Genomic DNA, 50,738 nt, shown 5'->3' on the forward strand with positions numbered 1-50,738 from the left:
CTCCTATCTTAATTTCTTTGTCGTTATTAATGATAGGTTAACATAATGTTCTGGGGTTTTTCTATTTGTAAATTTTAACTAGCACAACGGGTTAAAGTATATTTGCAATAGCACTACATGATATAACTGTTAAAAGTTTGGTATTATCTTTCAATTCATTCATTAAAGGTCTCAATTTATAAGAAATCTCATCAACGGGGGTTTGATAATACATTGCAATTTTAACTAGATTGGTTATTAAAATAGCATTTATCGTATCAATTGAGTAGTCAAGTTGTAAAGCTGTTTCTTTAAATTTATTTATGAATTTCATATTTACGATAGGTGAAGTTGTTTTAATAAAATCTTTTTTATTTAACCTAATTCTCTTTAATGCTTTAATTTCTAGGTTAATACGACCATATAATACCAAGTTAATGATATACCAAATCAATTTGCCTTCTAATTTATTTGCTGAAAGCTGAGACTCTAAACTCATTAAATCAGTGTATTTATTAATAAAAATATTTGCATCATATATTTTCTTTTCCACTGCCTTTACTCCACTATGAATTACAATATGTCTTATTTCTTCTGTAGAAAAATGTTTATACTTAAGACCATAAATAGGCTGCACAACATCTTTTTCTGAAGATTTTTTTACTATTTTGTGTATTGTCATATACTGTCTATTCCTTTCAATTTATTATAAAACTCATTTACATTTATATTCAAATTATTCATTTCTTCTATCAAAATATACAAATCAGAAATGTCTTTCTGAATAGCTATATTCTTTAGAGCTAAGTCCTTTGTTTTAAAAAGAGATACTTTATAACATAAAAATGAAAATAGGTCTAATGCAACTTTAAATATTTTATCTTTTTCATTTTTTGTAATTAGAAAATTCATGCAATTTATGCATTTACTCTCATTGCCACAAGGATTCAAACAATATCCTAATGCGATTTTCTTTACTACACTACTTTCTAATACATCAGATAAATTTTTAGACCGTTCTAAAATTTTCTTCAAAGCCATATAGCTTTTGCTTTTATCATTGCCAGAAATAATTTCTACAATTGTATCTAAGCCCTTACCAGCATAATTAAATATACCTGAATTTTCATTTCTTATTTTGGAAATAATATTAACCATATCTTCCTCAAGGTATTGATAGCTCATATCATACTTTCTATGACCTAGTAGATATCTTACAACACCGATATTATATCCACTATGCTTAAATACTGTCATTGCGTAAAAATGACGGAAAGCATGAATTCCACCTTTTACAACATTTCCTTCTTCATCAAATAATCCTATCTCTTTTTTTATTCTTTTTATAAAACTGTCTAACGCTGTATGATTTATAGGATTCTTCCCTCTATATTCAAAAAGATGAATATACCTTTTTTTAACTTTATTATTATATTTACGTAGTAAATTACCTTTTTTCGATCTTAAGTCTTCTAGTCTTTTTATAGCTTCGTATCCATCTTTAGTTGTGTAACAAGGTCTGTTCACTTGTCCAACTTTATCTTCATAATCTAATATTATTTTATATACACCTTCATCTTTACTATACTTGCAACCTTCATAGGGTATATTTTCTATTTCACTCCTTCTCATCCCTGAGTTTCCTGCTATAATTATCGCTGCTGCTTTAAATTCATCTTCAATCCTCTTAGGCTTAAAATTATTCAATAAATATTTAAGTATCAGTTCTCCATGTTCTCTCTTTTCAAAGGCCCAATTATTATTCTTTTTATGTTTTCTAATAAATTTATAATCATCTCTATTAACTAGTAATTGTTCCCCCATAAATCTAGGTTGTTTAACATACATCCATTCATTTAGTTGTACAAATGCAAGTAGCTTTGCATACTTAGTTTTGTTACTAATATTTTCTATACTATATATATAAGCTATATACTCAAGCCAGTCTTCTCTTTTTAAATCAATCAAATCATGAATACAGTCTATTGACTTATATTGTGTATACCATTGAGCAAACATATTTAAATTATCTATTTTTTCCGTTTCACCTTTTCTAGTTGATATCATATTATTTTTCAAATTATCTAAAAACTGTTCTATAACCAGCGTCATTCCCTTAGACCATGATGAAGATATTACTGTCATATTTGCTTTTATCCCTTCATGAAGAACACTTCCTGGTGGAGTATCTCTATATCCCATATAATAAAGTATGTTAAGAATAGTAAATGGATCCGTGTTGGGATTAGGCAACACCAATTCATCTTTAATTCTCTTAACGTCTTCCAAAGAAATCTTTTTAAGATTATTAATACCTAAAAAGATACAAGTCCTTAGAATAATAGCATGTAACCTTTTTATCTGTACTCCTTTGTATTCCTTATCAAGTTTCAAAACAGCTTTTCTGAATACCTCATAGTCACTCAAGGTATTCTTTAATATTTTTATGTTATTAAATACAGTAGTTTGTTTAACGAAATCGATAGGTAGTCTTTGTTGTTTGACTAAACTCCAAACTATCCAATATGAATCAGATACTCTTGTCTCGAATCTGACTCTTTTCTCTGAACTTGTGTACCAATCAACAGGATGTGGCCATTCTTTTTTTACTCTATTATAAATTCTTATATAGCATTCTCTAGTTCTTTGTTTCATTTCAGCACATTCCATCACATCAAAATATGTTTCTCTTGATATATGATCTATTCTATTGTTTATATCCATATTTCCGCTCTCCTGTTTTAATATAAGTTGAATACCTATCTACTATTTCTTGTTCACTTAATCCACACAAATGTATATATGTTTCAAATGTAACCCTTGGACTACTATGTCCAACCATTTTAGCTATAAATTCAATAGGTATCCCTTTTGTCATTTCTTTTGTACAAAAGGTATGACGAAATGAATGCAGAGTTAAATTATTTGATAGTATTGGATCACACTTTCTAATTTTTTCTTTAAAGCGTTTATACGCTGTATTTTGACTTAGTTTGTTTCCCCTGTTAGATATGAACAGCCACTTAAGCTTTTTTCCCTTTAAAATTGACTTTCTCCATTTTAAATATCTATCTAATAACATTTCAAACAAATAATTTTCTTCATGCTTTAATTCTATGATTCTATTACTATGACTTTTAGCTAAGGAATCCGTGGGGTTTCCTGGCCTAAATATAATTTTTATTTCCCACCTTCCTTTTCTATGAACTATATCACCTTTTATATTTTTAATATTATTAACATCAAAATTTACTATTTGAATCCCTAATGCCTCTCCAGGACGCATACCTGTTTTTTCAAGTAAAAAAGTAAAAAGTCTAAGATAGCCTTTACATCCTGACATCTCAAATGATAATCTATCTAGTTCTTCATCACTGAAAATCATGTCTATATCTACAGTTTCTATTTTAAACTTTTCAACATATATTCCATTTATTTGTAATTTTTTTCTTACCTGCCTATCAGTAGGTAACTTATTATTATCAAAATATGGTACTTGTCCATTTTTCTTAGTTAAAAACTTGAGAAAAGATATTATGTTAGTCATAATTCTATATATTGAATTATGGGCTAAATTTGTTATATTATCTGAATAAGTCCTTATTTTGGAATTTTTATAGTGCGATACTAGTTCTAAATGTTTAAATAAAGTTCTTTCAATAGCGTACTTATTCTTTTTAAAATTATCATATTCTGACTCTTTCTTAACTTTTACAATCTTAAGAAATTGAATAATTTCATCTATTGCTGAATCATTAAGATTATATATCTTAATATTTGCAACAACTAGAAAATCATATAAAAATAAAATGTCTCTCGTTCTTCTGTTAATACTATTAAAATTACTAGTTTCGTTTTTGGTCAAATACATTATGTAATCAAAAGCTTCTGGTACTATTTGGCACTTACTATCAAAAATAAGTGATCCAATTTTAGTTTCTTCATCATCATTAAAAACAGTATCAACAAAGCATAGTCCATTAATCTTCTTTTTATAATTAATATTCATTGTTCACCTTCTTAATAAATTTTAAGTTATATAATATATAAAAAGGATTTTTACGCTCACTAAAAACATGTAATCTAAAACATAAAAATTACAATTGTTTTATTATGAGTATAAAAATCCTTTTTTTAAAAATCCTCATTATTTTTTAAAATCCAATTGTTGTCATTTATAATACAACAATTCTATAATCTAAAAACAAGTTTTTTGTATATATCATTCTTAAGTTGAGTATTCAAATATTCTCTTAAATCTTCAGTTATTATATTATAGTTTGACCCTCCTACTATGATATTTGATGCCTTACTCGTTAACTGTATATAGTAACTATTGTTCTTATATAGCCAGTACAAAAAAATTTTTACTTCATTATTTAAATTCTTAATAAAAGTACTTATTTTTTCATTTTGTATCATGATTGAAAAAAGAAATTAATTCAGAATCCTCTGCAATATTAAAACTAATAGTCGGAAAAACTTTTTCTTTATAAAAAATACCGTTATTTATGTAGTTTTTAATAGAGGCATCCTTGCTAATATTATTAACATCAATTTCTTCACTTTTTCTTATTTGGTCATTTATAAATTTTTTTATAATCTCGTCGTTTTGAAAAAGGCTATATAATGCTCTTCCTATTAACGTAGATATCTTTTTCTTTTTATTTTCAATATTAATTACCGTTGCACGTGATACCCCAATTAACTTTGATACTTCTTCTTGCGTCATACCTTCATTATTTCTTAATTCTTTTAGATTATCTTGTAAAAAAAGTAATAACTCTTTAAATATTACAGAATTATGCATCATGTAAAACCTCTTTTTTTTATAATTATAATATGTGAATTTTATATTTTCAAGTGGTATTTGTAATTGTTTTTTACATTTTTTTATCTGTATTATAATTTTTAAATTATTTTTGTAGTTATATTTTACACAACATATATATTTGGTAATCACTATATTAAATATTATGGGCCTAACTTCAACAAAAAATAATCTATGAAGTACATGTGTTCATATTTAAGCTTTCGTAATTTTCAAAGAAGTATTTAACTTTTACCTATCAATTAATATAGTTTTTTATCGTATCGCCTAATTTCACATATACATCAGTTATTCCATTAAGCAATAAATTTCCTTGGTCATAAAATCTTATGTATTTATCAATTGAAAACCGGTTCTTTCCACAGTTAGTTGAAATCATAACTTATCTTGAATAATATGTATAAAAAAAAAGGAATACTTTTTAGAAGTATAGTGAAGAATACTATGAACTCAATAATAAAACTATTAGACCCAAATTTAATATTAGAAAAGTATGAAGTTTCTGAATATCGTTCATGACTTGAACCACACAAGAACAAAAAAACAAAGGCGGACTACACTAAATTTATATGTGTAATCAACCTTTACTTTAGCTATAAACCTGTCCTAATATTCTTATTAACCTTCATTACCTCATACACAAAACCTGAATAATTAAATTTTTCCTCAATATTATGTCCTAGCAACTTCTTTTCAATATCTTTCATAAACTCACGGTTGTATTTGTTTGCCTCTAGTGTAATTTCATAAGTCTCTTTAGTGACAATATCTCTTAGAACCACGCTATCTCCATACCATATAGTATTTCTATCTATTAATGATTCAGCACCAACAATTTTTTCTTTTGGTTTTTTGTGTGCAATAGCTTTATCATTAGTAATTACTCTCATCTGATTAGATTGGACTACTTTCAATTCCACATGTTTATTCGCACCTTTATCTGACTCTTTTCTTTCGTATAAATTGATAATGCTTTCTATCTTATTTATTTCTGTTGATTGATTACGCCACCAATCTCTACTCCAAATCCTTACAATCTTCCATCCTCTTGATTCAAGATATCTCTGTCTATGTATATCCCGCTCCCTTGCAGATTTTGAGCTATGATATGTAGCACCGTCACATTCAATACCAAGTATATATTTTGATGATACTTTATCATATACTGCAAGATCTATCTTATACCCTGATACTCCTACCTGAGTATGTATGATATAACCTTTTTCTACTAAAGCATCTCGAACTTCCATTTCAAAATCACTATCATAATTCACTGATTTATTCATTTCAACATCAGAATCAATTAAACTATAAAGTATCTCATTTGCATTTTGAATATTTCCATTTGATACTTCTTTGGCATACTGAAGATATTTTTTAAACAATTTAGGACCCAAATTTTTTGTACCATCAACACTTAATTCCTCTGGTTCTATAGAAGTAACAATAAATACCTTACGTTTAGCTCTACTTATTGCAACATTAAGTCTGTTTTCTCCTCCATCTTGAGATAGCGCACCAAAATTAACAGAAATACGACCATGTTCATTAGGCGCATAACCTATGGAGAATATAACAATATCTCTTTCATCACCTTGCACGTTCTCAATGTTCTTAACAAACAAGCTTACATCTTCATTACCAGTTTTTCTATCAATTTCAACTGTATACCTTACTTTAAATTCAGGATCTATTCTACATTTTCTTTCCAAAAGATCTTCAATTAAATCTTTTTGACTGATATTAAAAGTAATAATTCCTATTGTTTCGTTATTTTTTCTTTTCATTAAAATCTCAGAAACAAGTTCTACTACTTTTTCAGCTTCCTTAATATTCTTTCTATCTATCCATGTTCCATCTATCTTAATCCGTTGAATTGGCGGTTGAATAGCATTAGTATGTGCTATATTTGGAGAAACCTGTAACTTGCCGCCATAAAAAGCATAATTCGAAAAATTTATAAGCTCATCATATTGTGATCTATAATGATAGTTTAAATAAACAGAATCATAGTTTACCTTAGCTAAATCCAGTAAGCTTTCTTCTTCTAAAGCAGCAGCAGTTTCAAGGGACATTTCTTCCTCATCAATATCATCAAATTTCACTTTAAATGTTGAACTAGGCTTTAATTGCTTATCATCTCCTGCAACAATAACTTGTTTGCCCCTAAATATTGTAGGTATTGCGTTTTCAATAAATAGCTGCGAAGCTTCATCAAATATAATCATATCAAACATACCCTCATTTAGAGGTAATATGTCAGACACAGTCTCAGGACTCAAAAGCCAACATGGGAATGTATTAAATACTAGGGTTTCGAACTCAGTAATATACTTACGAATAGGCCATAGCATTCTTTTTTTACCAGCCTGTCGTTTATACTCTCTAAATGCTCCAGAATTCATTAAGTTTATAAGTCTCAAATTCCAATCATTCATTATAAGCTTTGGTGTAAGCTTGTTTTTTTCTATCATCAACTTATAAATGCTAGCAGTTAATTCATCAAATCGAGAATAATCTAGCAAAGAAGTATCATCAATTGTTTTTTCAACTTCTAAGATTTTTGAAAGAATAACACAGTCTAATATCTTGTTAAGTTCAATTTTCAAGTTCTCACTATTATTAGTACCTTTATTTGCATATTCTAATAATTCTTTCTCTAGATGGCTCAATAAATTAACTTTATAAGATGTTGTTCTGTATTCTTCATAATCCTCTATTGCATCTACTAATTTGAATAACTTTTCACTTAATTGTTCTCCTTTTAGCAACTGACCTATTATCTTAAAATATGAGTCTTCCTTAAGAATCGATTTTATAATCTCAGTATTATCTATTGCTTCCTTGATAATATTATTCCATTTCTTGATCTCCTCATATATCTTTTGTTCTCTAATATTATATTCTTTTTTGTTTTCTTCTTCCTGTTTCTTATTCTTCCCATAATTCAGCCAATACACAAAGCTCCACCATCTTCCATTATTCAGCGGAACCAACAAATATCCATTTTCACTCTTATTTATGTCCCCAGCCAACACAATTAAATCATTATCAGCCACATTATACTTTTTTTCTTTATATTTACTTACAAGTAAAGAAAATTGTTTATTATCCATCGATAGTATCTTTATATATTCTGTGCATTTTGCTATTTGTTCAATGCTATTTTCTATTTCTTGAGCTTCTAAATAATCAAAATTAGGATTTAGTTCATCTAGCATATAATTATCTAAAAGCATTTTTTTATTTTTAAAATAATTATCTAATACAATATTACACGATATATTGTCTATTGCACTTCTCAATTGCTGATATGTATAGTTCGTAAATTTATTATTATGACGAAATACTCTAAAGTCATTAAATCTAGTATCTTCTTTAGAATTAATATTTTTTGTTTTCGAATACATTTGTTGAAGTGTTAATCCAAAATCTCTGGGTTGGTGTAATATAGTAGCAATTTTTTCTAAAGATTTAATTCCTTGATCAATGGTACGTGCCTTAACTTTTATACTTTCAAAAATCCTTTCATTATTACTATCCACTTGAATATCATCTATAATTCGGTTAACTTTATCATAGAACGCCTTTTTATCTTTATTAGCATCATGAATTAAAGTAATTTTTGAATTTAAGTCAGAAAGTCTATTGTAAATTACATCAAGTGCTGCTTTTTTCTGGGATACCATTAATATTTTTTTCCCTTTTGCTAATGCATCTGTAATTATATTGGCAATTGTTTGAGACTTACCCGTTCCTGGTGGTCCGTAGATTACTAACTGATCCGTCTTATTAACATTATTAACCGCATTTTCTTGACTATAATCTAATGGAGTTAGAAAAAATATGTCCTCTTCTGATAAAGATAATCTATCACCATCGTTGTCATTATCCATATCAGTTTGCTCATACTCACTACCATTAACCAATAACTTACGTAGCAGTTCATTATCTGTATCTTGTTTTTCTAACAGCTGATAGTCATTATAAATAGAATTTGAAATAGGAAATTGACCTAATATTAAATAGTTTTTTAGTACTAATTCACCATTCTTGTAAGTTGGTATGTTTTTTTCTGTATAATCAATAAATCTCTCTATCTGTCTACTTCCAATATCCTGGATTGTTATCTTATTATCATATAAGTACTTTAAAATGCTTTCAATTTTCTCTTCATTGAAATCATCTAATGATGAAAATTCTGTTTCAAAATCTTTAATTTTAATTTCATTATATTTAGCATAAGCAAAAACGAACACTTTGTTTATTAAAATGTCTTGTTCTTGTATATTTTGCATATGCCATCTATTGTTATCTTTTAGAATTCTAATTGGAAATAACAACAAGGGTGCTTTTACAAAGGTTCTATCCTGAAACCTACCTTCCACAAAAGGATATCCAACAAACAACTCATATCTCCCTGTTTCTTTTTCTAATGCATTAATTTCTCGATGTAGATAAGATAAACTTGTTGAATAATCAATCAGCTTTTCGATTTCCTTTTCAATTTTTTCTGTTTCCGTATTCAGCTTTTCTTCGTATTTCTTATTTATTAAATCTTTCTGTTTTTTAAGTTCTTCAGTATCAGATATTTTATCTATTAGTTCATTTAGCTCATTTTTCTTATCTGTGCGAATAGTATCTTCTAATTGATTTATTCTTTCTATTCTCTCTTTATATGGATCATCCAAAAGTAATAGTTTTTTTTCCGTTCTGCTAATGATAAACTCTAATAGTTCATCAGATATTTCTCTATCCTTACTATTCAATCTGCTTAGGTCAAAAGCTCTCTTTTTATAGATTTTCTTCATAACAAGGCTTCTATTTCTACTACTTAGGTTTATTAATCGCTCTCTATACTTGCTTAAAATCTCTTTCATAACAGTCGCCTCTATTCATTAAAATGTACAATATAAATTATGCTAGTTTTACTTATTATTATGTTGTTTGCCATTAACAACATTTCTTATACTTACAAGTTATATTTATTCCATAATAAATAAGCCTTTTTTCTTCTAAGTCAAAAAAAGTATCTGTTTTGGATAGCTATACCTTTTTTTAATTTCCAATAACTCTCAATTAAATTTTCTCTAATTTTAAGTAAGTTTTTTTAAAATAATTTCCTTAGGTTTAGCTCCTCCTCGTACTATAGTCTTATCCCCAAATTCCAAATAATGTGTTGAGCCTGGTTCTCTAACAGTTTCCAACCTTCTTTTATTCTCTTCTGTTGGATAAATCCCATAAGCATCTTCAAACGCTTTAACTGCTTCTTCGTAAGAATAATTACTGTAATAATATCCTTTATATTGATAGTACAAATATATGTTATTTTTATGTACTCTAGATAAATCTAAGCTACAAATTATATTTTCAAACCTATCAATATATTTTTTCACGCTTTCATCATCTTCTAATAGCAAGTAACCAAAAAGAATTCTATTATAATTTACAACTTGGAGATTAGGCTGTAATATAAATCCTGTTAATTTAATTGAAGTATCTACCATATCAGCAAGTTTACCTAGACTATATTGAATAATGGCTAAATTAGCATATGCTTCCCAAGTATAGCTGTCTAGTTTAATATACTCTTTAAAACATAATTCTGATCCAGCTAGCAATTGTATAAAAACATCACTATTTATATTTAGTAACGCTAATTTATACTTAACTTCCCCCAATTTAAATAGAGCATTTGCAAATTTAACATCAATTTTATATGATTCTGAATATTGTTCATGAGCTTTAATACAATCACCTTTTGCAAAATAGCAATCACCACAATAAAAGTGAATGAGTTTTTTCTGACTATCATTATAATATTCCATTTCACTTTCTAAAATATTTTCATATATACTTAAAGCTTCATCTTTATTATTGGTATTAGCTAAGGTGTTTGTATATACATATTTAAAAATATGATTCTCCCAATACAAATCTTTATAAGTCTGTATAATTTCATAAACTTTGTTATACTCTTTAATTGTATAATAATGAAAAGCTTTGTCCAATTTTTCCTTTGTTTCATTAGTAACAGATGATTTTAATACACCCAATAAAAAATCCTTGAGAGTGATGTTGTCCTCAATCATAATTCTTTTGGTTTTTCTTGATGTAGTAAGGCCCATATCTTTGTATAGGTAATATTTTCGTCTATCTTTTATATTTTGTTTCTTAGTAAATTCAACTTTATATTGATGTAATTTCCCCATATCTTCCATCGCTTGTCTAACGTCAAATTCCTTTTCCTCACCTTGAAAGTGCCCAGATAAAAGATCTTGAGCTAGTTTATATACTCCTTCTTCAAGTGGGTATATATAACAAGATTTGACAACATATTCTTTCATTTCTTTGAATCTTCCAATTGTTTGATACATGCGAGAAATAGAATAAGTAACATCAAAATATTCTCTTTTTTCTAGAATTTCCTTACATATATTAATAGCTTCAAACACTTGATGTGTGAAAATCGCACTTGCATGAATACATTGGGCTTTAATATATTTAACTTTTAGTAAATTTCCTCCCATATCCTTCGTATGTTCAATCTCATAGTCACATTCTTCTATAGCTTTATCATATTGTTTTTGATTTATATACATATATATAATATATCGATGTACATTGTTTTCTGCTGGTTCTATTTTTAACAGTTCTTTACAATGTATGTTTAATTCTTCATACATACCTAGTTCTATTAAACACTGACAATAGCCATTTAGTATTTGTATTTTACTTTCTTTAGTTTCATTAGTATATTTCTTGCTTTTCATAAAATATTTAAACAAATTATAACTCTTTATATAGTATTCTTTTCTATCTTGCAATTTTTCTTTTTCTTCAGTATAAATAAGATCCTGAGCTTTATTAAAGTAAATTAACGCTAAGACCAAATCTATTCTTGGATAATAATTTGATTCTTCCTTATATTCCTGGCCCAATTTAATAGCTTGATCTATTTTGCCAGATTTTTGTAGGCAGTCAACTATCATATATTTAATATATTCATTTTTGTCTTCAATCTTCATAAAGTAGTTTAAGGCTTTTGTAGCCATTCCTTTATTTGTAATTCGAATTATTCCTAAATTATGTGAGATATCGCTTTCATATTTTCTTACCACTGCTCTTCCTAAATAAAGATTTCCAATATTACTGTATATTTCATCAATATTTTGAGAAATTTCTATTGCTTTATCTAAATATTCCTTCCCTTTATTTTTAATAAATTTATCTTCTGAGCACTCATAGAGTACCCCCATCATACTATAGATATATTCCCATCTTGTATTTTTATCTCCTTGATATTTTTCAATAACTTTTTCAAGAATTTTTTGGCACTCTTTATAATAACTATTCTTGTATAAACTCAAAGAAAATTGGAATCCATCCCAAATTTGAAACTTATTAGTTACTTGTTGATTTCTAAATGATGTTATAATCTTATTTTTATCTAAATGTTTTTCTTTTAATTTTATTAAACAATTAAGATGTCTCAAAACCGTTAATAATTCATCATATATGGAAACAAATATTTCTTGAACTCCCATTTCAATGTATCTCGAATCACTTTCTTTAAATCCTTCCTCTATTAAGAATACTTCCCTAGACTCTTTAAGGTTTATTATATAACTTTTTTCTTTATCTTCTCCATATGTATCATTATTGTCTATGAGTAATTGTTTTATATTTTCATCTCGGATACTATAACCAATAAAAATAGTAATATTGGTACTAAAATCATTTTTTAAGGCTTGTCTTACTAATTTGTATTTAGAATGAGAAACCATTTCTTCATAATCCTGTTGCGATATAATCATTGAGTCTTTTTTATTAATGTCACCGTGTAATTTTAGTATAGAGTACTCATTTTTGTTCTGTAAAAAGAACTTCTTATTTAGTTTATTAGTATCAGAGTAAAATACCTTGGATTTTATATTAAACTTTTCTAAAATAACATCTTCAATTAAGGTGTCAAAATTAGTTGTTATAATTTTAGAAGTTTTTCCTAACTCAATCAATTCTTTGTACTTCATAAAATCTATTGTATCTTCTCTAAATTTCTTGTCTTTATTAATTCTTTCTATTTCTCTAAAGTGTTCAATTACAAAATCCCGCAGGTAATCTATATCTAAGTTTAATTCAGTCAATATATCATGAAAAGCTTTTGGTATAGGATAACCTTTATCAACTTTATCTTTGCAATTACTCAAAAAATCTTTTTGTAAAATATCTTCAGCTGCTAACTTATTACAAAAATCATATAACAACCCATTCCAAGATGGATATCCAAACCATACCGAAAATCCTGCTCCAATAAAGAAGGTAATCTTTTTATTATTTATTAATATTTCTTCAGTTAATTCATCAAGAAACTGTTGGATATCCACGTTATAACACCTCAATTCTTCAAATTCCTCATAGTACCAATTATGGAAATTACTAATCTTCTTAAACAGTTAATTTTTTTAGTTCTGTTAAATAGCTTTTTGCTAACCTTTTATTATTTATATTCCTAATTCCAGGATATAACTGAATCACTCCTCCAATAACAAAACCTACACCTATTAATTCCTTAAGTAATTCAATAGGCATCATACTATTATCTACTGCTATATATGTACCTAAAGTAACAGATGCTACAGATGTACCCAGTGTAATTATGTCAGACTTAATATCTTTTACTCTATATTCAACTTCAGTTTTCAGTTCATGTACATTAAATTTATCCAACTGATTAACAGTATTAAATTTGTCAACGATTTTATGAAAAGCATTGAGTTTTTTCTTATAACTTGACTTATTTCTTAACTCAATGATAGATTGTATAGGTATGTCAATAATATCTGTTGGGATTGCAAGATCAACAAATGACCTAAGTGCTGTTAATTCCTCAAGCTTTTTATTTTTCTGCCAAGTTTGGTTAGATATTGATCTGAGTCTACTTATCCGTTTGGAATCAGAAATTATATCATATCCTTTATTATTTTTAATACTGTAAGCCAGTAAAGACATATATATTAGTCCCAAATCTTCCGGTACTTTTATTCCTTTGTTTGATTTTGTAGCAAATCCGTTTTCCATACAGAAATATACGAAATAATCAGAATACTTCTCATGATAAATTTCAAATTTATGTTGTTTTTTATCTCTCCAAAAATCTAAATATTTAACTTTACCAAATCTTCTCCAATACCTAATAGGGTTATCTACAATCTTTTCTATTGTTTCAATTGCATCATCTGTAGCTTTTTCACTTTCATCAAAATCTGGACTATAGCTTCCTAGTAAGTCCGTTTTATCTAAAATATATTTATGATAACTACTTAAATCATTCTCTGCTGATTTAGGTACTATAGTATTAATCTTCTCTAAGTATAATAAAGCAAATTTCAGCCATGCCTCGTCTTGTATTTCAAAACCAGGATAGTAAAGCAAATTATTCATAAATTCTCTCCCTTATTTATTATATATAGTGGATACCAATAAGCCTTAAAATAAGTCTTCAAATGACCTTATTGTATTAAATGTATCTTCTTTAGGTTTATGTATATATACTCTAGGATCACCACTAGGTATAATCATCGAATCAGACCAATCAAACAAGGCTACGTTTTCACCATAACTCCTTGTAGAGTTATACATTATGCCTTTATATTCTGCTAAACGAGCACAATCAGCTACATAGCGAGTTATGAAGTATTCAGGTTTCCATCTATTTTTTCTATCTGTTACTTTCTTCTCCATTAATCTACTAGTCAGAATTGCTAGCACCACTATGCTTTCTGAACTTACTAATGAGTTCCAATCACTTCTTAAATCCAATATATTATCTACTTTACTAATTTCATAATTTTGTAACCATATTAATGATGGCTTAGTGTCATCTTCTAAGACTTCAGAAACCACTGTATCTTTAGAATTTCCAATGTATAATACACTTTGTCCTGCATGATTATATCTACCATCTGAAGCCTTATTGAAAGGCGGAGGATTTAAATCTGTACAATCGTAAACTTTTGACTCTGATACTATGCGACCTCTATACCATAAACCATTCAACTTAGCTGTCCTTATATTCCCACTAGTTATTTCTCTATATATTTTTTTGCCCAAAGAATGTGCATGTCCTAAAGTTGGATATAATTCCAAATGTTTCTCAAATGAATTAATCAATTTACCATATGTTTTTTCTGCTTGTTCTATCTTTTTTTTAGTTTCTCTATCAAATCTATCTTCTTTGCCTACAATATCATATCTCTCAAAGTTCCTTGCTCCACAGTTGTTGCAGAAAATGTAAGGAGCAATTCTATCTCTAAATATCTCAGGAACCTCAAATTCTTCAAATATATCTTCTAACGTAGTTTCTTCGCCTAAAATCCATATATAATCACCACCATCATAAGGTTGACATGTTACACAATATTTGACTTGTTCTTGGACCTCTTCTAAATATTTTTCTTCTATAACACTTAGTTTAGGTAAAAAATCATCATATTCCATAGAACGGCCTCCCACTATAATTAATTACACTTTGCTCATCCTAACAAATTGGTTAATAAAACTATCTTTTGCTGTAAACCTATTTAAACATTTCAGAAAAGCTACTTCCAATAATAATGTATTAACAAGAATCATCCATCAAAATACTTTCTTATTTTTTCGTTTTCTGTTCCTGCAAGTACATCTAAGTTATTATCAGTTATTGAAAGTATTCTCTTCCTTGCCTTATCTAACCGTTCAAGCATTGGCATAACTTGTCCAAGAGTTATATTTGTATATGAGTATAATTCCTTCTCAGAAACAGGAATTTTATAACCATTAGAGCTACTTGATATTATTACATCATTGTCCCGCAAATTAGCTATAATGTTTGTTCTAAATGTATGATTTTCATACTCGCTATTCCTAACACGTCTTAAATAATCTCTCAATTCTTTTGAGTAAATATATTTACTAGGATTGTAAACATATATTTGATTCAATAGATAATTAAGGACATACACTCTATCCAATTCTGTATTATCAACTGAGCTCTCATGCTCCTTTATATATTTTGCTGCTGCTCTAATACAATATTCTGCAATTTTTCTATCATATTTTGATGAATCTATAACATCTAAATTCTTGATATAATTCTCGTATATAATAGGCCATTGTCTGATAACATTTATTTTATTTTCAATTAACCTATAAAAACCTCTATATTCTTTACATATTTTATCGTTTTCAAAGCCATATGAAATAGTTCCACCAATAAAATCTGCCAATTGAACAAGTGGTTCTTCCTTGCTATTAACATATTTGAAAAAGAAAGTATCAAAAAGCATTAAATTTTTCGTTTTATACACATAGTTTGCAAATTCCTTCATGAAATTTTCGCTACCATGTTCATCTGCATAAATCTCTAAGCAAGGATAAACTAGTCTTAATTCTTTATATAGTAAATTATGAAGATATTTGATAAATGGTTTTTTAAATCTAAGTCCAGAAGTATCAGACTTTATCTTTCTTTTGTCTACAACTAAGGAAATAATTCTAAAGTCATACTTTACAATATCATTCAGTATTTGAAATCGTCTAGCATGATTATTTCTGGATACTTTTGAAGATTTTATTTCTCCATTTTGGAAGTATTTTCTACGTATATTATCTATACTTTTTCTTAATTCTTGAACTGAATCTTTATCTACGACTATTGCGGTGATTATGAAGTGACTACTATTTCCACTTTTATTAAAATCAAAACCAAAATTCCCACATTCATCAATAAAAGCGTATTTCATATCTTCGCTAAAAGGTATAAACATATAATCACCAACTTTCATCTATCCGTTATCCGTATCTAGTAACATATATAAAGTTTCTACATAATTTCCCAATCTCCTTTACATTCCCCTAAATATTTCTAATATTTGAGTTACTCTTATATTTGAATATCTCCTGCATATCAAAGTATAAAATTTATTATGCCTAATAAGTGTACTCTCCAGAGGTAATTTTCATATTTTCGCTAATCTATATCACCTTATATAAAAAAATAACATATAAGGTTTTACTCCATATATGTTTATCTACAATAACTATCTATTCATCTATATAAAAAAACATATCTACTTTTGTAAATAAGCGCTAATATTTTAATCGTCTATTAATTCTTCTTGCCTAGGTTTTACCTATTTATTTAGTCTCTATTGAATCTATGAATACAAAAAAATATTCCGTAGACTTACCATCATTACGAGGTTTTTTGCTTGTTAAAATATACTTGATCTTAATAATTATACAAAATGTATATGTACTAAAGTGGTTTAAAATTATATTAATCTTCAATGCTAAAATTCTTCTTGATTACTACCATCCATTGTCATTTTATACATCTTATCTTCTTTCTGATTCACAAAATATATACTATCATCTATAATTGATAAATATCTAAGTTCAGCGTACATTTCACTTGTTAGCATTGTTTTATTACTTCCGTCTGTTCTCATTTTAATCACTTCAAATTTTCCGTTTCTTAAATTAGTCGTTATATTACATTCATATTTGATAAAGTATGTCCAGTCTCCTAAAACATTAAAATTCACAATATGTTCTCCAAACGCACTTTCCGAAATCAAAGAATCATTTCCATAACTTATAATAGTAGAACTATTTTTTTCACTATTTAGATAAAAAATCCCTTTTCCATGATTATAATAAATATAATTGCCTTGTACGAAAACATTATATAGGTAATATCCATTGCAAATTTCATTTTCACTTTTCCCATTTATGTCAAGTACATATATGTGGAACTTTCCACTTCTTTCGTTTTCATGTATATAATATATCCTTCCATTTCTTATATCAAAAGATAGACAAATGTCTTCTGTTATTTTTATCTTCTCATCCCCATCATTCAACATCTTATATAACTTTCCATCTTCTTCATTTATATAATACACCTTGTCTTCAATGACTAGTAAATTTTTTGAAGGGCCACTATTCAACTTAGTTAAGCGATTTCCATTAAGCTTTATTTTATAAATATTCTTATCGTTATTATTTATATAATAAATCCAGTTCCCTACGATATTTATGTATGTTGCATCATGGTCACTTATTTTTGTTTTCTGGCTTTCATCAGTTTTAACTTTATATAATTTATAACAATCCTTGTAGTTTCTATAATATATCCAATCTCCTTGTTTAGCTACGAATCCTCCATTATTAATATTTGCTGTACTATTTCCCCTTTCATTTTTACTAGTTTCGTCATATAATATCTCTTCTATTACTTCTGCTTCGCCTTCATCTGCATCTTCTTCTATTTCTGCTCCCATAACAATCGAATTATTTATCATATTAATATTTGTCAATAGTTCAACAACAAAATCAAATATCGTAACTTCAGCATCAGTATTCATAAATGCTCTATCCTTTAGGTAGTATTGAATCATAGAAAGTTTTATATCTCTTTCATCATATCTTACATTTGAAAGCTTTAGCTGCGATGAAACAGTGTCTAATAAATATTTTTCTTCACCTTGAAGTTTCGAAAGTTTATCAATACCTTTAATTAATGGAACTTGATACTCTTCTAAAGATGTTAGTCCATCTACAGATATCTCTTTTAGTAATCTATCTATAAAATTAGGTTTATCTATTAGATATTCATAAAACTCCTTTGAAGATATCCTGGATTTTATTGGCAGCCCTATATCTGTAAGAGTTGATTTTAATAACATAATATCTTGAGTACTCCATTTACCTCTTGTAATATGATAAAAATCACTAGCTATACAAGCTATTTTCCCCATATTTGGAAGTTCACAATAATCTACCCCATCATAGATCTGGTATTCTATTGTTGTATTCCAATGAAGTAAGTTTGTATTTCTCTCAAGCTTGTCTACTCTATTTTCTAACTGAATTAAATCTGATTTTATTTGCTTAAAAAATACTACTAAAGTAGTGTATATCTTATTTATTTCTTCATCAACTTCTATCATTAGTGTATTCAATTTATTATTTACTGCTGTTAGAATATCAAAAGCAAGTAGATTCTGCTCAGCAAGTTTTTGAATCATTTGCTGAGATGCGTACTGTGATTTAGCTAAATTTCTGTCTATATCTGCTCTGATTTTTTGATTTTTACCTGTTATACCTCCCCACAATTTTCTGAAAAACCCTTGATTTGCAAGTTCACTAGATCTAGCTTCACTTATTGTGAGGGCCGTAACACTATCCATTACAAGTTGATTTATTGCAGCACTATTTCCTTTATGAACTTCAATAACATTCTGTATAAATTCATCTATTTCTGCTTTGTTTTGTATAGTTATTTCATTGCTATTCTTTAACTCTAATGTTAAGTCCATGCTATTCATTCCCTCCTATTTTAGTTGAGTCAAGCAGCACTTTCATTTCTGCTTTTATGTCTTCTCTCTCCTGTAAAACCTTAATATGTTTTGTTTTAAACCTTAATTCATCTTCATGTAAGTTATATAATGTCTTCTTTAGCTTATATTGTGTTATACCCATTTCATAAATAGGTTTTATTATTCTGATAGTATCGTTATACCCTTGCTCTATTCGGCGCATTGCTCCATCAGTAGTAAAATCAAGTGTACCTTTTATGGTTCCTCCTTGTTCATCTTGTGGTACAATCTCTAATATTTGTGCATCAGGAAACTTATCATGATCAATTACACGTGTTCTATTCAAATGAATAACAAAAATAACTTTGCATCCAACATCATAGACAGGCTTAATAGGTACATTGTCACATAATCCTCCATCATAATAAATTTTACCCTCTATTTCTTCTGTATCAAAAATAAATGGTAAAGCTGATGATGCAAGCAGAATTTTTTTTATCATGTCTGTTGAATAATTATTTAATTTAAAGTATGTTTCTTTGCCAAACTTTTTCCCAACTACACAATTTGTAAAAGCTGATATTTCTCTAATTCCAGGAGGATAGTCAGTGACATCTGAACAAGTTGCAAACATATCTAAATCATAAATAGAATCAAAATTTATATATCTATCCATTATATTTATTAATCCTTCTCTTGAGAAAAGCCCATGACTTTTAAAGAAATCAACTATTTTTCTAGATTTAAATCTATTAGGTAGATGATTTACTATTCTTTCTGCATCTATATTCAATATATCGTCTGAAGATATATTAATCCATACATCCTCAGCTATTTCATAATTTCCCTGAGCAAATAAAAGCATATTCATTGCTCCTACAGAGGTTCCCGAAACAGTAGAAATATTCTTATCAATACCAAATTCTTTAAGTGCTTTCCATACTCCTATTTGATAAGCTCCTTTACCTCCACCTCCAGCCAACACTAACCCAATTTTTCTGTTCATTGACTTCCCTCTTTCTGTCTTCCTAAATTTACTTTAATGTTTAATTCCACTTTTAATAAAATATTCCTCCAAATTCACTCATACTTTTACAATATTTGATTTTTTGTTTTCATTTTGTTTCCTTTATATTTCTGACAAAACTTATGAGTAGCTTCCTCATATATTAAATCTCATATATCTATTTATTTCACTAGATTACTATACTTACGAGGTATTTTTATCATGATATCTTATAATTTTCTATACTCCTGTATTTCACTTATATATAAAAATAACATATAAGGAACTACTCCCTATATGTTTATCTTCTATATCCATCTATTTATCTATATTAAAGTACTATAAATATTTTTGTACATAAATGTCATGATAACCGCTCCCAGCTCCTGCAAGTATTAATAGCGGTCCTTCTGTAGTAATTACTGCCTCTCTTTGTTTATCGTTAAGTCCTTCAAGAAAATTCATCAATAGGTTGCTCCTTTCCATTTCTTCTCTAACTGTTATTATATAGGAAAGTATACCGTTATTGAAGGATAAATATTATAAAAAAGACTTTTATTGAAACATTAATATATTAAGGAAGTCTTTTTTGAAACCCATTTTACGGAAAGCTAGCATTAAGGAAAACTAGGGCTTTCCTATGGGTTATAAAAAAGCTTTTATTGAAACATTAATATATTAAGGAAGTCTTTTTTGAAACCCATTTTACGGAAAGCTAATATTAAGGAAAACTAGAACCTTCCTATGGGTTATAAAAAAACCTTCTATAAAATTAAATTTAATTTTATAGAAGATTCCCAACCATTACTTCTGTTTACTTTTCTTCCTTGAAAATGATATTCCTCCAAATCCACTTATTATCGCTATATAGAAACCAAAATCATACCACCAGCCAGTGTTTATTACTTCATAACATCGGATACTAGGTTTAAATAAGCTTATTATTAGTGAAATTGGTGCAATCCAACCGTGCCATATCCCTGATAAAAAACCTGCCGGGTCATCATTTGTATAACTCCCATCTCCTGGTATACATCCAGATAACAATATAGCTATTACTATCATTAGTGTTGACAGCATCAATAGATTTCTTTTCATTTTGTCCCCCTTTTACTGAATCAATCTACATTACATCCTTAATTACCCTCAAAGCATTTTTATAAAATATCTTATCTATTTCATCCTCTGAAAAATTACTACTCTTAAGGGCATATGCCAGCTTTTCTATTTCACTTATGTTGCTTATTTCTCCATTAGGATGACATCCGTCAAAATCAGAACCTAATGCTATAACATCTATTCCTCCAATATCTCTTATATGGTTTATATGTCTAACCATATCTTCAACTCGAGCTATCTCACTTTCTCCCAGAAAGTCTTTTTCAAAGCATATCCCCATTACTCCTCCTTTTTCTGAAAGAGCTTCTATCATATCGTCATCAAGATTTCTAAAATGCTCTTTTACAGCTCTAGAGTTAGAATGTGATGCAATAAAAGGTTTTGAAGTTATCCTTGCAACATCATAAAATCCTTTATCTGAGAGATGTGAAACATCTATTAGCATCCCAAGTCTGTTCATTTCATGTACGACTTCTTCTCCAAAACTAGTCAGCCCCTTATTCCTATACTCATCTTTTATATTAGGAAACCCTATCTCATTAGTAGTATTCCATGTAAGAGTTATTGCCCGTACTCCCAACCTATAGAAATTCCTTAAATTATGTAGTTTCCCTTTAAGCACTCCGCCCTCTTCTATAGTTAAAACAGCTGATAATTTTTCTTCCCCATCATTTATAATAATCTCTTCATAATTAGTTGCTACAGCAATATTATCAGCATTTTTTTCGAGTTCAACATAAAATTTATCTATCATCTCAAGACATGCTTCCATAGGATCCCACCTATCTTTTAAGTCTACATACATAGCAAAAAACTGAGCTAAAGAATTACCTTTTTGCATTTTTTTGATATCTACACTAAATTCATTTTCATATAGTCCTAGGTTTTCTTTATCATTCATTAATCTTAAGATTGTATCACAGTGCATATCGATTGGTCTCATTTTTTTTCCCCCTTAACATGGTTTTCCTAATATGCATACATATTTATAAATATTATATCATGACTAAATAGAAAATTATCTCAATTGATTCTAATATAATCTACATATTTATATAATAAATTATTCTGCCTATATACTTCTGATTCTTTTTCAATTTTCCAGTCATCATCTAAATCCAGGTTTGGAATCAAAGTATCGGCTTCAAAAGCTCTAAATACTTTAGTAATATGGGCTTTATTACAATATGATATAAGTTGACGAGCAATATTTCCTCCCCCTATTACAAAGGTTTCTAATTCATTTTCTGAAGAAGACTTTAATTTCTCAATCAGTGGAAAAAGCTTATCTAATGAATTGATTACAATAATGTTATGTGCCTTATATTCTTTATCTCTTGTTATAACAATGTTTATCCTATTAGGTAAAGCTTTCTTTTCTGGTAATGATTCAAATGTCTTTCGTCCCATTATAATAATATTGCCTTCTGTAAGACTTCTGAATCGCTTTAAATCTTCTGATATTTTAAATAACATATCCCCATCGTATCCAATGTTCCAATTATTATCTACAGCAAAAATTAGTTTCATATTTACCTCCATTTTATCTCTACATTAAATATTCTTTTTATTTATATAAATATTTTTTCTATATAAGTATAACATTATTAACATTCCTATTATTCATAATAAAAAAACAGAAGCCTATTACAGGCTTCTATCAGTTATTAATGCCACAGCTCTTATTGGTGCGCCATCTGCATCTTCAAATTTTAAAGGAAATGCACAAATAGAAAATTCTTTTTCTATAAGTAATTTCAAGTTTTTAAGGTTTTCTATGATTATTTTCTCTTCTCCCAATATCTTATGATGTATTTCTAGTTTATTAGCAGTAATTGGCTCTACTGATATGGCATCTATACCTATTCCCTTAATATTAAGCTTGCATAGTCTATCAGCAAGTCCTGAGGATATGGTTGGGAATCCTCTAAAATAATCATCACTCCCCCATTTGTTGTCCCAACCAGTATAAAACAATACAAAGTCAAACTCTTCAACATCAGATCCTAGATATTTTATATGATCTTCAGTAATCTCTCCTCCATATTTAATGTCTGTACAGTCTACTACAATCCCAGTACCATAAAAAGAGTCAACAGAAAAATCATCTAATGGTTTCCCATCACTAAATATATGTGCTGGAGAATCCATATGGGTTCCAGTATGACTATAAAATGTTATTTCTGTTTCTTTAAATCCGTGTTCATCGACAGTGCATGGGACATTGAGAATAGGTGGCTCTGTACCTGGATATACCTGCATAGTTGAAGAAATAGTTTGTGTTAAGTCGATAAATCTCATATTATCCCCCTTAGTATGAAAACGTCTTTCTCTTCATTATGAATATATATAACTTCATAACGTTTTTCTCATGTTAAAAACAATTTACTTTTTCTTAGCAAAAGCAAGTATTCCTCCTAGTGCTACAGAGAGAAGTGCTGCAGCTAAAACTCTATATTCAGGTGGAAGTAAGAAGGTCACAGTATGTGCTGGTATCCAGAAAAACGGTATAGTTTTCATTACTACAAATGAAACAAATCCATTCCAATCTATTCTAGAAGTAATGTCACTTATAGAAACTTTTTGATTTTTACTTTCATATTTTAGGTCAATATATGTATCTGTTACCCTATGAAATGCCATCATAGTAGGCGCAAATGTTGAGTTCATTATAGCACTAGTAAAAAAAGCAAAAGCAAGCTTTGAGCCTTTTCCTGGTAACATTCTATTTTCTAATGCCGTCATGGTACCGTTTGCAAACACTGAAAATATCAAAGTTATAACCATTCCAAGAAAACCCCATATTGCAGCTCTATAAACTACTCCACAAGGTATATTCCAATTACCTTTAGCAATTCTTATAGCTAATAACTCTCCCATAGTCGCAAGTATAAAAAACTTAATAAATCCTCCTATATACGGATGTTCTGTTGTAAGCTTTACAAATATGTCATGAGTTACAGGCATTACTATTATTAATACAAACAATGCTAATACAAGTCCCCAGATAATATCCCCTTTTTTCATTATTTTCCCCCTTTAAAATAGTTTATTCGATTTTTTCTCTCATAAATTATTATAATATAAAAAAAGAAAGCACACCATTAAAATATAATGTGCTTACAGTACATATTCTCCTTTTTCATTAAGCTTAATAGCTATATCTATCATTTGACTAAACATGGATATTATCGTTTCCGATATTTCTTTCGCTTTATCCACATATATTTTTGCCTCCCGCTGATCATTCTTTTTTATTAAGTCAATCACTATTGAGCCAATTCTGTGCAATTCTTCATGATATGAATCAACACTATTCCATACCTCTAAAATTTCAGCATGCTGAGGCTTTACAGAATGATAAAAATGTCCAAAGGCACATCTATGACCATCAGTTTGAAGTGGCGAAACTTTCATATTATTGACCATATTAGACAATACATTTACCCAGTTTTTATGCGCTACAATTGCAGGTTTAATTGTGTTTATAAACTCTTGATTAGTAACTCTATAGAATGTGTCTGTCCCCAGTCTCCCACTTATTTTTGCAGCATGGTCTACTTTCTCCTCCACTTTTTCAATTGATGTTGCTGTTTTATTAATATCTTGTGCAATACTAGTAAGTATCATTGAAATGCTATTTACTTTTTCTGCTATATGCGTTGTATCATTCATTGCAACACTTATCTGTTCAGTAGCGGAGCTCAATTCATTGCTTGTATCAGCAATGCTATTTAATTTCTCTGCTGTGTTCTCAATAACTTGTGTATTTTTATTAAATATTTCACTTAATCCATGAAGCTGATCACGAACCTTGTTTACCTCATTCACAGACTGAGTAACACTGTGAGAGCTTTTTCTTGATGCACTGTTTATGTCATCAATAGAGGCATTAAGAGAATCCAGCATCTGTTTTGTGCTATTTGAAAGTTTTCTCACCTCTTCTGCTACCACAGTAAAACCTTTCCCATGCTCTCCTGCACGAGCGGCCTCAATAGATGCATTTAGTGCTAAAATATTTATCTGTTCAGCTATCTGGTTAATATTAGCTAGAACCTTGCTTACCTTGTCTGTTGCCTCTATTAGTCCCTCTACATCATTATACATTGAACCTGAAATACCTGAAACAAATTCAATTTCTTTTAGTATTTTAGCAACCATTTCATTACTAGACATAGTATTTTTCTTTAATTCTTCACTGTCATCAGATATTCTTGATAAATTTCCTGCAAATTCATTGGAATTATGCTCTAATTCTGACATGCTTGCAGATATTTCTTCAAATACTCCAAGCATAGTATCAGTAACCTCACTTAATTCATCTGTAGTATTTATTATATCATTTGAATAATGATTAAGCTTAACATCAAATGCACTGATTTCTACAGCAATATCAAGTACAGCATTCATTATGTATTTGACATCCTCTTTATTTGTAGATATCTTAGTAGACAGCTCTAGTAATTTGTTAATAATATGATCCTTAGACATTTCAGCTTCAGCTACTTCAAAGTCTCCTGAAATTAATTTTTCAATGATTATTTCATATTTTTTTCTATTAAATATCACATTTATTCCCCCTATATTTATATTGCAGATAGAATGTTATATACCCATTAAAATAATGAAAAAACTATATTGTTTATTAATTGTTTGTAAACAAATTAAAATGCACATCGAAAGCGATGTGCATTTTAATCGTATTTTTTGTAACCTAATATTATTTTTCTATTTCAAGTCCTGATTTTTCATATTCTAGCCATGAACCGTCATAGTTTTTAACATTTTCATATCCAAGAAGTTCTTGAAGTGCAAACATTGTATGAGCTGCTCTTACAGCACTTTTACAATGTGGCATTATAGCTTCTTTGTCCATTGTTATACCTTGAGCCTCATATAACGCTTTTAACTCTTCTCCGCTCTTGAATGTTCCATCTTCATTTAAAGCTTGAGTCCATTCAATCCAAACCGCTCCTGGAATACGTCCATCATTCCATTCTTTTTCAGAACGAGTATCTAAAACAACCGAGTTTTCATTGTCAAAGCTTGCTTTTATCTGTTCTAAATCTGCAATTAAATCTGTGTTAGCATCTTTAGCTGTATAAGTTGTTGCTTCTTTCTCAGCTGCTGATGATTCAGTTTCAAAACCAGCTACTGTCCAAGCATCTACTCCACCATCTAGAAGTCTTACATCTTCATGTCCATAAACTTTCATTACCCACCATAATCTAGCTGCCCATAGTTCTTTGTCAGCATCATATATAACTACTGTATCATCATTTTTTATTCCTGCTTTGCTTAGAACCTTTTCAATCTGTTCTTTGCTAGCTATCATTCCCTTAACTCCATTTACCTCTGCTGCTATATCATCTCTTTTAATTTTTACTGCTCCAGGTATGTATCCTCCAGGAAGCTTCGCATCTCTGAAGTCCACTATGACAACATCTTGCATATCTTTTAATTGTCGTGCTGTTACTAAGCTGTCTGGATTTGCATAACCTTTATCAACTGTAGCTTCACTACCTGACTCTTCAGTATTTTGATCTGTAGGTTTTTCACCAGGATTTTCTGTTACATTGTTCTCAGCTGCTGGAGTTTCATTTTTAGCACAACCAGCTAAAGAAAATACTAATGCAACAACTAATAACATAGCTACTAAAGCTTTTTTCTTTAACATTTTTCTATCCCCTTCCTATTTGTCATGTTTTTTGCTGAAAATCTTGTTAAATTATCTACAATGTCAGTATAACACATGTTGCACGATTGTAAATAATTTAACAAGCATTTGTTTATAACACTTTATTATGAATATAAGTAACTGTTATAACTCTACTCCTTTCTTTTTCTTCAACCACCCTGGAAGCAAAGATATTACGACGAAGAAAACAGCTCCAATACCTAGATACATAAGTGTCTTTCCAATATTTCCATCTCCACTTACTATGGACCCACCCATAAATGTGAATGCAACTGCTCCCGGTATCATACATATGAAAGAAACTACCATGTATGTTAAAAGTTTAATGTTTGTTAATCCATAAACATAGTTTTGCACATTGAATGGGAATATAGGCACTAATCTAGTAAGCATTAACATTCTCCATCCTTGTTTTTCAACACCTTCGTCAATTTTCTTTAGCTTTTCATTCTTCTTTACCCAGCCTTCTACCATTCCTCTAGCTGCATATCTAGCTACTAGAAAAGCTGCTGAAGCTCCTAAAGTAGCTCCTATTGATGCCCATAATGCACCCATAATTGGCCCAAAAGCTAGCCCTGCAAGTACTGCTATAGGTAATCCTGGTAAGAAGAAAATACATGCTACTATATATAATACAATATATATAATAGGACCAAGCATTCCATACCCATTTATCCATGTTTTTAAGTTCTGCATATTCTCTAAGCTAATATATTCAAATAATCCAAAATATTTCATTAGTCCAATAATAACTGCTATTACAACGACTATACCTATTAGCTTTCCATAGCCTTTCTTTTTAGCGTGTTCCATAACAGTTTCCCCCCTCTATTTTACTTCTCCTGTTTCTATTGGTAAGTCCTCATAGTAACTCCACTCAATCCAAGATCCATCATAATTTTTGACATTTTCATATCCTAAAAGCTGTGTTAATACAAATGTTGTATGAGCTGAACGTACTGCTGATTGACAGTAAGGTATTATAGTTTTATCTTTAGTAATACCTTTTCCTTCATATAGCTTTTTAAGCTCTTCTACAGATTTGAATGTCATATCAGCTCCCTCTCCAGTATTTATAGCTTCTTTATATTCAATCCATATGCTTTGAGGAATTCTGCCTTTTCTAAATGCTCCACTCTTCAAGTCTTTTCCTGTAAACTCATCTATAGAACGTGTATCAAGTACTATTACATTTGGATCATCAAATGCAGCCTTTACATCTTCAAGAGTAGCTAGTTTATTTTCATCAACATTGCTTTCAAATTTATATTCTTTTGCTGTTATTTCAGGTTTAGCTGTTGTAGTCTCAAGACCTGCTGCCTTCCAACCATCAATTCCACCGTCTATTAAGGCTGCCTTATCATGACCATACATATCTAGTATCCACCAAAATCTAGCTGCATCATAATCTCCTTTTCCATCATAAAGAAGAATCATAGTTTCGTTATCGATTCCCAAACTACCTAAAAGCTGTTCTATCTTTTCCTTTTCAGCTCTCATACCTTCAAAAGGATAGTTCGTACTTTCATAGTCTGGTCTCCAAATGCTCATTGCACTTGATATATGTCCTAAAGCGTATTCTGTGGATTTTCTTATATCAATAACTGCTATATTGCCACCTTTATCAATCATGTCTTTAGCAGTTTTCGCGCTGATTATTACATCTTGATTTGCATACTGTGAGTATTTATCCTCTTGTTTTTGTAATTCCTTCTCAGTCTTAACTTCAGGTTTGCTACATCCAACAACACCAATAACCAACATTAATGATAAAATTAATAATAAAAACTTTTTCACGAACATTCCTCCTATTAGTGATCTAGTTTATAAACTTATATCATATTATTTTAGAACTCTGTTGATAGCTGTTTTTGATTTATATCTGTTAGCCCAGCTTGTTATTGGACCTCCTGGTACCCCTGGAAACTCTGATCTTGAAGTCCAAGGACCATCAAATATTAAATCAAGTATATGAATTGCTTTCTTTCCACCTTTAACCATTGATTCTCTACATGCTGCGCAATATGTTACCATGTAGTCTGATTGAACCTCCGCTGTTCTTCTTTTCATGATTCTAAGTGCAAGATCAGGATTAGCTGGTACTATCATTCCACCAAATCCACAGCATCTTGTGTTCTCTCTTGTGTGTGGTGGTTCTTCAACCTTATATCCAAGCTCGTTCATTATCCACCTGATACCATCATGAATTGCAGGAACATTTCTAGTTGGGCATGAGTCATGAATAGCAATCGTAATGTCACTGTTCTTACCTATTCCTTTTGATTTTTCAGGTAATCCAATCTTAGGGAATAGCTCCCATAGTGAAGTTACCTTTTGATTAGGGCTATACTCTGACATAGTTAAATAACAGGATTGACATGCTACTATTATTTCTTCAGCACCTAATCTGTCTATTTCAGCCTGAAGTTCTCCATATCTTTCTTTAAATTTCTCAACTTGCCCTAATGCTTTTGTAGGTTTACCACAGCATTTAAGTATTGCACCTGTACCTGGCAATTTTTCCTGTAAGTATTCTAATGTAGCTTCTACAAGCTTAGGATTATATGATGGTAAGCTACAGCCAGGTATAAATACTCTTTTGGTCTTTCCAGTATTATTTGTCATGATTAAGACCTCCTCTTAGCTGGTTTAGCTGTATTAAATAGCTTAGAGAAACCAAGCAATTGATGCATTTCTATTGCATTATGTCCCTTCATAGGAGACTTGCCGTTGTTAGCTTTTATCATTTCTTTTCTAATATCCATAAACCTATCCTTCATTTCAAAGTCTTTAGGACACGCTAATGTACATTGACTGCACATATTACATGAATAAGGTATAATTGGCTCAATCTCTCCAGTTTCAAGCATTCTTTCAAATAAATCCTTAGGACATTCACAGAAATCACCAAGCATCTCACATTCCTTCATACAAAGCTTACACTCACATTTTAAGCATCTCGAAGCTTCATTTTTTGCTTGTTCCTCTGTGAGTCCTAAATCAACCTCTTCAAAGCTATGAACTCTTATACTAGGTTCTATTTGACGAGTTTTAACTCTCGGTAAATCTTCAGTTTCTTCTTTAACTTCTGTTTCGAGCCAAGTTTCATAAGCTCCTTCATATTCTCTTTCAATAGTCATATCCTTGCCTTGAAGGAATTTATCTATAGATATAGCAGCTTTTCTTCCCTCTGCCATTGCTTCTACTACAATTACTGACCTGCCACTTGCATCCCCTGCTACAAACACATTATCTAATTTAGTCTGTAAAGTAACTCGATCTACCTTGAACCTTCCGCCTCTAACTGTTTCAAGCATATCATCAGCTACAAAAGAATTATCTACTGCCTGACCTACTGCAAATATAACATTGTCAACATCAAAAATCTTTTTATTGCTTTCATTAAATTGAGGAGCAAAATTGCCTTCCTTATCAAAGATTGACGTACATTCTTTTACTTCAAATCCTGCTACCTTACCATCTTTTTCAACTATTTTTTCTGGACCAAAGCCAGCATGTATTATTACTCCTTCTTCTTCCGCTTCTTCTATTTCCCATGCATGAGCAGGCATCTTATCCTTAGGCTCTAAACATACCATGTGAACCTCTTTAGCTCCAACTCTTCTAGCTGATCTTGCAACATCTATTGCAACATTTCCTCCACCTACTACTACTATTTTCTCTGCTATATCAAACTTACGAGTTAAACTCACTTCTCTTAAGAAATCAACGGCATTAAGGACTCCCTTAAGGTTACTTCCTGGTATTGGAATAACTACTCCTTTATGAGCTCCAACTGCAATTATTACCGAATCATAATCTTTTCTTAACTGTTCAAATGTGATATCTTTTCCAACTTCAACGCCTAGCTTGATATCTACTCCTAGTTTGTTTAGTAAACTGTATTCGAAATCTATAACATTTCTTGGCAACCTATATTCAGGTATACCAACTCTCATCATTCCTCCAACTACAGGAAGTTTTTCGAATATAGTAACTTTGTAGCCTTTCCTCCTTAAATCTAATGCTGCTTGCGCACCTGCAGGCCCTGCACCTATTACTGCAACTGTCTTACTATTTTCAGCTTCAATAGCTTTATCCCAGTTATTTTCATCATCATAGTTATCTGATACAAATCTCTTTAGTGCTGCTATTGACATAGGCTGCCTAAAAGCTTCTTCTCTTTTACATTTTTCTTCGCATGGGTGAGCACATATTCTTCCAAGTGATGCCGGAATGAAAAGCTTTTCCCTTATCAATTTAATTGCTTCATTATACTTACCTTCTGCAATCAAATTTACATATCCCTTAACATCAGTGTGCATTGGACATGTAGCTTCACAGTATGGAGGGGCATCTCCCGTACAATTATCTACTATTTCTTGCATCTTCTCCAAAACATGCTTTGGATAAGTTATCTTGTTCATAATGAACCCCCTTTATATAAAACTGAGTTATCTTTGTTAATTTCTCTACAAATTAATTATATATTAAAGAATCTATGATAACTAATAAGTATTGCTTATAATACATAATAATAACTTATCATAGTTAATTCTTTATCAATGTTGAGTTTACTGGTATTTCTTCTATATATTTCTTAAAAGGTTTTATTATGATATAATCGAAGTATATTATATATAGTTTGACTTATTTATGCATTATAAAAATTGAACAAAGGTGATGTCATGAACATAGACTATTTAGAGGCATTTTATGTGACAGTAAAAGTAAATAGTATTTCAAAAGCAGCTAAATTACTTCACTTAACTCAACCAGGGCTAAGTATGCAGATTCAATCATTAGAAAAAGAGCTTCAAGTAAGTTTACTTAACAGAAGCAACAAAGGAGTAGAACTTACTGAGGCAGGTAAGATTGTCTTTGATTATGCAAGTACTATTCTGTCATTGCAAGACAATATTGAAAGAGACCTGCAGAATTTAAAAACACATAAAAAGAACCTATTAATAGGTTCCTGTAAAGCTGTAGGAGAATATGCTCTTCCTTGTAGTATTTATATCTATAAGCATGAGAACAAGGATGTAGATATAAATCTAGAAATCATGAATACAGATGATGTAATTGAAAGCTTGCTTAACAGAACAGTAAATATAGGTATCATTCATGGAGATTCAAGAAATAAGGATATTAAGACTCAAAAAATCACCTTAGATAACTTAATGCTTGTAACATCATTACCTTTGATGAAAAATACTATAACTATAACCGAATTGACTAAGCTACCTCTTATCTTTAGAGAGCAGGGTTCAGGTACTAGAATGACTATTAATAATGTTTTAAATACTCATGATATCGAAATCGATGACCTAAACATAATATATGAGCTTAACTCAATGGAGGCAATAAAGTCATCTGTTATAGCTGGTAAAGGAATTTCTTTTATTCCTGAGCTATCTATTAAGAGAGAGTTAAGAGATGGTGTACTTAAGCAAATCCAAATTGACAATATTGAAATAGTTTCGGAATACTATGTTGCTTACAGAAAAGATCATGAACTTAGTCCATATGAAAATGATTTTATAAAATTTATTAAGTCTTCAAAAAGAGGTTTTTGCTAGATAACATGAAACCCGTAAGCTTGAAACAATATCAAGCCTACGGGTTTAAAAGTATTCATTGAGCAATTTCTTCATAAAATCAATATCAAGATAATCTTGGATTTTCTTAAATGTATCCATATTTTTTATGTCTTTGTCAGGCTTCTGATACTCTAGATAAGCATATGCACACCATGACAGTGCTCTTAGATACAAGTATGGTGTATATAAATTTACTCTTTCTTTAATATTTTTATCTTTCCCATTAAGTCCTTCAGTATAGACTTTAAAAAATCCGTTCTTTTCTTCTTGACTCAAGATATACTCAGTTTTCCACAAGGTAGTAGTAGGTGCTAAGAATTGGGTTAAATCCTGACATGGATCACTTATAACAGGCTTCTCCCAGTCTATTAAATAGCTTTCAGTTTTTCCTATTATAAAGTTATGAGAATTGACTTCAGTATTGTTTACAACATGCCATTTATCTTCTAAAAAATATCTTTCCTTATTTCTATTCTTTTCAGCCCAGTTCAAAAATCTATCAAAAAAATCCTTAAGTTCTTTAGAAATAATCGGTGATACAAAGAAATCTTTTAAAAGTCTCTTTCCTTCAATTATCCTGTCATTAAAAATATTTTCTTCAATTATAAACGAATTAGTATTAGTTTTTGATAAGTCTAATAAGTGAATGCCTGCAAATATCTTAGCTGCTTTGTTTAAATCCTTGTTATACTCTAATGGCCTTCCTTCTAAAAATTCCATTATCAAAATACCATAGTCAAAAAAGCTTTTAGTATCGTCTACATAAAGAGCCTTCGGAGTAACTTTGCTTACTTCTAGTGCTTTAAGAGCGTCATATTCATATTTGATTTGATTATCTAACTCTAGCTGGCTTCCTGTATTTATTCTAAATACATATTTTTTCTCACAAGATTCTATTACAAAGTTTATATTGTACTCTCCTTGAGCTAGGAAACTAACAGTATAGTTGTTTGTTATAGGAATTATATCATTTATTTTATTGCTTTTAAGATATTCATATATCTGTTTAATCAGTTTACCTCTCAGCATATTGAGCTTCACTCCAGAATTTACTTAAGTATTTTATAGTATTTTCAGGTACTACCCTATTTGAAAATAAACCTTGATCTACTTTTTTCTTAAACTTAAAAATATCTTCTTTTGTGTCAATGTCCATATGCTTAACTGTTAATCCAACACTTAATTCCATATTATTTGCTATATCTATAGTACCTTCAAGAACAGATTTTTTTCCCCATTTTAACTCTTTATCAAATATTTCTTTATGCAATTTTTTCATACCAACTAAATAGTATCCTCCATCAAACGTAGGTCCTAAGCATATATCGTTATTTTCAAGTATAGAAAAAGCATCTAGTAACTCATACGGCTGGATATCAGGTATGTCTGAACCTATGAGTATTACATCTGTATATCCAATATTAAATACTTCTCCTATGGCATTTCCCATTCTTGCACCTAGATCATCACCTGTTTGCGGGAAACAGTTTATATAGGATGGTATAATATCTTGTATTATATTGAGATTTCCCTCAGGTGTATATGTAAGGAAAATATCAACATCGTCATTAATATAGTTAAAAATATTAAATAAGTCCAAAAGAAAACATTTATGAATTCCAGCACACTTTTCTCCTGTAAAAATATCCATTAGCCTTGTTTTTGTCTTACCAGGTATAGGTATTCTAGTCATAAGTATAAGTGCTTTCATTACCTCGCCTCCCTATACATTTTGTTAAGCTTTGAAGGAGACATGCCTAATACATAAAATATTTTTATTTTATGCATAAGAAGCATCGTTTTAAGCTGTCCTCCATTCTTAAATCTTCTTGCGGAAGTACCTATTTTAACATCTAGCATTTTCATTTTTTTAGTTTTATGAAGTCTTCTAGATAGTTCCCAGTCTTCCATTAGTTCAATTTCTTTGTATCCACCTAATTTATTAAAGATATCCCTTTTCACAAATATGCCTTGGTCTCCAAAATATAAACCTAGATACTTCGCACGCCAATTTGAGGTTCTTGATATAAATCTCATGAACCTAGTATTATAATCATAAAAATAGAGAGAAAAACCACCACAAGTATAACCTCGACTAACAGCATACTCTATACCATATAATGAATCCTTAGATACTATAGAATCAGAATGAACAAACCAGAGTATATCTCCCTTAGCTGCTTCAGCCCCTTTATTCATCTGATTAGCCCTACCTCTTCTACTTTGAACTACAGTGCTATACTTAGATGCAATTTGAACTGTATTATCACTGCTCCCGCCATCAACAACTATTATTTCTTTTTCTCCATCAAGATTACAAAGCTGTCTAAGTGTATTTTCAATACTTTTCTCTTCATTTAATACTGGTACTATTATTGATATCAAAATATCACTTCTTTCAAACGTTCTTTTTTCTTAACTACTGCAAAACAAATAGGACAATAAAATTGTATTAATATGAATAAAAAAATAAGAGAATGCTTATAAGATTTTGCTAAGAAAACTAGGTGAAAGAAACTAGAAAAATCTGTTATTGTATTTTTGAAACTCGCTGGAGAAAAGATTCCATTTCATTCATCAGTCATTATTTCTAAAAAATATCGCATTATTAAAATCTATTTTTACTCCAACCTTATCTCCTACATCAAATACTCTACTTGAATCAGCTATGCATTTAAACTCCAAACTATTAATTGAAACTGTATAATATATTCTATCACCAGCATACCTTTTTACTTTTACTATTCCTGTAATGTTTGTGTTATTGTCAAATTTAGTTAATTGGATCTCTTCAGGCTTAATCATAACCTTGACTGATGAATACTTATTAAAGTTAGTTTTTACATCTACAATATCCGAAATGAACATACCATCTTTTATATATCCATTTATATAATTTTTTTCACCAAAAAAATCAGCTACCTCTGATGAAATAGGCTTTTGATAAAGCTCTGCAGGAGTACCGAACTGTCTTATTTTCCCGTCAAGCATTACAGCTATTTTGTCTGATGTCATTAACGCTTCTTCCTTGTCGTGAGTAACTAAGATAGTGGTTATATTCAGTTTCCTTTGTATCTTAAGAATAAAATCTCTCATAGTTTCTCTTAATCTCATATCAAGATTTGAAAATGGTTCATCAAGTAAAAGCACCTTAGGATGTATAGCTAACGCTCTTGCAAGAGCTACTCTTTGCTTTTGTCCTCCCGACAGTTCGTTTGGATATTTTTTTTCATATCCATTTAATTGAACAAGATCAAGCATGTTCTTCACCTGCTCTTGTCTCTTAACCTTATCTACCTTAGCCATTTTAAGTCCAAATTCAATATTCTGAGCAACATTTAAATGAGGAAAAAGAAGATAGTCTTGAAATACTATCACCGCTCCTCTTTTTTCAACTTGTATATTTAAAATTGAACTGTTTCCAAAAAGTATATCTCCCCTATCTGGCCTTATTAATCCTGCTATTATCTTAAGAGTAGTTGTCTTCCCACAACCTGAAGGTCCTAGAAGAGATACCATCTCGCCTTCTTCTACAACAAGATTTACATCATCAAGCACCTTTTTATTATCAAAAACCTTAGTTATATTCTTTAGTTTTATCTGTGACATAGTTTAGCTCCCCTTGTTTAATTCATAAAAAAATAGTTTCCACTTTTATAATACGCCTTAACAGACCTTTCCATTATCTGCAGACAGCCTAGTGCTGTAAGTATGAATACAATACTATATACTGAAGCCATCATTCTATCACCACTTTGAATAAATGGAAACATCATCATTGAAAATGTAACTACTCTTCCTCCGCCTATCAAAAATGTTAAGAAATATTGACTAAAAGATATGATGAATACTAGACTTCCTGCTGATACTATACCTGGTGCTATAATTGGTAATGTAACATTTTTAAAAGTCTGAAAAGGTCCAGCTCCTAGAACCCTTGCTTGCATTTCCATAGATTCTCCAGTTATTTCAAAAACATTTTTTAATACTCTAACACTATATGGGATACATGGAATCAAATGTACGAGCACTACTCCTATAAAAGTATTCGCCAATCCAAGCTTTATAAATGAAAGATGAATACCCATAGCTATTGCTACAGGTGGCACTATTAAAGGAGCAAGTATCAGAAGCTCTATTACTTTTTTTCCTCTAAAGTTGTATATCCCCAAAGCTTTAGAAGCAGGTATGCTAATAATAAGTGTTATTATAGTGACTACTACAGATAACCAAACACTGTACAAAAGCGTTTTGATTGCTTTGCTTGTTGGTGCAAAAAAATACTCCCAGCCTCTAAGCCCCAGTTCACTTGGAAATATCTGTGGCCATGGCCAGTTTTTTGAAAAACTCCAAATTATGAGAACAAACAGTGGAAACACTAATAAAAAAATCATTACATACATTATTATATTAAATATTATAGCACGCTTTTCTCTCATAAAATCACCCACTGTATTTAGAAATAAACTCAAATGTCTTATAATAAAGCCAAACTAAAACTACTGATACACAAGTTAAAATCATATTAATAACCATTGCATATGGTCTGTTAGCCAAGTTAGGATTTGTATACTCAATATATGCCTTAACTGGTAGAGTTTTAGGACTAGTCGGTCCAAGTAAATAAGGCACCTCAAATGCTCCAAATGAAAAAGCAAATACTATTATAAATGATGACAAAATTGACGGCATAATAAGCGGTAGCAAGACATGAAAAAATACCTGTCTATTGCTTGCTCCTAGATTCAGAGCTACCTGTGACAGTTTATCATTAATATTGCTTAATATAGTATACACAACCATAGCTATAAAAGGAATTTCCTTCCACAAATAAGCTATTATTATTCCAACTCCATTTCTCTCAAAAAGTAAAGAAGCAAATTGGGATTGATCTTTTATAATCCCCACACTATATAGCAATCTTGGTAATATTCCGCTTTGAGCTAGAATATTATACACTAGTAATACTGCAACAACATGTGGAACAATCACGGGAAGCTTATATATTGCTTCTTCTATTCCTTTTCTATGCTTACTTCGAAGAATAGCATATGCTAGCATAACACCAAGTATAACTGCAACAACAGATGATACAACAGATATATAAAGGCTGAAGCTAAGGGATGATAAAAATCCCTTGCTTGTCAGCACTTCTATATAATATTTAAACGTATATTCAGTTAGCCCTATTGCCTTAAAATGCCCAAGGCTTTGAGCACATCCCATGATTAGACCAGATGCAAATATTCCTAATATAATAGTCATAACAGGTATAAGCAAAACATATGGTTTAATTTTTGTTTCCAATTTTACTCATCCTTTTCAGATACACTTTCCATCCATATTTTTTCGATTATTGGTATAAGATTTGCTGGCATTTCAGGCACTCTATGACTTAAAAGCTCATCTTGTGGAAGTGTAGCTTCACCTAGATCTAGGCTATCAAATGCTTTTTTTTCTTCATCATCTAACTTATTATTATCTATTACAGGAAGGTCTCCCCAGTTCGTTGGCACATATTTAGAAGCTTGAACTTCTGCACTTAATATATAATCTATAACTGCTAGTGCCCCAGATTTATTAGGTGCATTATATGGTATAGCCAAGAAATGAGTATTGCCTATAGTTCCTTTATCAAAGACAAAAGTTTTTGTTGTCTTAGGAAATTCACCAGTTTGCACCTTTCCTGATGCAGAATTCGGATTGTATGACATTGTCATAATCACTTCATTATCTGAATACATATTGTCTAAAAGTCCGCTATCTGCTGGATATGTTTTACCTTCTTTCCATAGATAAGGCTTTAACTCATTAAAATAATCTATAGCAGGTTGAATAGCTTTTCTAACAGTTTCTTCATCTGCCTTCATATCCATGAACTGCTCATGACCTACAATATCATATATTATGTTTCTCACAAAAGCGCTTCCTGTAAAATCTGGAGGAGCAGGATAAGTGAATTTTCCAGGGTTATCTTTTACAAACCGTAATAATTCTTGATGATTCTTAGGTGTTGCACTTACCTTTGCGCTATCATATGTCATGACAAATTGTGCTTTACCATAAGGTGCCTCATAACCTTCTACAGGAAATCCAAAATCGTACTTGACCTCAACAGAGTCTCCATCAACATATTTTTCGAAATTGGGAAGCTTGTCAGTAAACGGTCCAAATAATAGTTCATTTTCTTTTGCTGTAAAGAAATTCTCTCCATTTATCCAAACTACGTCTATATTTCCATTCTCAACATCAAGCTGCTTTTCATTAAGCAGATTATTTAAAATCTCATCTATATTCATTCCTACTCTATTAAGATTTATATCATATTTATCTTTTAATTCCTTTGCTAGGTATGTGTCAATCCAACTATTAATTCTTTGGTCTCCACCCCATCCATAAAAGTTTACTGTCGTCCCCCTAGCTTCATCTAAGATATCATCCCAATCCTTATTTATTACATCTGATTCAACAGCACCTTTTTGTCCACAAGCTACTAATCCTAGAACCATAACTGCACACATAAAAAATACAATTATTTTTTTCATTTGATTACCCCTTTCCTTATAGTAAATATTTTATAAGTATTTTACTGCCTACCCATGCTCCTACAAACATGAATAATGCAAATACCCACCCATGTAACGAAAATGAAGGTATAGCACTGAAGTATGAGCCAATATTACATCCAAAGCTAAGTCTTGAGCCATATCCCATAAGAATTCCACCAACAAGTGCAAAAAACAATTGTTTTTTGTTTTTAATTTTTCTTATTTTAAACTCAGAAGCCCATAGAGCACCTAATAATGCACCAATTATTATTGCACAGTTTATAACTAAATAACTGTTATTAATAAAACTCTCACAGTTTAATAAAGTGCTCTCTGAGTTAATATTAAAATAGTACCATGTTGATGGTTTTAACCCTATTAGTTCAAGTATCCATGCGCCTATATAAAGAAAACCTGTAGTGACCTTCCATGGTGAGCCTGTAGTTTTGAGCAATATTATATTTATAACTGCAAGGATTATCGCACCAGTTATATAAGGCCACGGCCTTTTAAATATTTTTTCAAACACGTCTATGGTCACCTCGTTTTTTCTATATATATCTCCCATTCGCCATCACTTACTTCGACATAATCAACATTATAGTTTTGCTTTTTTGCCCACTCTATTACATTAACTATCGAACAGCTGTGGTCAGATTCTAGAATTAGAATATCCCCAACTTCCATCTTTTTCAATTCCTTGAGTGCCTTTAATAAGGGAATAGGACAGGCTTCATACATGCAATCTATTCTAACCTCTGCCAATTTTCACCCTCCTAGTTACATAGACATTATATTGTTCTTTTTACCATACCAATCAGAAAAAATGTAAAGCAGTATAAGAACTACTATCTGAATAATTGCAGAAGCAGTTATCCCAACATACGCTGGAAAATATACTGTAGGAGATTTTGATATTAATGCTTTATCCCAAAATACAAAATTTCTCGCGCCTATCAGTGAGCCTATTATAAAACCAACTAATACTACCAACTGAAGCTGAAAACCTTCTCCTATTCTCATCAATGTTCCTGATGCGCAGCTTCCTGCTATAACCATACCAATTCCGAACATTATTGCACCTATGGCAGTATGAATACCTACTGGTTCAATCTGTCCAGGTATATTAACTATGTCAAATTTTTGACTATCTGTAATATAACCATGCTGAATAATCGCAAAACCTATTGTACTTATTATAAATGCAATTATAATAGCTTTAATAAGTGAAGTACTGCCTACAAGTATGGGGTCTCTAAAGCTTGCTGCAAAGCAAAACCTTGATCTTTGCAGAGTTATTCCTATCAATATACCTAATATCCAAAATATACTGTACCTTAAATTAGTATTTAAAAATGTAGCATAGACTAAAATAACTATTACTGTTAACACCGCTGCATATGGAACTTGACTTTTTTTCTTTTTTATTTCTTTCTGCCGCTTTTGTTTTAATTCTTCTATCTTATTTGTAGGCATAATATTTATCTCTCCTTAATTTTATAGTTGAGAATGTTAAATATTAATCAAACTACCTACACTATTATTATACATTATTAAAGTATAGGCAATTATACAATATGATTATATAGAATAATGATATGTTATATATAAAAAGCAGCAGTTGATTTTATGCCACTCTCTGCTTAAAATTAAATATATAATATCAATCCTATTATATATTATTAATATTCAAATTAGGAAGATAAAACTCGAAATTAATCTAATTGATGTAATGTGAAAGGGTGAATATGAGATGACTAAGGTAGTTTTCGATTGTGATAACACAATGGGTTTACCAGGAAAAGATGTAGATGATGGACTTACGTTGCTTTATTTACTTGGAAGAAATGATATAGATTTATTAGGTGTCACTACAACTTTTGGAAACAGCACAATTATAGATGTACATAATAATACTGTTAAAATGTTTGATGAATTAAATATAAAACATATACCTCTATACAAAGGAGCCGCTTCGATTGACAATAGGCAGAGTGATGCAGCACGCTTTCTAGTTGATTCTGTTAATAATATCCCTTCAGAAATTACAATTCTAGCTACTGGTTCTTTGACTAATCTATATGGAGCATATCTGCTTGACAATAGTTTGTTTACAAAGGTTAAGGAGATTGTTTTGATGGGTGGAATAACAAAGCCTTTGATAATAGAAGACAAAGTCATGAATGAGCTAAATTTTTCATCAGATGCTTTAGCTGCATATACTGTCTTAAGCTCTGGATGTAAGACTACTGTACTAACAGGCCATATATGTCTTCAAGCATTCTTTGGAGAAAAAGAGTTTGACAGATTAATGAATGATGATTCTGTAGAAGCATACAAGTATATTAAAAACAAATCCTATGAATGGTATAAATTCTTCATGGACTGGTTCAATACAAAAGGCTTTTACAACTGGGACATTGTTGCAGCTATGTATATAACTAACCCTGAGCTTTTTGATGAGAACTTTGAAAATGTAGTTTCTACTGAGAATGACTTAAAGACAGGCTTTCTTAGAATCGACAGTCATTCATGTAATGGATATAAGGTTAATATACCTACCATTATAAAAGATATAGATGTATTTAATGAAGTGATATTTGAAGCATGGAAGAATGTGAAGATGTAGACAAGTCAAAGCAAATTCAGGTTTATTTAAACAAAAAAGCAAGTTAGGTACTATTCTAACTTGCTAATTATATTTACTTAGTTTTTTTAACTGAAATTCAAATAGTAAGCTGTATCTTTACCTGTTTCTACATCAAAATAACAAATATCATTTTTAAATTGTATGTTTAAAGTACCTTTTTGATTTTTTTCTATAGTCGAAATAACATTTTTATTGTAATCAAGCAGTCTTACGTTTATATTCTCTTTAGTACATGCTAAAGAAAGTAGCTTTACAATAGAATTAGATGAAAAAGATAATAAAAATATATAGTATAAGCTATAAAATAGTATTATCCATTTATATATGGTCGTTATTTATTCAACACCTAAAAATAAGTAAGAAGGCAATGAAACTACCCTCTAAAAGAAACAGTAATACATGCATATGAAACAACAAAGCAAGTATTAGATAAAGAAGGCAAAAAAACTACAAGTAAACCATATATATGGCTTTACAGAATTTTTTCAAGCTGATGGCTATCCTGTTTACAGCGATGCAAGGGTGTAACCTTAGTTGGCTATTTTGCACATGTTAGGCTTGGATTTACAGACGCCCTAAAAGCATTGACTGAGGACTCAGTTCAAACAAGAACAAATGCTCAAGAAGATATTATTTCATGGAAATTATTGGTCTGGAGTGTGAGCTATAGTTGGCGCTTACTTTGAAATTCTACTTATCGACATAATAACAAACCCTTGGTTCTTTGTAAAAACTAGGGATCTGTCAGAATCCTAAACAGATGTATTAATTTCATCTTCTCTTTTCTAAGTGTTAAAATTAAAATTTTATTTGACATTATTTCCGTTTTTAATATGTATTTTTCTATCACAAATTTTGGCAACTGTATCATCATGAGTAGCTATTATTATAGTAATACCGTTTTTGTTTAATTTTTTCAATATATCTAATACTTCGTATTTATTATCATTATCTAAAGAATTTGTTGGTTCATCTGCTAAAATAACATTTGGATTTGAAATAACTGCTCGAGCAATTGCTACTCGTTGGCATTCTCCACCTGAAAGCATATGAGGATACATTTCAAGTTTACTAGAAATTCCTAGCGTGTCAGCAACCGCTAATACTTTTTCTTTAATTTCTTTTTTTTCAATATCTTTATATTTTAATGGTAATGCTATATTGTATAAAACATTTCTATTCTTAATTAATGCAAAATGTTGGAGAATAAACCCTACATTATCACTTCTGAATTTTGCCATTGTCGATTCGTCACCCAATACTGCTTCATTGTTGAATAAATATTCTCCACTGCTTTGCTTTAATATACCCCCTGCTATATTCAATAGTGTTGACTTGCCTGAACCACTTGGTCCCATAATTGCAACCATTTCATTCTTATCTATCTTTAAGCTGATACTATCCAGTGCTTTTATTTCGGATTTTTTATACTTAAATTTTTTACTAATATTAATAAATTCAATCATTTGTATTCTCCTTTATTGTTAATCTTCTTTTTGGATAGAAGCATAAATATTACTTTTATTGAAATAAATATTTAATGCTAAACATATTCCAAGCATTATAATTGTTGATAATGCTACAGTTTGACTTATTGCCTGTTCAAGTAATGTACGCTCAGATAAATAAATACTATCCTGTCCAAGTAAAATTCTATTGATAAAGGAAGATAATCCAAGTGATAATATGAATTGAATAAATATTTCAAAATATATTCTTAGCTTTAGTCTAAGAAAACTGCAGCCACAAATTAAGTGAATTGCATAGACCTTTTTATTTCTATTGAAATTCCATACATATATGTAAGTGAAAATAACTGATAATATCAAAAATAGAAAAATAGATGTAATCAAAAATACTCCTTTGCTTGAATGCATTGTATTTGAAATATTACTAATGTACGGGCCGACAAATCCTTCATTTAAAACATAATTTAGACTTAACTTATTGCTAATTTCATCTACTTTATTTTTATAATCATAATAATCTTCCCCATCGTTCATCTTTATATATCCCCAGTTTTTCAATGAATATAGTATTTTTTGAAACTTTTCATCCTCCTCATTTTCCGGTTCAAAATCCACCTCCAATGAAGGGATTACGATACATCTGTCCAAGAAATGGATCTTGTTATTAATCCCTATGGAGGTATCCTTTTTTAAAAAGCCAATAATCTTTACGGATATATCTTTCGATAAATAATTAAATTTTGTTGTATCACCTATATTAATTAACTCTGAATATTCATGACCTAATATAGCCGGAATTATTTTGTTATCAAATATAAAGTCGTTATTTTCAAACCCTTTTCCACTAGCAACCTGATTTTCCAATGTAAAAAAGTCGTAAGCATTTTTACCTATCTGCACAGATTGCAAAGAGATACCAATATGATCGTTCACTCCAAAAGAACTACTTCCATAATCTTTTCGAAATTCATCTTTATAACGAAAAATATCCTTTAACAGTAATGTCTGTGTATCGAATTCTAAAAAATTAAATTCTTCATTTACAATGTGGGAAAACTCCTTCATTAGTTTCAATGAATTTTTTTCCGAAAAGAATTCTGATAATTTTTTTTGATTCTTTTGATCGTATACATCGGTTACTCGCAAATATATTGATTCAACATTTTTATTATCAAAATCTATTATTTTATGTACTGCCTTATTATAGTTTTTATTAGAAAACATGAATATTGTTGTGGCAATAGTCAAGACACAAAAAGATACTGCTATGTATATATAATTGTTTTTTTTATATTTCATATATCTACTTCACTCCATTTTTATAAAATAAATTATTTGATATAAGCATACACACATATATTGCTAAGCAAATAGTAGTTAATATAGTAAATGAAAATATAATTAAAGAATGAAAATAAAAACCTATGTAAATATTTTGTAAAAAGATATAGTAAATAATTGCATATATTGTTACTACAAAAGCAATATTTACCGCAGTTAAAAAAATAACACTTCTAATCAAATCATACAAAATACTTTTAAAGCTTATGCCTATTATTCTTTTAACCTTAATTTCCTCACTATAATAACGTAAGGTGAACATTAAAAGTGTAATAGTAAGTATACTAGCAAAAATAGTTACTATAATATTTAATATATGTCTATCGACATCATTAAATATATACCTTTCTATGAAGTTATCATTTTCTCTTATTATATCAACATCATATTCTTTTTTTAGGCTATTGACAGCAGTAACTATACTCGAACTTTTTGCGCTATCTATAATAAATCCTCGCAATTTAACATCAAATGAATCTAAATTAACAAAAGCAGTATTATCAAGCATATTACTAATATCTGAGGATATATATCCAATGACTTCATAATAATTATCATAAAACACAAAATATTTTTTGCCATTATTATCCTCAAAGCAATTATCTGAATTTATAACATTTTTACCTACAACAGCTTTGAATTCTTTCTTAAAAAAATCACCTTTATTAAAAAACGTTCCTTCTATAAATGAATTTGTTCTGCTATCTAAAAAGGAATTCCCACAAATCCCCCATACTCGTAAATCAGGATAATTATAAAGCTCAGATAAAATAGTTATATCAGGATAACGGTTAATTAACTTATGCAAAGGCAGTGCTATGTTTCCTTCTTTAAATAAAACCGTAACAGACTTGTCTGACATCAATGAATTTGCTGTTATTATTTGTAAATTAATAAAATCAGTGTAACTAATATATGATATAAATAATGATTCCAATAATATAATTATTATAGAAAAACCCATAACTAATTTTTTCGTCATACACCCTCATACATCCTTTTTTTATAATAGATATCGTATCATTACCACTTTTCTGAAAGTAATGATACGATATCCTGTTTATTACATATCAAAATTTACTTCTGTTATATATGCTAACTACTAAAAGCCATAAAAAAGTCTATAGTCACTTAAAGCACCTTGTCCAACATTTCCAGTCGATACTTCAACTCTTCCATATCCCCATTCTCTACCAGATTTCCAATATTGCGAACCAGAATAAACGCGTATATTGGAATAGTGATATCTGTCTGATCCATCACTTTTCTCATCTATATCTGTCCAGCCTTTTGCTCCAACACCAACTCCATTAGAAATAATCCACCATGCATCGCTGTAGACAACATAATCATCAAATATTCCACGAGCAGAGCACTAACATAGTCTAGATCCAATTCTGCAAAGCTGTGTTCGGTGTAGTCTATTTTTTGAGTTGGCTCCGCCGCTAATACAGGCATTGCCATAGTGACTACAATCATAACTGCCCCTATAATTGATCCCATAGTCTTACTTTTCAGCATTTCAACATCTCTTTTTGATAATATTGGTATATATTTAAAAATATACTAATATTATTATGTCATTTATGGAAATTTCCGCAATATTTTTTTAAAATTTTTGTGATCATGACTGTATAACAAATCTACTCTTTATAGATATCCTATGGTCTTCAAATTCATATCTTTTCATTGACTCCTCTATTGTAGAAGTTATTAGATTGAAAGTCACTTTCGATGCAATATCATTATTTATGCAATTTCATACCTCACCTTGTTCTATTTTTTTAATTGAATTATCTTGTGTAGACTTGCTAACAACTCCTATTTCAATTAAGCTACTTATAGTTTCAGCTTTATACTATTCAGATAAAACTATTTTTCTACCTTCAGAAAAACTAAAAACAGAAGATAACATAATTAAACTTAAAATCAAAACCACGCTAATAAGTTTTCTAGTTTTACACATTGTATATACATTCTTTACATAATTTAATATTATTTGGTTACACACTGTCATTATAAGGGAATGAAAATAAAATTAATGTAGAAAATTGTAAAATCCTTCGTTACAAATTATTAATAATTTATATTTTTTAAATTTTATGTATATTTATATGAAATCTCACTTCTTATTATCAATGTAAATGTGTATAATACATTATCTTGATATTTCAAGTAAGGATGTAATTACATAAAAATTTTTAAGTTTGGAAAAATGAATCGCCGAGATACTGGCTTGGAATGCCTAAACGAATTAAAAAACGGAGCGTAAAAAATATTCTTATTGCCTGAGTACAAAATTTTTTAATTAGAGCAGGATAAGATTAAATCGATACAGATATTAATGCTAAACAACTATGTATTAGTAAAAAACAAGGATGATAGCACCTCTGCTACTCTCCTTGTTCAAATAACTTAATATCACTTATATTCTTAAAATTGAGTTTACATATTTTTCTTAACAGAATTACTTGCCCTAGTATCTATTCATTATCATCCTCTTCAGTTTTTGTATATCCTAGTCTATCTAAAATAATGTTATACCCTTCTGCGCCATAGTTTAGTGCTCTGTTTATTCTGCTTATTGTAGCTGTACTTGCTCCTGTTTTTTCTTCTATTTCATTATATGTTTTTTCCTGTCTAAGTAGTTTCGCAACTTGGAGCCTTTGACTTATTGACTGAATCTCCTTTATAGTGCAGATATCCTCGAAAAATCTATAGCAATCGTCTATTGTCTCCAGCTTTAATATAGCTTCGAATAATTCGTCTGTTTCCTTATCTTTAATCTTTGAAGTGTAATCCAAAAAAATCACCCCCATTTAAATTCTATCTCATTATCACAATAACATCTTCATAAGTTAAAAAAATCCTGTTAGCTATATTTTATTATTAATTGTACCTTTTTACAATATATTAAATAAATAACCAAAAAACTATAGCTTTATAAAAAAGGATGAATTCTATTGGAACTTCTTAAGTTTTAAAGTATAAACTTAGAAATACTTTTTTCCATTTCCTCTGCTAACTTTGATAAAGCATCTGAGGTGTTGGCGATTTCTACCATAGAGGCTGTTTGCTCTTCTACTGATGCAGATGCTTCTTCTGTTCCAGCTGCATTTTCTTCTGCTATAGCTGATAAATTCTGCATAAGTTCAACCAAGTTATTCTTTTTGGTATTCATCTGAGCTGCAGAATCATTAAGTTTTTGAATAACTGCTTCTACTATTTCAATAGAACTCGCTATAGATTCAAACTTAGTTTCTGTTTCTTTTACACTATCCTTTTGTTCATCAGCTATGTCTCTTACCTTATGCATTTCTTCTACTGCAATTTGAGATTTTGATTTTAGTTCCTCGATTACTTTTTTGATTTCTCCAGTAAAAGCATTAGACTGATCAGCTAATTTTCTAATTTCATCAGCGACCACTGCAAATCCTTTTCCCGCTTCTCCTGCTCTTGCAGCTTCTATAGCTGCATTAAGCGCTAAGAGATTTGTCTGTTCTGATATGCTTTCAATCATGCTACTAGCAGTTTCTATTTTTTCTGCACTTTCTTTATTGCTTAAAACAATATCATAAATATTATTTGTAGCTTTATTATTCTGTTCTGTTTTATCGACAAGACCTTTAAGAGTTTCATATCCTGCATCTTTTTCGTTATTTATTTTTTTTACAGCAGTATTTAATTCGTCAGTGTACTCATTATTTTTTTCAATTAGCCTTTCCATTTCATCTACATTATTTGCTGATTCCTCTGTATCTTTTGCCTGATCGCTAGCTCCCCTAGCAATTTCTTCTATTGTTCTTGATACTTCCTCCGAAGCAACTGCTGATTGTTCAGTAATTATAGTTAGTTCTTCAGAAGAATGTGTAACTCGATTAGAAACATCCTTCGTATTTTTAATAAGTTCTCTTAAATTCTCTTGCATGCTCCTTATAGCTTTAGCAATGAAACCTATTTCATCTTTCCTATTACTATATCGGTTTACTACTATGTCTTGCTCGAGTTTAAGGTTATAATTAGCTAGTGTTTCAATTTCTCTGACTAAAAAACTGATAGGTTTAGCAATACTATTAGCACTAACAAATAATAGAATGCTTAAAACAATAAATATAAGTACACCAATAGTTGCAATCATTATATTATTTCTATTGATACTTGACTCCACACTATCCATAGATATCCCAATATGTAGTGCTCCAACTTGCTCTCCATCTATTACAACTGGTGCTAGAATATCGTAAACTCTGATATTTTCGCTCTCAAGATAGTATTCCCATGATTGTTTTTCCTCATAGTTTATTTCATTGATGATTTCATTATTTGAAATCATATCTCCTATTGCCACTTGTTCAGGATTACTAGAAGCAATTACTTCTAAATTTTCATTAATAAAATGTGAATATACTATCCCTTCCTGTTGTGCTAATTCTTCTGTTAGATTTTGAAAACCATAACGTTGTGTGATTTCATGAATAGTATCCCCTGATATTGCCACTTGCACGAATTCTCCATCTTGTGCTTTTACCGCACCAAACTTAAAATAACGTTCTTCTCCAGAAGCCATATCTTGTCTAATATCTTCCATCATTTCAGTTTCACTACTTTTAGCAAATTCAGTTAAAGGATGATCCTCTCCTGGCTGCCAACCAATATCTCCTCTTACCGTCGAGTGAGTAATAATTCGATCTTTATCATACCAATAAATTTCTTCTATTGTAGATCTCTGAACAATTTCATCTAGAAGCTCATTACTTAAATTTTCATGATTTGCAATAACATCGTAAGCTGCTACTCTCATATCTTTTTCTATAATTGTATTAATCGTATTTATAGCATAAACATTATCTTTTATTCTATTTACAGATTGTTCTACTAATTCAAATCCATGCTGCTTCATTTCATCTACTAAACTATTTTTTAAAAGATATGATGATGTAATCACTATTAGCAAAATCCCAATACATACTGCTATTAATGGCAAAGTCATAATCTTGCTTTTTATTGATTTTTTTTTGTCTTTTCTACTGTACATTTTTATCATCCTCTTTCTTTTGGCATTTTGATAATTTAATGCAACCTATAACCTCTTAATTCTTTCCGCAATTGGACACCTTATATAAGCACACTAGAAAATTTAGTGAAAACGCTTTCAAAGCATGTGTAGTTTTGTGCTTTTGTATAAATAAGTAACATTAATCTGATATGTATTGATAATGAATAGAAATATGAGAAGCCCGTATTAAGGGCTTCTCTTAAATTTTTCAAATATTCGCTTATTAGAATAATCCTACAATAGTACCATCTGGTAGAACATCCATTTTGTTTGCTGCTGGAACTTTTGGTAATCCTGGCATTGTCATTACATCTCCTGTTAATGCTACGATAAACTTTGCTCCTGCTGATACTTTTACTTCTCGTACTGTTATCCTAAATCCTGTTGGTGCTCCTAGTAGTGTTGCATCGTCTGAGAATGAGTATTGTGTTTTTGCCATACATATTGGCATTTTGTCTAGTCCTATGTCTTTTAATGTCTTCATTTGTTTTATTGCTGCTTTACTGAAGTCTACTCCGTCTGCTCTGTATATTTCTTTTGCTATTTTTTCTAGTTTTTCTTGTATTGTTAGCTCTACTTCATATAGCGGCTTGAAGTTTGATTGTTTTGTTTCGCATACTTCTACTACTTTCTTTGCTAATTCTACTCCGCCTTCTCCGCCTTTTGCCCATACATCTGATATTACTACTTCTGCTCCTGATGCTTTTACTTTTTCGAATACTAGGTTTACTTCTGCTTCTGTGTCTGTTGGGAATTTGTTTATTGCTACTACTGCTGGTACTCCAAATTTCCCTACGTTTTCTATGTGTCTTTCTAGGTTTTCTAGTCCTTTTTCTAATGCTTCTAGGTTTTCGTTTCCTAGGTCTTGTTTTGCTACTCCTCCATGCATCTTTAATGCTCTTACTGTTGCTACTATTACTGCTGCTGCTGGTTTTAATCCTGCAAATCTACATTTGATATCGAAGAATTTTTCTGCTCCTAGGTCTGCTCCAAATCCTGCTTCTGTTACTGCATAGTCTCCTAGTTTTAGTGCTAGTTTTGTTGCTAATACTGAGTTACATCCGTGTGCTATGTTTGC

The 50,738-nt window shown here is 30.0% G+C and carries 42 protein-coding genes and 1 pseudogene; 2 read left to right on the forward strand and 41 right to left on the reverse strand.

Annotated features, from left to right (window positions below; genetic code table 11):
- Positions 1 to 91: 91 nt before the first annotated feature.
- From HNR33_RS19885 to HNR33_RS20000, 24 genes and pseudogenes are all read right to left on the reverse strand, one after another.
- Positions 92 to 661, reverse strand: coding sequence for a hypothetical protein (locus HNR33_RS19885; protein ID WP_429086999.1), 570 nt, complete (start codon positions 659 to 661; stop codon positions 92 to 94).
- On the reverse strand, positions 658 to 2,703 hold the full coding sequence (locus HNR33_RS19890; protein ID WP_429087002.1) for a site-specific integrase: 2,046 nt from the start codon (positions 2,701 to 2,703) through the stop codon (positions 658 to 660). The genes HNR33_RS19885 and HNR33_RS19890 overlap by 4 nt, the downstream gene beginning before the upstream one ends.
- Positions 2,687 to 3,988 carry a tyrosine-type recombinase/integrase gene (locus tag HNR33_RS19895; RefSeq protein ID WP_429087005.1) on the reverse strand — a complete coding sequence of 434 codons (1,302 nt, stop codon included), beginning with the start codon at positions 3,986 to 3,988 and terminating at the stop codon, positions 2,687 to 2,689. Before HNR33_RS19895 ends, HNR33_RS19890 begins: the two co-directional genes overlap by 17 nt.
- A 182-nt stretch (positions 3,989 to 4,170) precedes the next feature.
- Positions 4,171 to 4,401 carry a hypothetical protein gene (locus HNR33_RS19900; RefSeq protein WP_429087007.1) on the reverse strand — a complete coding sequence of 77 codons (231 nt, stop codon included), beginning with the start codon at positions 4,399 to 4,401 and terminating at the stop codon, positions 4,171 to 4,173.
- Entirely contained in the window at positions 4,388 to 4,792 is a 405-nt protein-coding gene (locus HNR33_RS19905) for a helix-turn-helix transcriptional regulator (RefSeq protein WP_429087010.1), read from the reverse strand. The genes HNR33_RS19900 and HNR33_RS19905 overlap by 14 nt, the downstream gene beginning before the upstream one ends.
- Before the next feature lie 611 nt (positions 4,793 to 5,403).
- The gene (locus HNR33_RS19910; RefSeq protein ID WP_429087011.1) at positions 5,404 to 9,690 is read right to left on the reverse strand and encodes an AAA domain-containing protein; all 4,287 of its coding nucleotides are present in this window, start codon (positions 9,688 to 9,690) and stop codon (positions 5,404 to 5,406) included.
- A 216-nt stretch (positions 9,691 to 9,906) separates the two neighbouring features.
- Entirely contained in the window at positions 9,907 to 13,197 is a 3,291-nt protein-coding gene (locus tag HNR33_RS19915; RefSeq protein WP_429087014.1) for an SIR2 family protein, read from the reverse strand.
- Between the two features lie 61 nt (positions 13,198 to 13,258).
- Positions 13,259 to 14,254, reverse strand: a complete 996-nt coding sequence (locus HNR33_RS19920; RefSeq protein WP_429087016.1) for a hypothetical protein — start codon at positions 14,252 to 14,254, stop codon at positions 13,259 to 13,261.
- Between the two features lie 45 nt (positions 14,255 to 14,299).
- Positions 14,300 to 15,310: an RES family NAD+ phosphorylase gene (locus HNR33_RS19925; RefSeq protein ID WP_429087018.1), complete on the reverse strand. Its 1,011-nt coding sequence runs from the start codon at positions 15,308 to 15,310 to the stop codon at positions 14,300 to 14,302.
- Between the two features lie 131 nt (positions 15,311 to 15,441).
- Positions 15,442 to 16,635 carry a DUF3800 domain-containing protein gene (locus tag HNR33_RS19930; protein ID WP_429087020.1) on the reverse strand — a complete coding sequence of 398 codons (1,194 nt, stop codon included), beginning with the start codon at positions 16,633 to 16,635 and terminating at the stop codon, positions 15,442 to 15,444.
- A 507-nt stretch (positions 16,636 to 17,142) separates the two neighbouring features.
- A complete protein-coding gene (locus HNR33_RS19935) occupies positions 17,143 to 19,173 on the reverse strand; it encodes a diguanylate cyclase regulator RdcB family protein (RefSeq protein ID WP_429087022.1) in 2,031 nt (676 codons plus the stop codon).
- A gap of 1 nt (position 19,174) precedes the next feature.
- Complete coding sequence (locus tag HNR33_RS19940; protein ID WP_429087024.1) at positions 19,175 to 20,179, reverse strand: patatin-like phospholipase family protein; 1,005 nt, start codon at positions 20,177 to 20,179, stop codon at positions 19,175 to 19,177.
- A 348-nt stretch (positions 20,180 to 20,527) separates the two neighbouring features.
- Positions 20,528 to 20,644: pseudogene (locus tag HNR33_RS19945) on the reverse strand (UvrD-helicase domain-containing protein); the annotation flags it as partial.
- Between the two features lie 339 nt (positions 20,645 to 20,983).
- Positions 20,984 to 21,277: a hypothetical protein gene (locus HNR33_RS19950; RefSeq protein ID WP_429087027.1), complete on the reverse strand. Its 294-nt coding sequence runs from the start codon at positions 21,275 to 21,277 to the stop codon at positions 20,984 to 20,986.
- A 25-nt stretch (positions 21,278 to 21,302) separates the two neighbouring features.
- Entirely contained in the window at positions 21,303 to 22,241 is a 939-nt protein-coding gene (locus tag HNR33_RS19955) for a dipeptidase (protein WP_429087029.1), read from the reverse strand.
- 80 nt (positions 22,242 to 22,321) lie between these two features.
- Positions 22,322 to 22,828, reverse strand: a complete 507-nt coding sequence (locus HNR33_RS19960) for a dihydrofolate reductase (RefSeq protein WP_429087031.1) — start codon at positions 22,826 to 22,828, stop codon at positions 22,322 to 22,324.
- Positions 22,829 to 22,945: 117 nt separating this feature from the next.
- Positions 22,946 to 23,599, reverse strand: coding sequence for a cyclase family protein (locus HNR33_RS19965; protein ID WP_429087034.1), 654 nt, complete (start codon positions 23,597 to 23,599; stop codon positions 22,946 to 22,948).
- Positions 23,600 to 23,683: 84 nt separating this feature from the next.
- Positions 23,684 to 24,325, reverse strand: a complete 642-nt coding sequence (locus HNR33_RS19970) for a hypothetical protein (protein ID WP_429087036.1) — start codon at positions 24,323 to 24,325, stop codon at positions 23,684 to 23,686.
- Positions 24,326 to 24,418: 93 nt separating this feature from the next.
- Positions 24,419 to 25,867: a methyl-accepting chemotaxis protein gene (locus HNR33_RS19975; protein WP_429087039.1), complete on the reverse strand. Its 1,449-nt coding sequence runs from the start codon at positions 25,865 to 25,867 to the stop codon at positions 24,419 to 24,421.
- A 151-nt stretch (positions 25,868 to 26,018) separates the two neighbouring features.
- Positions 26,019 to 26,975: a sulfurtransferase gene (locus tag HNR33_RS19980; RefSeq protein WP_429087042.1), complete on the reverse strand. Its 957-nt coding sequence runs from the start codon at positions 26,973 to 26,975 to the stop codon at positions 26,019 to 26,021.
- A gap of 144 nt (positions 26,976 to 27,119) precedes the next feature.
- Entirely contained in the window at positions 27,120 to 27,809 is a 690-nt protein-coding gene (locus HNR33_RS19985; protein ID WP_429087044.1) for a TVP38/TMEM64 family protein, read from the reverse strand.
- Positions 27,810 to 27,824: 15 nt separating this feature from the next.
- Positions 27,825 to 28,793 (reverse strand): sulfurtransferase, encoded by a 969-nt coding sequence (locus HNR33_RS19990; protein WP_429087047.1) that lies wholly within the window; start codon positions 28,791 to 28,793, stop codon positions 27,825 to 27,827.
- Positions 28,794 to 28,838: 45 nt separating this feature from the next.
- Complete coding sequence (locus tag HNR33_RS19995) at positions 28,839 to 29,621, reverse strand: (Fe-S)-binding protein (RefSeq protein WP_429087050.1); 783 nt, start codon at positions 29,619 to 29,621, stop codon at positions 28,839 to 28,841.
- Positions 29,622 to 29,623: 2 nt separating this feature from the next.
- A complete protein-coding gene (locus HNR33_RS20000; RefSeq protein ID WP_429087052.1) occupies positions 29,624 to 31,423 on the reverse strand; it encodes an FAD-dependent oxidoreductase in 1,800 nt (599 codons plus the stop codon).
- Positions 31,424 to 31,684: 261 nt separating this feature from the next.
- Here HNR33_RS20000 and HNR33_RS20005 point away from each other — a divergent pair, with 261 nt between their 5' ends.
- Complete coding sequence (locus tag HNR33_RS20005; protein WP_429087054.1) at positions 31,685 to 32,575, forward strand: LysR substrate-binding domain-containing protein; 891 nt, start codon at positions 31,685 to 31,687, stop codon at positions 32,573 to 32,575.
- Positions 32,576 to 32,620: 45 nt separating this feature from the next.
- On the opposite strand, the gene HNR33_RS20010 is transcribed toward HNR33_RS20005, so the two are convergent.
- The 10 genes from HNR33_RS20010 to HNR33_RS20055 form a co-directional block, all read right to left on the reverse strand.
- Entirely contained in the window at positions 32,621 to 33,625 is a 1,005-nt protein-coding gene (locus HNR33_RS20010; RefSeq protein ID WP_429087056.1) for a phosphotransferase, read from the reverse strand.
- Positions 33,612 to 34,307, reverse strand: coding sequence for a TIGR04282 family arsenosugar biosynthesis glycosyltransferase (locus tag HNR33_RS20015; RefSeq protein WP_429087059.1), 696 nt, complete (start codon positions 34,305 to 34,307; stop codon positions 33,612 to 33,614). The genes HNR33_RS20010 and HNR33_RS20015 overlap by 14 nt, the downstream gene beginning before the upstream one ends.
- Complete coding sequence (locus HNR33_RS20020) at positions 34,307 to 34,981, reverse strand: TIGR04283 family arsenosugar biosynthesis glycosyltransferase (protein ID WP_429087062.1); 675 nt, start codon at positions 34,979 to 34,981, stop codon at positions 34,307 to 34,309. Before HNR33_RS20020 ends, HNR33_RS20015 begins: the two co-directional genes overlap by 1 nt.
- Positions 34,982 to 35,173: 192 nt before the next feature.
- Complete coding sequence (locus tag HNR33_RS20025; RefSeq protein WP_429087064.1) at positions 35,174 to 36,205, reverse strand: ABC transporter ATP-binding protein; 1,032 nt, start codon at positions 36,203 to 36,205, stop codon at positions 35,174 to 35,176.
- A 17-nt stretch (positions 36,206 to 36,222) separates the two neighbouring features.
- Positions 36,223 to 37,035, reverse strand: coding sequence for an ABC transporter permease (locus HNR33_RS20030; RefSeq protein WP_429087066.1), 813 nt, complete (start codon positions 37,033 to 37,035; stop codon positions 36,223 to 36,225).
- A 4-nt stretch (positions 37,036 to 37,039) separates the two neighbouring features.
- Positions 37,040 to 37,903 (reverse strand): ABC transporter permease, encoded by an 864-nt coding sequence (locus HNR33_RS20035; protein WP_429087069.1) that lies wholly within the window; start codon positions 37,901 to 37,903, stop codon positions 37,040 to 37,042.
- 2 nt (positions 37,904 to 37,905) lie between these two features.
- Complete coding sequence (locus tag HNR33_RS20040; RefSeq protein ID WP_429087072.1) at positions 37,906 to 39,141, reverse strand: ABC transporter substrate-binding protein; 1,236 nt, start codon at positions 39,139 to 39,141, stop codon at positions 37,906 to 37,908.
- Between the two features lie 16 nt (positions 39,142 to 39,157).
- Positions 39,158 to 39,712, reverse strand: coding sequence for a YeeE/YedE thiosulfate transporter family protein (locus HNR33_RS20045; protein ID WP_429087075.1), 555 nt, complete (start codon positions 39,710 to 39,712; stop codon positions 39,158 to 39,160).
- Positions 39,682 to 39,909 carry a sulfurtransferase TusA family protein gene (locus tag HNR33_RS20050; protein WP_429087078.1) on the reverse strand — a complete coding sequence of 76 codons (228 nt, stop codon included), beginning with the start codon at positions 39,907 to 39,909 and terminating at the stop codon, positions 39,682 to 39,684. Before HNR33_RS20050 ends, HNR33_RS20045 begins: the two co-directional genes overlap by 31 nt.
- 15 nt (positions 39,910 to 39,924) lie before the next feature.
- Complete coding sequence (locus HNR33_RS20055; RefSeq protein WP_429087081.1) at positions 39,925 to 40,620, reverse strand: YeeE/YedE thiosulfate transporter family protein; 696 nt, start codon at positions 40,618 to 40,620, stop codon at positions 39,925 to 39,927.
- Positions 40,621 to 40,897: 277 nt separating this feature from the next.
- Between HNR33_RS20055 and HNR33_RS20060 the strand changes: the two genes are divergently transcribed.
- Complete coding sequence (locus tag HNR33_RS20060; protein ID WP_429087084.1) at positions 40,898 to 41,773, forward strand: nucleoside hydrolase; 876 nt, start codon at positions 40,898 to 40,900, stop codon at positions 41,771 to 41,773.
- 827 nt (positions 41,774 to 42,600) lie between these two features.
- Here HNR33_RS20060 and HNR33_RS20065 read toward each other — a convergent pair.
- From HNR33_RS20065 to HNR33_RS20095, 7 genes are all read right to left on the reverse strand, one after another.
- Positions 42,601 to 43,260, reverse strand: coding sequence for an ABC transporter ATP-binding protein (locus tag HNR33_RS20065; protein ID WP_429087086.1), 660 nt, complete (start codon positions 43,258 to 43,260; stop codon positions 42,601 to 42,603).
- Between the two features lie 18 nt (positions 43,261 to 43,278).
- The gene (locus tag HNR33_RS20070; RefSeq protein ID WP_429087089.1) at positions 43,279 to 44,562 is read right to left on the reverse strand and encodes a hypothetical protein; all 1,284 of its coding nucleotides are present in this window, start codon (positions 44,560 to 44,562) and stop codon (positions 43,279 to 43,281) included.
- A 4-nt stretch (positions 44,563 to 44,566) separates the two neighbouring features.
- Positions 44,567 to 45,586 carry a hypothetical protein gene (locus HNR33_RS20075; RefSeq protein WP_429087092.1) on the reverse strand — a complete coding sequence of 340 codons (1,020 nt, stop codon included), beginning with the start codon at positions 45,584 to 45,586 and terminating at the stop codon, positions 44,567 to 44,569.
- A 290-nt stretch (positions 45,587 to 45,876) separates the two neighbouring features.
- Positions 45,877 to 46,125: a hypothetical protein gene (locus HNR33_RS20080; RefSeq protein ID WP_429087094.1), complete on the reverse strand. Its 249-nt coding sequence runs from the start codon at positions 46,123 to 46,125 to the stop codon at positions 45,877 to 45,879.
- A gap of 962 nt (positions 46,126 to 47,087) precedes the next feature.
- Positions 47,088 to 47,408 (reverse strand): YerC/YecD family TrpR-related protein, encoded by a 321-nt coding sequence (locus tag HNR33_RS20085; RefSeq protein ID WP_429087097.1) that lies wholly within the window; start codon positions 47,406 to 47,408, stop codon positions 47,088 to 47,090.
- 176 nt (positions 47,409 to 47,584) lie between these two features.
- Positions 47,585 to 49,639 (reverse strand): methyl-accepting chemotaxis protein, encoded by a 2,055-nt coding sequence (locus HNR33_RS20090; RefSeq protein WP_429087100.1) that lies wholly within the window; start codon positions 49,637 to 49,639, stop codon positions 47,585 to 47,587.
- A 244-nt stretch (positions 49,640 to 49,883) separates the two neighbouring features.
- A partial coding sequence (locus tag HNR33_RS20095; RefSeq protein ID WP_429087102.1) for a formate--tetrahydrofolate ligase occupies positions 49,884 to 50,738 on the reverse strand: 855 nt, incomplete at its 5' end.

The sequence above is a fragment of the Brassicibacter mesophilus genome, assembly GCF_050433385.1.
GTDB classification, from domain to species: Bacteria; Bacillota; Clostridia; order Tissierellales; family Proteiniboraceae; genus Brassicibacter; species Brassicibacter mesophilus.

Coding starts and splice junctions, on each gene's coding strand:
- HNR33_RS19885 (WP_429086999.1), bottom strand. CDS start 661: ATGACAATACACAAAATAGTAAAAAAATCTTCAGAAAAAGATGTTGTG.
- HNR33_RS19890 (WP_429087002.1), bottom strand. CDS start 2,703: ATGGATATAAACAATAGAATAGATCATATATCAAGAGAAACATATTTT.
- HNR33_RS19895 (WP_429087005.1), bottom strand. CDS start 3,988: ATGAATATTAATTATAAAAAGAAGATTAATGGACTATGCTTTGTTGAT.
- HNR33_RS19900 (WP_429087007.1), bottom strand. CDS start 4,401: ATGATACAAAATGAAAAAATAAGTACTTTTATTAAGAATTTAAATAAT.
- HNR33_RS19905 (WP_429087010.1), bottom strand. CDS start 4,792: ATGATGCATAATTCTGTAATATTTAAAGAGTTATTACTTTTTTTACAA.
- HNR33_RS19910 (WP_429087011.1), bottom strand. CDS start 9,690: ATGAAAGAGATTTTAAGCAAGTATAGAGAGCGATTAATAAACCTAAGT.
- HNR33_RS19920 (WP_429087016.1), bottom strand. CDS start 14,254: ATGAATAATTTGCTTTACTATCCTGGTTTTGAAATACAAGACGAGGCA.
- HNR33_RS19925 (WP_429087018.1), bottom strand. CDS start 15,310: ATGGAATATGATGATTTTTTACCTAAACTAAGTGTTATAGAAGAAAAA.
- HNR33_RS19930 (WP_429087020.1), bottom strand. CDS start 16,635: ATGAAAGTTGGTGATTATATGTTTATACCTTTTAGCGAAGATATGAAA.
- HNR33_RS19935 (WP_429087022.1), bottom strand. CDS start 19,173: ATGGACTTAACATTAGAGTTAAAGAATAGCAATGAAATAACTATACAA.
- HNR33_RS19940 (WP_429087024.1), bottom strand. CDS start 20,179: ATGAACAGAAAAATTGGGTTAGTGTTGGCTGGAGGTGGAGGTAAAGGA.
- HNR33_RS19950 (WP_429087027.1), bottom strand. CDS start 21,277: ATGAAAAGAAATCTATTGATGCTGTCAACACTAATGATAGTAATAGCT.
- HNR33_RS19955 (WP_429087029.1), bottom strand. CDS start 22,241: ATGAGACCAATCGATATGCACTGTGATACAATCTTAAGATTAATGAAT.
- HNR33_RS19960 (WP_429087031.1), bottom strand. CDS start 22,828: ATGAAACTAATTTTTGCTGTAGATAATAATTGGAACATTGGATACGAT.
- HNR33_RS19965 (WP_429087034.1), bottom strand. CDS start 23,599: ATGAGATTTATCGACTTAACACAAACTATTTCTTCAACTATGCAGGTA.
- HNR33_RS19970 (WP_429087036.1), bottom strand. CDS start 24,325: ATGAAAAAAGGGGATATTATCTGGGGACTTGTATTAGCATTGTTTGTA.
- HNR33_RS19980 (WP_429087042.1), bottom strand. CDS start 26,975: ATGTTAAAGAAAAAAGCTTTAGTAGCTATGTTATTAGTTGTTGCATTA.
- HNR33_RS19985 (WP_429087044.1), bottom strand. CDS start 27,809: ATGGAACACGCTAAAAAGAAAGGCTATGGAAAGCTAATAGGTATAGTC.
- HNR33_RS19995 (WP_429087050.1), bottom strand. CDS start 29,621: ATGACAAATAATACTGGAAAGACCAAAAGAGTATTTATACCTGGCTGT.
- HNR33_RS20000 (WP_429087052.1), bottom strand. CDS start 31,423: ATGAACAAGATAACTTATCCAAAGCATGTTTTGGAGAAGATGCAAGAA.
- HNR33_RS20005 (WP_429087054.1), top strand. CDS start 31,685: ATGAACATAGACTATTTAGAGGCATTTTATGTGACAGTAAAAGTAAAT.
- HNR33_RS20010 (WP_429087056.1), bottom strand. CDS start 33,625: ATGCTGAGAGGTAAACTGATTAAACAGATATATGAATATCTTAAAAGC.
- HNR33_RS20015 (WP_429087059.1), bottom strand. CDS start 34,307: ATGAAAGCACTTATACTTATGACTAGAATACCTATACCTGGTAAGACA.
- HNR33_RS20025 (WP_429087064.1), bottom strand. CDS start 36,205: ATGTCACAGATAAAACTAAAGAATATAACTAAGGTTTTTGATAATAAA.
- HNR33_RS20030 (WP_429087066.1), bottom strand. CDS start 37,035: ATGAGAGAAAAGCGTGCTATAATATTTAATATAATAATGTATGTAATG.
- HNR33_RS20040 (WP_429087072.1), bottom strand. CDS start 39,141: ATGAAAAAAATAATTGTATTTTTTATGTGTGCAGTTATGGTTCTAGGA.
- HNR33_RS20045 (WP_429087075.1), bottom strand. CDS start 39,712: ATGGGAGATATATATAGAAAAAACGAGGTGACCATAGACGTGTTTGAA.
- HNR33_RS20055 (WP_429087081.1), bottom strand. CDS start 40,620: ATGCCTACAAATAAGATAGAAGAATTAAAACAAAAGCGGCAGAAAGAA.
- HNR33_RS20060 (WP_429087084.1), top strand. CDS start 40,898: ATGACTAAGGTAGTTTTCGATTGTGATAACACAATGGGTTTACCAGGA.
- HNR33_RS20065 (WP_429087086.1), bottom strand. CDS start 43,260: ATGATTGAATTTATTAATATTAGTAAAAAATTTAAGTATAAAAAATCC.
- HNR33_RS20070 (WP_429087089.1), bottom strand. CDS start 44,562: ATGAAATATAAAAAAAACAATTATATATACATAGCAGTATCTTTTTGT.
- HNR33_RS20075 (WP_429087092.1), bottom strand. CDS start 45,586: ATGACGAAAAAATTAGTTATGGGTTTTTCTATAATAATTATATTATTG.
- HNR33_RS20080 (WP_429087094.1), bottom strand. CDS start 46,125: ATGCTGAAAAGTAAGACTATGGGATCAATTATAGGGGCAGTTATGATT.
- HNR33_RS20090 (WP_429087100.1), bottom strand. CDS start 49,639: ATGTACAGTAGAAAAGACAAAAAAAAATCAATAAAAAGCAAGATTATG.